Here is a 54,992-nt window from a genome sequence, read left to right as displayed (position 1 = left end):
GTCCTCTAATGTTTCCAAAAGAAGTCTCGTTTGGTCACTTCGTTTCATTGAAACCTAATTTGAAACCCCTCTTTATTAAGAGAAATTTCTAATTGGATTATCATCAACGAGTGCCCACACAGATTGATAGGTCTATATTTTTAAAGAGCTTTTTCTAGCCAGTTTAGCGCTTATCGCCTCACTGCTAGGGGTGCGTATCTTACGCTTCCCATTTTTAGAGTCAAGAGTTTTTTTAACTTCTTTTTCTCTTTCCAACTCGGTGCGTGACTTTCGTCTCATTCCGTGTCGATGGAGCGGCATTATAGGGAGCTCTGAGAGGATGACAAGTGTTTTTTTGAAATTAATTTTCGTTTGGTCAAAAAGAAATCAAACCGCTGAAAATAGAATAAAATTTCAACATTTGAGTCAGGTCACATCAATAGGTTGGAAAAACTATAACCATATACGTAAGATCCCTGTGTCTATTTTGTTAACGGTAGACCTAATTTTTCTCAAACCTAAAAGTTGTATTCCAATATGAGTTCAAACAAATCGACCTTAATGATTGTCGCCTTAGCTGTTTTGGGTGGGATCATCTTTTCGCAGGTAGCTATTCCCCCTGCTTTGAGCTTTGTTCTAGGTGTTTTTGCTTCCGCTTTTATTCTTAAACTTTCGAACACCAACATCGAACAAGATCAATTGAATGACCCTTCAACTAAAACACTCTATGTCGGGAACTTGCCATATAAGGCAAATGAATCCCATGTAAAGGACCTGTTCGCCAAGCATGGTGAAGTTTTTGCGGTTCGTCTAATGAAGGATAAACGCACTGGTAAAAGAAGAGGGTTTGGCTTTGTCGTAATGGCTGCGACAGATGCACAGCCCGCTATAGATGCACTTAATGAGAAGGACTATATGCAACGAACTCTAAAAGTACGTGTTGCTAATGACCCTAAATCTCAATCGGATAGTACTGAACTGGACTAAAGCCCATTAAGTATAATGCCTGATTCAAGGCTCCTTCTTCCCAAGGGGGAGCGCTTGAATAGATTTCTCTCTTTCCTTTCTTTTCGCTATTCGCTTCAAAGACCAATAAGTCTTTCACCCTTCTCGCAATCGCTTCTCCTGAATCAACCAGTAATACATGGTCTGTTAACACCGCCTGTATTTCTTCTCTGATCAGTGGGAAATGTGTGCAGCCCAGTACCGCAACGTCGATCTTACTCGCCATCGGTGAGAGTATTTCTTTTAACTCACCGAGATCAACGCTTTTGCCTCGTAGTTTTTCTTCTGCGATATCCACCAGCCGAGTTGAACCTAGTAATTCCACTGGTTTGCTTTGCGAAAAGTCTCGAATGAGGTCATGGGTGTATTCGCGTGTAATAGTTGCGGGAGTTGCAATAAGACCCACCGCTTTATTGGCAAGGTTGGATGCGGGTTTGATTGCTGGAACGACGCCGACAACAGGAATCGATAATTTGGCTCTTAGCGTTGGTAAAACGATCGTGCTGGCCGTGTTGCACGCGATGACCACTAAATCGATTTGATGCTCTGCAACCAAGGAAGAGACGATGATATCAACGCGGGCAATCAGTGTATTGTGGTCAAGTTCGCCATATGGGTATGCTTCGTTATCAAATATATAGAGGTAATCAAGTTGAGGAAGTTGAGCCTGTATTTCTTTATATACAGATAAGCCGCCTACGCCAGAATCAAAGATCAGTATTTTCGCTGTTTGATGGTTCACTTGATTAACTCACTACATTTGGACTTGGCAATAATACTCTCTGCTAGGTATTTGGCAATCTCTTCGCGGTGTAACGCTGATAACAGAAACGCTCCCCCTCTTCTATATATGTAGTTTCAATATCAATTCTGCCCGAGTAGCTTCGGGTATCAGTAACCAAGGTGTGAAATTCACCATTTTCACCACAAGGATCTACACCGTCGGGCAAACTGCGTATAAACGCTTCGCTGTACCATTTGCCACAATACTGGCTTGCGAGCCGGGAACTATCTGTCGTAACGACCAATGTTTGAATCTCTCTTGCAATGATTTCATCAGCAAGATCTCTACTACTCTGACCCAATAAAGGAAATACACACTCCCAACCGGCTGGTTCTATATAACTACGACGATAAGCTTCGATACCATTACAGAACATATCGCCAAAGGCGACTGCATCTATTGAGAGGTTACTCTGTTTTAAGCCTCTGATAATGGTGTCTTGGTAGATCTCGTTTGGTGGAAATGATTCGGGTAGTTCGATTTTAATTAGAGGTAGGTCCAACAGTTCGGCTTGCATATCTAGGACATAAAGGGGCGTTGCCTGAAAGGGGACTTCGTCTTTGACATAGGTGGTATAAAGTCCAACGACATTGTACTGTTCGTTGTCCATCAATCTTTCAAGGGTCAGTGTCGAGTCTTTGCCACTTGACCAGCTAATAATGACGTTCTTTTGCATAGTGATTATCTATCTATAAGAAAAAACCGCCCGAAGGCGGTTTGAGATATTAAAACTGGTAAGAGCCAGTTAGCATAACTTTACGACCATCACCTGGGTAATACGCTCCCCAGTTGTTCGCATTTGCTGCATATTTTTCATCGAAGGCATTATCAACACGAAGTGTCGCTGACCATTCATTTTGAATGTAACTTACCGCCAGGTTACCTAACCAATATGCAGGCAGCTTATCTAAGCTATTTGATGTGTCACCATCTTTATAACGAGTGCCTGTGTAAACACCTTCGACAAAAACTTGCCACTCGTAACTGATATCGTATGTCGCAAATACTCGGCCAGTATTACGTGCGACCCAAGGTAGTTTTTTACCCTTGTTATCACCGCTTGAGAATTCAGCATCAATCAGGCTGTATTCCAAGCCTAGCTGAAGGTTTTCATGTACGTACAAGTCACCGCTGACACTGATGCCGTTTCGTTCAGATTCGTCAGCGTTAACATTCGCTCCAGAAAAGAATCCGCCAACCGGAGTCGGTGCACTGCTATCAAAAACAATTTCATCTTCTAGCTGGAGATTGAATACATCGACTTTAACGCTGTAATCAGCTTCATAAAGACCCCAACCTGCTTCCAAGGATTTACCTGTTTGCGGCTTCAGGCCTAAAACACCTGGTGAGGTATAAGCTTGCTCGTCTATCTTAGCAAACCTGAAGTTAGTCTCCCCGCGAACGTACACTCGCTGAGACGGAGTAATCTTGTAGTTCAGACCAAGCTCATAAGCATCCTGGGATTCAGATAGCTTCTCAGTGTTAGGGTAAATTGCTCCATCGTAGATCTTATCTTCTACAGAGCTGTATCGAGCACCCGTTGTCAACGTTAGATCCGTGATTAAAGGATAGTTTAGCTGGCCGAACACGCTGTAGCTGTTTTGCTCATTCGCTCTGTCAGTTGATGATGACTTGTATGAGTGATCACGATCTGCACCTTCAAGACCAAGTAGTACATTACCTTGACCAGATTGTGTAGAGAATTGGTTTTCTACGTTTACCGAGCCAAATAACTGCTTACTTTTACTTGCTGTAGAGCTTCCCCAAGCCAAGCCAGATCCTGAAGTGTTATCGTAAATGACATCTGTACCAAGGATCCATGCGTCACTTAGATTACGTTTATAACCCGCACGAAGTGCTTTAGTGATTTCATGAGAGTAATCAGTCGGGTTTGACGAACCAGCCTGAGTTGGATCTTGCTCGTATTGTTCTTCAGTTAACGAACCAGCATATTGACGGTTGTTGTCGTAATAGCTTGCTTCTGCGAAAAACTCAGTCTGGTCTTGGTCATAGTTCAGTCGACCAAGTAATACACCCGTCTCTCGCTTGTTATGCTCACGATAGTTATCACTGTTATCCTGACTTGCGCTGAGGAATAAGTTCCAACGCTCATTTAACTGCTTAGATACGTCAACACTACCAGCGACCGAGTCAAAGCTGCCAACGCTTACTGATACGTTGCCACCGTCTTGGTTACCACCCTTAGTAATGATGTTGATAACACCACCTACAGCTTGGTCACCATATAAAACACCAGCACTACCCGATAGAACTTCAACGCGTTCAATCTGCGAAACCAGAATTGAACTGACTTGGGGAGCAGAAAGGTCTTGTTTGTTTAGACGACGTCCATCGACCAAGATCAGAGTGTTGTTAGCCGCTTGTCCACCAGTAAAACCTCGGATAGCAAATGCTGGTCCACTGTTTGTGTCAGAAATCTGAATACCTGCTCGTGCTCGTAGTAATGTGTCTAGACTCTTAGCACCGCTAGCGGCAATATCATCTGAAGTAATTACGGTTACGTTAGCCGGAATGTCTTCAATAGAGTTGTTGAAGTCACTTTTGGCAAGAACCACCATAGTCTCATCGGTTGAAACTTCTTGAGCGTAAGAATAAGAGGTGTGTGAAAGTAGCGATGCCACTGCTATCGCTAATATAGATCGGTTCATTTTTATAATCCTAAATCGCGTCAGTCCTACTGAGCATGGAGCCTATTGCTTCCAGTGTTTTGCTCAGCTGCTGGCAGGTCTTCGGACTTAAGAGCTTGGCATAGGCCACCTACTCACCCGACTTCCCCCATGCTCCTGCATAAAGTGTCTAATGGGCTTTCGTTCTCTTTTACCGCTGCGCGTCAGTTCTGGATTTACACCAGATTCCCTTTTCAGCCATCTATACATCTAGACAGCACCAGCTTGGCGTCGATGTTATTCAGCAATTGATTATTTGTCCAGTCTATATTCTTCATTCAGATGAAATTGGCCGCTTTCATCTACTCACTCATTAGCACTTTACACGCTATCTTTAAGGCATTGAGGGCACAGTACTGGACATACTGCTGAGATTGAATAAAATCTGCGCTCTTGAATTAAATGCACCATTCACAGGTACAAAACCAAAGGTAATCACCATGGCGACTCTTGATGTAAACCCACAACGCTACCAAGAACAACTGGCTGAAAAGGTCGACCGTCTCAACGAGATGTTCGCTTCTTATAATGTACCTGAGTTGGAAGTGTTCGAATCACCAGAACAACACTACCGTATGCGTGCAGAATTTCGTGTTTGGCATGAAGGTGAAGACCTCTACTACATCATGTTCAACCAAGAGACTCGAGAGAAGTACCGCGTCGATCAGTTCCCAGCAGCTAGCCGCCTGATCAACGACTTGATGCCTCTTCTCGTCGAAGCGATGAAAGATAATGAATCTCTGCGCCGTAAGTTGTTCCAAGTTGACTTCTTATCGACACTGAGTGGTGAAGTTTTGGTGTCACTACTTTACCATCGTCAATTAGATGAAGAGTGGACGAAACATGCAAAAGCCCTCAAGCAACGTCTCAATGATGAAGGGTTTAATCTCAACATCATTGGTCGCGCACGCAAGATGAAGATTGTTCTTGATCGTGATTACGTCATTGAGAAGCTCGATGTCAATGGCAAACCATACGTTTACCAACAAGTTGAAAACAGCTTTACCCAACCTAACGGTAAGGTCGCGGAGAAGATGTTAGAGTGGGCGGTTGACTGCACCCAAGAGAGTAGTGGCGATCTACTTGAGCTTTACTGTGGTAACGGTAACTTTTCACTAGCACTCGCGCAAAACTTCGATCGCGTTTTGGCAACTGAGCTTGCAAAGCCTTCCGTAGAATCTGCTCAGTACAACATTAAGGCCAATAATATCGGTAACGTGCAGATCTTACGCCTGTCTGCTGAAGAGTTTACTCAAGCAATCGAAGGAAAACGTGAGTTCCGCCGTTTAAAAGATGCGGGCGTCGACCTAAACAGCTACAACTGCAATACCATTTTTGTTGATCCACCACGTGCAGGTATGGACATCGACACATGTAAGATGGTGCAAGGTTACGAGCGCATCATGTATATCTCATGTAACCCAGAAACACTGAAAGAAAATCTGGATGTCCTTTGTGAAACACACAAAGTGACTCGTTTCGCCCTGTTCGACCAGTTCCCATTCACCCACCATATGGAAGCGGGTGTACTGCTAGAGCGCAAGTAATCTCAAATAAGGACAAAATAAAAAACGAGCCTACGTGGCTCGTTTTTTGTCTCTAGAGTATGGCAGATTAAGATTCTGCTTTAGTGACTGCGTTTAGAAAACCCAGTTTCTTTGCAACCCATAGTAGCAAACCTAAGGTGATGAAGATTGCCAACATATTTGAGCCAGCGTCTGGGTATTGCGCTTTGACAAACGCGGAATGGCCAAATGCTCCGACAAAGAAACACGCTAGACCCACCAGCGGGATATCTTCAGAGACAGGGTTACGTAGGTACTCTTGGTAGAGCGCTTGTACTGATAGTACAAGTGCAATCAGTGGAAAAATTGAGAAAGATACTTCACTCATAGTTAGCCATGACAACATGGCATCACCACACATACCCGCGACGAGCGCCAATACGAGTGTTTTCTTCTCAGAACCACGATTAACTTGGTTTGTTTCATTCGACATTAATCTATCCCACCTTTTAATCGGTTACGTTCACGTTCTTTGCGATACCAGAAAGCCCCTTTGGCTATCATTCGCAATTGCATTATAAGACGCTCCGCGAGTTCATCTCGCTCATGCCTTTCTAAATCTAAAGCTTCTGCACCTGAGCTGAAGACCAAGGTAACGGATGCTTCTGCTTGGGTAAAAGCTTCGTCCCGAGTCATCCCGGTACTAATCAAATACTCTGTCATCTCTGCGACAAAATGTTGCATCTCACGAGCGACAGCGGTACGAAATTCAAAAGAAGTACCCGATCGCTCACGTAACAATAGACGAAAAACGTTTGGACTACTTTCGATAAACTCCATGAAGGTTTCAACAGAAGTTCGAATCACACTGCCCTCTTTGACAATGCGTTGGCGAGCTTGGCGCATAAGTTGACGCAGCAACAAGCCTCCCTCATCGACCATGGTTAAACCTAACTCATCCATATCCTTAAAGTGGCGGTAGAATGATGTTGGAGCGATTCCCGCTTCGCGTGCGACTTCTCTTAAACTTAAGTTGGAGAAGCTACGATCAGCACTCAATTGACTAAACGCTGCATCAATTAATGAACGACGCGTTTTTTCTTTTTGCTGTGCACGGATTCCCATGGATTTCATATTTGTTTTTCTATTTTTCTTTCAACGGTAGCCTTTAATATACAACGATTGGCTTAAGGAGATAACCCATAATCTCTCGCTTTGACAACCGAGTGGCAATTAAACCGAGTTAGGCCAAATTTTCAATCTTTTCGCCCTGAATTAGAGACATACGACATACCCTTTAATCTATTTACTTGATTCTACGTGATCTCACCGACTCTCTAGTGCGCTTTTCTTTTACGCCTTTGAGGAATCAGTTAAAATCTCGCTACAGCAATGTTAAGACTATATAACAAGGAAAAAGCTATGGCGGAGAGTAACCACTTTGATGTAATCGTTATTGGTAGTGGTCCCGGTGGTGAAGGGGCAGCGATGGGATTAACCAAAGCGGGATTAAATGTAGCCATTGTAGAAAAGGAAAGCAGTGTAGGTGGTGGTTGTACTCACTGGGGAACCATCCCTTCTAAGGCGCTGCGTCATGCAGTTAGCCGTATCATTGAATTCAACAACAACCCTCTGTTCTGCCACAATAACACCAGCTTACACTCAACGTTTTCCAATATCCTTGGTCATGCCAAATCCGTTATCGATAAACAGACGCGTTTACGTCAAGGCTTTTACGACCGCAATCAGTGTACGTTGATTTTCGGCAGCGCTCGTTTCATCGATAAATACACGATAGCGGTAATGCAAAGTGACGGTACTGAAGAAACCTACAGTGCAGATCGATTTGTTATTGCGACGGGCTCTCGTCCATATCAACCAGACAATGTCGATTTCATGCATGAACGCATTTACGACAGTGACTCAATCCTTAACCTAAAGCATGACCCTCGCCATATCATTATCTATGGTGCTGGTGTGATCGGTTGTGAGTACGCATCGATTTTCCGTGGATTAGGGGTTAAAACTGACCTAATTAACACCCGAGATCGCCTACTTTCTTTCCTTGATAATGAAGTGTCTGATGCGCTCTCTTATCACTTCTGGAACAGTGGTGTCGTGATACGTAACGATGAGACCTTTGAAAAAATCGAAGGAACCGAAGATGGTGTCATCGTTCACTTGGAATCAGGTAAGAAGATGCGAGCTGACTGTATCCTTTACGCGAATGGTCGTACAGGTAACACGGATAAACTCAATCTTTCAGCAGTTGGTCTAGAGGCAGACTCTCGTGGTCAACTTAAGGTTGATGGCAACTATCAGACTGAAGTGGAACACATCTATGCTGTTGGTGACGTGATTGGTTACCCTAGCCTAGCCAGTGCCGCCTACGACCAAGGCCGTTTTGTTGCTCAAGCAATAACGAAAGGCCAAGCAGAAGGCCATTTGATTGATGATATCCCAACCGGCATCTACACCATTCCAGAGATCAGTTCGGTAGGTAAAACTGAACAAGAGCTGACGGCGGCCAAAGTTCCGTATGAGGTTGGACGTTCATCATTCAAACATTTGGCTCGTGCGCAAATTGCAGGGAAAGATATTGGTAGCTTAAAGATTCTATTCCATCGTGAAACCAAAGAGATCTTGGGCATTCACTGTTTTGGTGAGCGTGCCGCTGAAATCATTCACATCGGTCAAGCCATCATGGAACAGAAAGGCGAAGCGAATACGATTGAGTACTTCGTTAACACCACCTTTAACTATCCAACCATGGCGGAAGCGTACCGAGTTGCCGCTCTCAATGGTTTAAACCGATTGTTCTAAGCACCGAAACGAATTAAGCCTGCATTGTATGCAGGCTTAATTATTTAGCTATGCTTCTGAATTAGGTAAGAGGCATGGAAATCAATGTGCTCATCAATAAAGCTGGATATGAAGTAGTAACTATGATCATAACCCGGTTGAAGGCGAACCTCGACATCTGAACCATGCTCTTGTGCCGCAGCAACCAGCACTTCTGGTTTAAGCTGTTCGACTAAAAAACTATCTGCATCACCCTGATCAACCAGAATCGGCAGCTGAGCCTTCGCCTGTTTGAGCAATTCACTCGCATCGTACTGTCTCCATATTTCGAAATCATTACCAAGATAAGCAGTAAACGCTTTCTGCCCCCACGGTGATTGCATCGGATTACTGATCGGGCTAAACGCTGAAATCGAGCGATATTTCTCACTGTTCTTCAAACCAATAGTCAACGCACCGTGTCCCCCCATGCTATGACCAAAAATAGAACGCTCTTTAGATACGGGAAAATTTGCTTCAATCAATGCAGGCAGCTCATCAACCACATAATCGTACATCTGATAGTGGCGAGACCAAGGCTCTTGCGTAGCATTGAGATAGAAGCCCGCGCCTTTCCCAAGATCATACCCATCATCATCAGCAACATCGTCACCGCGTGGACTGGTATCTGGCGCAACAATCGCTATGCCTAACTCTGCTGCACGACGAAATGCTCCCGCTTTTTGCATGAAGTTTTCATCTGTACACGTCAATCCAGAAAGCCAATAGAGCACGGGGACGGGGCTACTCTTCGACGCTTTCGGCGGTAAAAAAATCGCAAAACGCATTGCGCAATTCAGTCGGACAGACTGATGTGTGTATTGTTTGTGCCAACCACCGAATACTTTGGCTTGGCTAATATTCTCAATGGTCATAACAACCTCATGGGGAAAAGCGATTTTGATAAATTAGAAAGTTAACGCCCCTGTTTCAGGGCGTTAAAACTTAAGCGTGAAACGTTATCTATCCATGTGAAGTACAGTACGAATAGACTCACCTCTGTGCATCAGTTCAAATGCTTCATTCACGTCTTGCAAACCCATCGTATGAGTAATGAATTCTTGCAGACCGAACTCACCAGCCATGTAGCGTTCAACAATTTCAGGTAGCTCTGAACGACCTTTCACACCACCAAATGCTGAACCACGCCATACTCGACCAGTAACCAACTGGAATGGTCGAGTAGAGATTTCTTGTCCAGCACCAGCGACACCAATAATCACCGATTCACCCCAGCCTTTGTGGCAGCACTCTAGTGCTTGGCGCATAACGTTGACGTTACCAATACACTCAAATGAGTAGTCGACACCGCCATCCGTCATTTCAACGATAACTTCTTGAATTGGCGTATCAAACTTTTGCGGGTTAATACAATCGGTCGCACCCAATTGTTTTGCTAGTTCGAACTTACTTTCATTGATATCAACGCCAATGATGCGGCTTGCGCCAGCCATACGAGCACCAATGACCGCCGATAAACCAATACCACCAAGCCCAAAGATAGCCACCGTATCGCCCTGCTTAACCTTAGCGGTGTTTAAGACAGCACCCATACCCGTTGTTACGCCACAGCCCAGTAGACACACTTCTTCAAGTGGTGCTTCTTTGTTTACTTTAGCCAGTGAAATTTCTGGCAGTACGGTGTACTCAGAAAAAGTAGAGCAACCCATGTAGTGGAAAATTGTTTCACCATTAATGGAGAAACGACTTGTACCGTCTGGCATTAAACCCTTTCCTTGAGTTTCACGAACAGCCTGACATAGGTTAGTTTTACCTGATTTACAGAACTTACATTCACCACATTCAGCTGTGTATAGTGGAATAACATGATCACCCACTTCAACGCTGGTTACACCTTCGCCCACCATCTCAACAATACCACCACCTTCATGGCCGAGGATTGCAGGGAAGATGCCTTCTGGATCGTCACCAGACAAAGTAAAAGCGTCTGTGTGACATACACCAGTCGCCACAATACGAACAAGTACTTCACCCGCTTTGGGAAGCTGAACATCAACTTCTTCCATTTTTAGTGGTGCGCCAGCTGCCCATGCAACCATCGCTTTCGATTTGATATGAGTTTGACCCGGTTTCAGTTCAAGTGCCATTGGGGTTTCCTTCAAAGTAGGGATTTGTTATGACGCAATAAGCGTAGTTGAGCTTGCGTCTCAATGCTGCGTCGTTTTGTTGGAAGTTATTTTAGGCATTTCAACGACCATGATAATCCAGTCATTTTGAAAATGATTTTTACATGTAAGTAATAATAGTGAGTAATTACAAAAAGCCGAGCACTAAGCTCGGCGATAGATTCAAAGAATAATTAAGCGAGAAATCTGTTTTGTCGCCACTGATTAATTAATATCAGTGCAAGCGACATTCCCCTTACGGCCATGAAACTCAACATAGCCAACCATAGTGCATGATTCTCTAGATAGGCCAGCAGATAGAACACCACAAAGAAAGTACAGGTCGAAACAAACATGCTATTGCGCATCTCCGCCCCTTTGGTTGCACCGATAAAAACGCCATCAAGCAAGAAGCACCACATAGAAACCATTGGCATCGCGATTAACCAAGGTAAGTATTCAAGAGCAATAGTCTGTACCTGAGGGATATCTGTGATCATTCCGATCAAGCTCGATCCGGCGATAGCAAACACCACTGTCAGCAAAAAGCAGATCACAAAACTCCAAAAGAAGGTTCCGAATAAAGAATGGTTCAACTGCTGTTTGTCTTTTGCCCCAATCGCTTTGCCGACCATCGCCTCCATCGCATAAGCGAAGCCATCCATACCATACGAAATTATCATTAGGAAACTCATCAAAACCGCATTAGCTGCGACAATTTCATCACCAAAGCTTGCCCCTTGAAAGGTCATAAAAGTAAATGCAGCTTGCAGGCATAATGAGCGAAGGAAGATATCGCGATTGAGTTTTACAAAACGCGCTAAACCTTGAGTGGTGTCTTTGAGCAGAACCCACACAGGCGGTAAACGTTCAATTCGCCACTTACGCCACACACAATAGAGACCAAAACTCATCCCTGTGTAATCGGCAATGACGGAGGCCAGCGCCGCACCCTCAACTTTCCAGCCCAAACCGATCACAAACAGTACGTCGAGCACGATATTCACCACATTAGCAATGATCACCATCCACATAGGTGCCTTGGCATTTTGGGTTCCTAGCAGCCAGCCTAATATCACAAAGTTGACCAGCGCAGCTGGGGCACTCCAGGCGCGCACAGCAAAGTACTGAGCACCATATTGCTTAACCTGCTCGCTGGCATCACTAAAACTAAATATCCACTCAGCAACAAATTGATGAAATAACAGAAATAGCGAAGCAAACATCAAGGCCATACTCATGCCTTGACTGAAAACCAAGCCCAATTGGTGAGCGCTTTTCGCTCCATAGGCTTGAGCAGTGAGCCCCGTCGTCGACATTCTCAGAAAACCGAGTAGCCAGAAAGTCACACTGATCATCGTGCTGCCTAACGCAACACCTCCCAAATACCAAGCATGTTCTAAGTGGCCGATAACAGCAGCATCAACCAATCCCAATAAAGGGACGGTGATATTGGAAAGTACCATAGGAATAGCAAGCAGCAATACTTGTTTATGGATGGCGCGATTAGATAGGATCTGGAGTATTTGCACGTTGTCACTCAATAAACATCAGAGTGACAAGTGTAACGAGATCACCAACGAAGCTGAACCACTACCGGTGTTAATCTCTGCTTTATAAAACTGAGTTTGGTGATCCAGCGGTGCCACAGTTTCCAGCGTCCGCAATCTCTTTCGAGTGGTGAATAGGTTTTTGCCCAGCGAGCCCATGGCAAGTAACCAAGTAATGCCTCGCCAGGATCACTATACCCATGAGCATAATGAACAGCCCCTAGCTTTTGGCCTAGTTTGGACTGAGTGAGATCTCCCGCTAGCACCATACAGGCACGGGCAGAGTCGAAGTGACAACCTAGAGCTTGAACAAACTTCGCGATTTGCTGCGCATTACAATCAAGCAAAGCATGTTCACAAACAATCAGGACTGGTGTTTTTTCTGGAATAGGTAACTGTTCCAGCCAACTCAGGTCATCAACGCTGCCGCAAATGTGGTGGTAACGTTCACTGGCATGAAACAGTTTCTGACGCCAAAGTAGATTTTCAGTCACATCTAATTCTAGCCAGTGACACCGACCATTGTCGACGCGGTAAAAACGAGTATCGAGACCGGCACCCACATTCACAATCCAACCATCTGGATTGCGTCTTATAAAATCAGAGACTTGCTGATCGCACAATTGAGTTAGCGTAACATGAAGCAACTGTTTTTGGTCAATATCACCAGAAAAACAATCGGGGGCAAGATGACAACGCTGGCACGCACGCGCAGCGATAGGGTCATAGACCAATCCATTGTCAACCAAGCTTTCTCGGCTACGAAGCCATAATGGTTGCAGTAAATTTGTCGGGATCTGATAGCGATGTTTCGTTGATGCGTGATTGACGGCCATTATCATCTTCCTTCCGTAGCCAGAATTCAGATGATAATGAATATCAATTACAAAATCAACAAGTGAGAATAACTCTCAAGAAGAGTCATTACATCCAATCCGTATTGCGGATGATGCCGACAGCCAAACCTTCGATGGTCAATTGCTGACAAGTTAAGTCCACTTTGATCGGTTCAAACTCTTCGTTCTCTGCGTGAAGCAGAACCGTAGAGCCTTTGCGTTCTAAGCGCTTTACTGTCACGTCATCATCCACTCGAGCCACAACAACTTGCCCATCACGCACATCTTGAGTCTTATGAACAGCAAGTAAATCACCATCCATGATACCGATATCTTTCATACTCTCGCCATTAACACGAAGCAAGAAATCGGCTTGCGGCTTAAACATACTAGGATCAACTTGGTAGTGCGTCTCTACATGCTCTTGAGCAAGGATAGGTTCCCCAGCAGCAACCTGACCAATCAGTGGTAGACCCTGATCATCATTAGCCGCGTCTTCTAACAAGATACGGATACCACGAGAAGCCCCTGGAATAATCTCAATCGCTTGCTTACGCGCAAGGGCTTTTAAATGTTCTTCAGCAGCATTTGCTGAACGGAAACCAAGTTCGCGTGCAATTTCAGCGCGCGTCGGTGGCATACCAGTGTCATCAATTTTACTCTTGATGAGGTCAAAAACTTGTTGTTGGCGGGGCGTTAACGGCTTCATAAGTCACCTGTCTTTTTATACAGTTAACTGTGAGTATATCCAGTATTTGGCGAAATGAAAAGCCAATTGATTGTTTTTTAGTAAGTTAGCATGGTCACCCCGTTCTGCTTAAAAGAACAGAATGTCTAACCATACATAACCCGTTAACAACATGGTCACCAATACTGATGCTGAGCCTAAATCTTTTGCTAAACCCGCCATTTCATGTTGCTCAGTTCCGATTCTATCTACTACGGCCTCAATGGCACTGTTAAACAGTTCAGCGATCAAAACCAGCACAACAGTTGCAATCAGCAGAATCCTTTGCCACTGGTTCTCTGCTAACAAAATAGCGACTGGAATCATCAAGGCAGCCAGTAATATTTCTTCACGAAATGCAGGCTCATTTTTAAACGCTGCCTTGAGCCCCTGACAGGAATAGCGTGTCGCGTTTTTGAGTCGTTTTAATCCATGAGTGGTTTTAGGTTGCAAGCTTCTCTCTCTTTGCTATTTATTTAATCGAGCTATGGGCGAAAAAATTGATGTTTTCATAATCAATAATAAGTAAAAGGTTCGACCAGTTTCTGTTATCCTTGCCACCTATAAAAATACACGCTTGGGCACATCCCCACTTCTATAGTTACAGAACTGGAAATGTGCTTATGCAAATCATCTATTTTTGAGGCTAAGAACCTTATGTCTTCTGGACGAATGTTATCGCGTTCCTTGCTAAAGCTGCCTATGTCAGTACTGGTTAAAGGGACAACAATTCCTTCAAACCCTATTGAAGATCATAGCATCGATATTAACAAGCCGATTATTTACGCTTTGCCGTATCGCTCAGGTGTCGACTTGCTTGCACTGCAAAAACAAGTCATTGCGCTGGGCCTACCTGATCCCCTTGAGCCTGTAGAAATTAATGGTAAACAGTTTAACCGCTATGTGTTTACCTCAGCCCGACAAACCGTAATGGGCAACGATCAAGATGTACCAAACGAATCGATCACTCTATTCTCCGATCTGCTGGAACTGCATAAGTTTGATTCAGAGCTCGATGTTCAAGTCATTCCGACCACCGTTCTTTGGGGCCGTAAACCGGGTAAAGAGTCACGACAAAAACCTTATCTCCAGTCACTCAATGGGCCACAAAAAGCGAAAGCGGTTTTGTTCGCGGGTCGTGATTGCTTGGTACGTATTAGCCCGGTAGTTTCACTCCGCTACATGGCGGACTCGCACGGTACGGATGCTTCAATCGCACACAAACTTGCCCGCGTAGCACGTATTCACTTTTCGCGTCAAAAGCTTGCTGCATCAGGCCCTAATCTGCCAAGTCGTCAGGCATTATTTGATCGTCTGATGAAATCTAAAGCCATTGAAAAGGCCATCGAAGACGAAGCCAAATCAAAGAACATCTCAATTGAGAAAGCGCGTAAAGAAGCGCACGCCATTATGGATGAGATCGCTGCAGACTTCTCATACTCACTAATTAAGAATGGCGAACGTCTGCTTGGCTGGCTTTGGAACCGTATCTACCAAGGTTTAAACATTACCAACGCCGCTACGGTGCGAAAATTGGCTCAAGACGGACATGAAATTGTTTATGTTCCTTGTCACCGAAGCCATATGGACTACTTACTGCTGTCCTACGTACTGTACCGTGAAGGCATGGTGCCGCCGCATATCGCAGCAGGCATTAACCTAAACTTCTTCCCAGCGGGGCCTATCTTCCGTCGCGGTGGTGCTTTCTTTATTCGCCGTAGCTTTAAGGGTAATAAGCTATATTCCACCATCTTCCGCGAGTACTTGGCAGAACTTTTCGCCAAAGGTTACTCCGTAGAATATTTCAGTGAAGGCGGTCGTTCACGCACAGGTCGTTTGCTCCAAGCAAAAACTGGTATGCTGGCGATGACTATCCAAGCGATGCTACGTGGCCTCAACCGCCCAGTAACGCTGGTGCCAGTCTATATTGGTTATGAGCATGTAATGGAAGTGAGCACTTACGCAAAAGAGTTACGCGGAAAGCGCAAAGAAAAAGAAAACGCAGGCCAAGTGTTACGCACAATCCGTAAACTACGCAACTTTGGCCAAGGCTATGTCAACTTTGGTGAGCCCATTCCGCTTAACCAGTACTTGAATGAAAAAGCCCCTGAGTGGACCAAAGACATCGATGCCATGGGCAGCAGTAAACCTCAGTGGCTAAACCCTGTGGTGAATGATCTCGCGACTAAGATGATGACACATATCAACGACGCGGCAGCAACCAATGCCCTAACTCTGTGTGCGACAGCATTATTGGCTTCTCGTCAGCGAGCACTCTCTCGTGACAATTTAGTTAGCCAAATTGACTGCTACTTGTCGATGTTAAAAAACGTTCCATACTCGACAACCTATACGGTACCGGAAGATAGTGCAGAAGCATTGGTCAAGCATGCCGAGTCACTCGATAAGTTTATTATCGAATCAGACAGCATGGGCGAGATTGTGTCACTGGATCGTAATCAATCGATCTTGATGACTTACTATCGAAATAACATCATTCATTTGCTGGCTCTGCCATCACTTATCGCTCAGATGTTGGTTCGCCATCAAAAACTTTCGCTGAAGCAGATCAAACAGAATGTCGCCTTGGTTTACCCATTCCTCAAGCAGGAGCTTTTCCTGAGCATTGAACAGGAAAACTTGGATGAGCTAACGGAATCCTACATTGAAGAGCTTGCACATCAGGGACTCGTTACGATCGATAGCGAACAAAACGTCGCGATCAATCAAGCTAATACTCAAGTGCTTGTGCTACTTGGACGCACGATTACTGAAACACTGCAACGCTACGCAATCGCTCTAAATTTATTAGTTGCTAGCCCTGATTTAGGTAAATCAGATCTTGAGCAGAAGAGTCAGGACATTGCTCAACGCCTAGGTCGCCTGCACGGAATCAACGCACCAGAATTTTTCGATAAAGGTGTCTTTTCGGCGCTGTTCACAACCCTAAAACAACAAGCGTATCTTGATGTGGATGGCAACTGTGACATAGAGAAAAGCCAAGCTCTTGCGAGCCTTCTCTACTCTATGCTTTATCCTGAAGTACGTTTGACCATCAGAGAAAGTATCTGCCAAACCGCAGAAAACAAATAAAGTGACAATAAAAAGGCATCCTATGGATGCCTTTCTTTTACCAAAATGCGATAAATAACCCTATGGTGATGACCATTCCGACATAGTTGTTATTTAAGAAGGCTCTGAAGCAAAGGTCACGATCACGGTGGCGAATAAGATGCTGCTGGAACACAAACAGTGCCCCTACCACCAGCAGACTCCAGTAGTAGCTAGATCCAAGTTGATACCAAGTGCCAACAAACATCAGCATCACCAAGGTGACAAGCTGAAGGGAACCGATCACCATCTTATCAAATCGTCCAAATAGGATTGCCGTCGACTTGATACCAATCTTAAGGTCATCATCTCTATCAACCATCGCATACTGAGTATCGTAAGCAATCGTCCACAGTGCATTAATGGCGAATATAAACCAAACCATCACTGGCATTTCATTCGCTTGTGCAGCCCATGCCATCGGAATCGACCAACTAAACGCTAGCCCAAGAAAGAGCTGCGGCAGGTGAGTAAAACGCTTCATGAACGGATAGATGAAGGCAAGAACAATACCGACGAAAGAGAGCTGAATTGTCAGCGTATTCATACTCAACACTAAAGCAAATGAACTGACGGCCAAGAGAGCAAAGAGAGCCAAAGCTTCCTTTGAAGTCACTCGACCAGAAGGCAAAGGTCTCTGTTTGGTGCGCTTAACATGGCCATCAACCTTACGATCAGCAAAGTCATTAATCACACAACCCGCCGCACGCATAAAAATAACACCCAAAACAAAAACCAGTAGAACCTTTAAACTTGGCATCCCTTGAGCAGAAATAATCAATGCCCAAAGTGTTGGCCACAATAGCAACAAGGTTCCAATCGGCTTATCCATGCGCATAAGTTGCCAATAAGCCAGCGCTTTATCCGCCGTCATTCAAACACTCTCCCCTGAGTAGATGGGCGCTGTAGGCAAAAATAGTTCTGCAACTAACAATGGTTTGTGATTCATCCACAACCGTGAGCGGCGAGCGAGTAAGGGTTGTTCATCAACTTCAACGACCCCAACCTGCAAGGCGTCCCGTTTGACATTACTGGCACTAAATACCGTTAGTCCAAGGGGGATTTCTCCTTGCTGAGCCAAGTCATACTCTTGCTCCAACATTGACGAATGAGGGATTAACGTTCTCCCAATAACCCAAGCGCAGCCATCGCCTTTGAGAACAACCTTGCGCAACAAGCACTCTTCTTGAGCGAGAAGCGCAATTTCTTGTGAGTTCAGTTTTTCCGCTTTGACAATCTTGTTGTGCAGTAAGTCGACAGTTAAAGATTGGCAATAAGACTCTAATAAACGTGACAGTGAGCCCTGTTCTAGCAACCACTTTTTTGCACTTTGTGTAGGGAAGCTAAAATACTCTGGATCCTGCCATTCAACTTGGCGTAACGCAGATAAATAAAGCGCAGTCGATTGATTCATACTAGTATTCAATAAGTAGCCTTATCAGCGTACAATAAAGCTTCGATCTCTGATGTTAACCACCACAACGAGTGCTTAACGCATTTTCATTACAAATAGATGCTCTATTGTAACAAGACTCTGGCGATTCGAGTATCGTGATTGGAAGAAAGAAAAGTTATAAATATGATTAAACGTTACCTAGCCCAAATTTTTGTCGCTTGGAGTCTGTTGATCAGTCTCCCTGCGATAGCGGAAGAAGAAGGCGTCCCCAAACTGGCTTATTTCACCCTTGAACCTGATTTAACCACCAATTTTTTCACTAAAGGTAAAAAGTTGGGTTATATACAGGTTCGAATCGACATCATGGTTGCCAGTCAAACGGATCTTGCCGTGATTGAATTACATCAACCCTTAATTCGCGATGCTGTAATTGAGCTATTAGGGAAGCAGTCTGAAGAGACCATTACGTCATTAGCAGGACGTGAAGATTTACGTAAAACCTTGGTCGAACAACTCAACGCGACGCTACTGCCAGAAACAGGCAAAACAATCATCGCCGATCTGCTCTTCACAAAATACCTCTACCAGTAAATCGTCTAAGGATGGACGGCGTGCATACGCCGTTTTCTTTATCTGCGTGAATTAGCCCGCCCAGCATCCACCGCTCCCATCAGCACACCAGATAGTAGGCCTACAAGATGAGCCGTATTGGCTATCGCCATAAAAGGCTGAACAAACCCGAGAACTAACCAAACAAGCATAAATCCGATGACGGGCTTTGGCATCCCCAGACCCAATTGTGGGGCTTTATAACCCACTACCCATAGATATCCCACCAACGCATACACTACACCAGATAAACCACCGAAATTCGCACCTTCAACCCAGAATTGGCCAATGCCTGATAGTGCTGCGGATAGCAAAAACAGTTGCAGCACCTTGCCAGAGCCCAGCTTTTGTTCAATATCGCCACCTAGCTGCCACCACCACAGCAAATTAAACGCAATATGCATGACGGAGAAATGGAGCAGCGCATGACTAAACCACCGCCAGATTTGCCACTCTTGACCTGAAAATGCAGGGAAATGAAGCGCAGCAAAAACGGCATTACCGGCGCCAAACTGCTGTAGAACAAAAATCGCAATACATGACGCCATAACCAAGAGCGTTAGCGGACCTGCTTTGGCCTTAACCATCGCCAACATACTTGGTGATTGGTACTTAAAATGGTTTTGACGAGTCTCAGCCATATCCCAAGAAGCCGCTTGGTACTTACTCGCGTTAGGATTATCAAGAAATTGCTGGAGTTCAGCTTCCGCTTCGACTTGATGCTGACTATCGGTTAGCCATAATGCAAACTGCCCCTCTCCCTCGGGCATCATTTTGATATCAATTTGGCGAGACGCCATGTAATCAATAAATGCCTGTGCCATTCTCGGATGGTTGAGAGAGATCAGTTTATGCATAACGCTATCCTAAATTTGATTCAGTGGGCAGTTGAGCTCGCTGCCAGGCTTCGAAGCCACCATCTACACTATACACCTGCTCAAAGCCTTGGTTAACTAAATACTGTGCCGCACCTTGGCTACTGATGCCGTGGTAACACATCACCAAAACTGGCTGCTCAAATTCAACGCTATCCATAAACGCTACCATAGTTTCGTTGGTTAAATGGAAGGCATCTTGAGCATGTGCGACGGCAAAAGATTGCGGGTCACGAATATCGACCATACGAGCTTCACCTTGTTCCATAAGGCTTTGTGCGCTATTGACATCGATATGTTTGTACTGGTCCATAAACTTTCTCTTTTCATCATTATTATCAAGCATCATTGTAACCTATCCAGTGCTCAACAAGTACACGGGAGAAGTAAGGTTATCCACCCGTGATCATAAATTCACCAATTGTGGATAAATCTGTGGATTGCGTTGATAAAGTGTTTTATTGAAAATGGATCCACAATATGTAGTGATGATCCTTATTTGATTGTGAGTAAAGAAAAAATTATCCCCACCGTCAATCATGCTCAAATGACTTGATTCACCCTGCTTTCTGACAGATAGCAAAGAAATTTACCACAGACTTACCCACAGGCTACTGAAGCCACAACGATCATCTTGGCAGTGGATTATTTTAGAAAGCGATCACAAATAAAAAAGCCGAGATCATAAGACCTCGGCTTTACCAATCTATCAGCTGTCGTGCTAGTAATTAAAATTCGCCAACTGCAGCTTTCAGTTTTTTCATCGCATTCTTCTCTAGCTGACGAATACGCTCTGCAGATACGCTGTAAGTTTCCGCGAGTTCTTGCAGAGTAGACTTATTATCATCAAGCCAACGTGAACGAACAATGTGCTGACTACGTTCATCCAGAGATTTAAGTGCTAAGCTCAAGCGATTGTTGGTATGCGCTTCCCAGTTAGCCGCTTCAATGTTGTCTGCAACATCAGACGCTTTATCTTCAAGATACACCATTGGAGCTGTGTATGAGTTACTTGAGTCATCTTCATCCATTGGCATCTCAAATGCCGCATCTTGCGCAGCTAGACGAGATTCCATTTCACGGACTTCTGAAGGTTCGACACCGAGTTCTCTTGCTACAGTCTCTACTTCACCGTTATTAAACCAACCTAAACGCTTTTTAGACTTACGTAGGTTGAAGAACAGTTTACGCTGAGCTTTGGTTGTAGCGATTTTAACAATTCGCCAGTTACGCAGAACGTATTCATGGATTTCAGCTTTGATCCAATGAACGGCAAAGGATACAAGGCGAACGCCGACTTCAGGGTTAAAACGTTTAACCGCTTTCATCAAACCGATATTGCCTTCTTGAACAAGGTCAGCCATTGGTAGGCCATAACCAGAATAACCACGAGCGACGTGCACGACAAAGCGAAGGTGCGAAAGGATCAAACCTTTTGCCGCCTCAATTTCACCGTCATAATGCAGTCTCTCGGCCAGTTCACGTTCCTCATCAGCCGTCAGCATTGGGTAGCTGTTTACTGAACGGATGTAGCTATCTAAGCTATCTTGCGTAACTACTGCCATTGGATATGCTTGGTTAGTCATTCATTTCCTCATCAATCTCTGATCTGGAGTATTTTTTAACCCATCAATCTTGAACCTAAAATGAACAGGTTTCAAGCTGCGAAAGTAATTATGCATAAACAAAATGTCTATACAAGGGAAAAAGTACACGGTAGCGTCTACTTTTTCAATAGTATGACCTCCACAAAGTCAATCAGTTCAAATTAAACTGGCTCGATCTCTTTTAAGTGGCGCTGCGCAGATACCTTCGCGGCTAGGCAACCTAAGAAGGTTCCAAGCATTACTAGCAGTAGCGACTCATCCCAGCTAAGGCCAACTAATCTGAAGTGACTATCATACAGAAGGGCCAATTTCTCCACACTGCTATTGAGCAAAACTGTGATTATCGCAGTCAAAATCCACGCGCTAACCGCACCGAGTAAACCAAACCACATGCCAGAGTAGAGATAAGGGCGTAAAATGTAGCTGTTCGTTGCACCAATCAGCTTCATTGTCTGGATCTCTTCTTTATTCGCTAACACATTAAAACGTAGAGTGTTGCCGACAATTAAGAATACAGAGGCAAGCATCAGCAAAGATAGGGTAATGACAATTCCGCTGACAAGGTTCTTAATCGCATCTAAGCGAGCGAGCCAATCCTCATCCAAACGAACATCAGTAATGCCCTCTTCATCGCTAATACGCTGAACAAGCTGCTTAATCATTTGATTGTCATCTTTACTTGGCGTGATGACCAACACACCAGGTAGTGCATAATCATCAAGCAAGCTCAAGGCATGTTCAAAGCCTGAATACTGACTTAAATCATCCAATCCCTGCTGAGGTGAGATGTAGTTCACTTCAGCCACATCCTCCATGCTTTCGATCTGGTCTTTTAGCACCATGATCCTAGCTTCAGGGGTGCTCTCTTTTATGTAAGCACTTACTTGCGATGGGCTGGTAACATTACTTGATGCCGCAGAGATATTCTTACCCAGTAAGTAAAGAGCCGATGGCATGGCCAATGCCATAGAGATAACTGCCAAGGTTAAGATGTTGCCCATTGGTCTTAACCAAAACTCACCTAACGAAGCTTTAGCTTGCTTGAAATGGACAGCAAAAAAGTTGTCTTTCTTAACGCGATTGTTCGTTCGTGATGCTTTAGCGCTTTTATTGCGAGCATTAATGGCCATAGTCTTCTACCTCACTGAGAAAACCTTGGTTTAATTCAAGATGACGGTATTGTGGGCGAGTATTTACTAACCCAATATCGTGTGTAGCCAGTAGGATCGTCACTCCGGCACGGTTAAACTCTTCAAACAGTTTCAACACTCGATTAGACAACTCAGGGTCGAGATTACCCGTTGGTTCATCTGCAAGTAACAGAGTAGGACGATTGACCACCGCACGTGCTATGCCGACTCGCTGTTGTTCACCACCGGACAGTTGGCTCGGTAAGCACTTGGCTTTATCTAGCAGGCCCGTCTTATCCAAGGCTGCGGAGACACGACGTTTGATCTCATTTTCAGAGATGGATTCAATTCGCATCGGCAGCGCGACATTGTCGTAGACGGTTCGGTCCATCAACAAGCGATGATCCTGAAACACAATACCAATGTTGCGACGCAAAAATGGGATGTCTTTATTAGGGATTCGAGTAATGTCATGGTCATTGAAACTGATTTTTCCATCCGTTGGTCGCTCAATGGCACAAATCAATTTAAGCAGAGTACTTTTACCGGCTCCTGAATGGCCACCAAGAAAGGCCATCTCACCTCTACGAAGATGAAAATCGACCTTCTGTAACGCCTGTCGACCACCACGGTAAGCCTTACTCACTTGCTGAAATTTTATCACCCGAAATCCCTCTTAACTGAGTTTCTTCAATTGGTCTTTGTGTTTACTCTAGTCTTCACGACTGAATAGAGCGTCAATGAACTCTTGAGTTTCAAATGGACGTAGATCGTCGATACCTTCACCGACCCCAATGTAACGAATTGGAATCTGGAACTGGTCAGCCAGTGCGAAGATCACACCACCTTTTGCGGTACCATCCAACTTAGTCAAGGTGATACCTGTAAGCGGTGCAACATCACTAAACAACTTAGCTTGGCTAATCGCGTTTTGACCAGTACCAGCATCTAAGGTCAACATGATTTCATGAGGAGCTGAGCCATCAATCTTTTGCATTACACGGACGATCTTACGCAGCTCTTCCATCAAGTTAGATTTATTCTGTAAGCGACCTGCTGTGTCAGCAATCACCACATCTACACCTTTCGCTTTAGCGGACTCTATCGCGTCGTAGATCACTGAAGCACTATCTGCGCCAGTGTGCTGTGCGACTACGGGTACATTGTTTCGCTCACCCCAAACTTGAAGTTGTTCTACTGCCGCAGCACGGAACGTATCCCCTGCCGCAAGCATCACTTTTTTACCTTCAGCTTGGAACTGTTTAGCCAGTTTACCGATCGTGGTTGTTTTACCTACACCATTCACGCCAACCATTAAGATCACGTAAGGCGCTTTAGAACTGTCTACTTCTAGCGGTTTCTCGACGTTCGACAAGATCTCTGCCATTTCTTCTTTTAGAAGTCCATAGAGTGCTTCACCGTCTTTTAGTTCCTGACGTGATGCTTTTTCTGTTAGGTTTTCAATGATTTTTAATGTGGTATCCATGCCCACATCTGCAATAAGAAGCTGTTCTTCCAGCTCTTCAAACAGCTCATCATCAATCTGCTTACCTTTGAACAAACCAAAGAAGCCAGCACCAATGTTGGCTTTGGTGCGTGCAAGACTGCGTTTCAAACGAGCAAAGAAACTTTCCGTCGGTTTTTCCTGTTCCACGACACGCGGTTCAACCGCTTGTGGCGTTTCAAGCTCTTCAACAGGTTCAACTATTGCTTCTGCTTCTGCTTCTGCTTCTGCTTCTGCTTCTGCTAGTTCAGCCTTTTTGTCTTCAATTGGTTCGTCAACAACGGCTTGCTGCTCATCTTGTTGTTCGTCAGTCGTTGTTTGTTCTTCTACGGGTTGTTTTGCTTGTTCTTCATCACCAAAGCCAAGCCAAGAGAGTAATCCGCGCTTCTTTTTTTCCGTCATCTGGGGCTATCCTAGATCGTCTTAATTAACTCAGACTTTTTTCTGCGGGCATTATCCACACTGAAAAAAGCAAAATGACAACAAAGTGAAAAGTTTTCACTGCCAGAGTGTTGGTATACACTTTGTCATCAACAAATTTGGGCTGTATGTTAGCGCTCAACAGCAGAGCGACTGGCTATAGTATCACTTTATTAGCGGTCAAAAAATCTATGGTAAGACGTCGCCAGCAAAACACATCACAAAAAAAGCCTTCAACCGGCTTTGTTCGTATTATTAGCGGCTTATGGAGAGGAAGAAAACTGCCTGTTCATGATGCCGAAGGACTAAGACCAACAACAGATCGCGTCAAAGAAACACTGTTTAACTGGATCGCTCAAGATGTTCCCCGCGCTAAATGCCTCGATCTGTTCGCTGGCTCTGGTGGACTCGGTTTTGAAGCCGCTTCACGCCAAGCAGAGATGGTGACACTTATCGAGTTAAACCCTAACGCGTTTAAACAAATTGAGAAAAACATTGCTTCATTAAATGCCAGCAATCTGACAGCTCATAATACTGATGCAATTAGCTTTCTTAAACAGCCGGGCACACCTCATCATGTCGTATTTATTGATCCGCCATTTCGCAAAGGCTTACTGGATGAAACCGTTGCCCTACTTGAAAGTCATGGCTGGTTAACGGATGACGCTATGATTTATGTCGAGACTGAAAAAGAATTGAGCCTTGACTCCATCCCTGCTCACTGGCACTTACACCGTGAGAAAACAGCTGGTCAGGTCAGCTATCGACTATTCGAAAGACAAGCAGATCAATAAGGAAATTTTGATGAAAGCACTGATTCTTCTGGCCAAAGCCGCAATAGGCTTTGTCTGGTTTATTCTAATCTTGAACTTCTTTATGCCGTTTCCTGGCAAAGCAGCTATCGCGCTCTACATCATGACAGCATTCCTGTTCATTATGCATGGTTTGCAAATGGCGATTTTCATTGGCGCATTTGGCGACAAAATTAAAATGAGCAGTTGGGAAAAATGGTCAATACTGATCTTTGGTATCTTCGCCCTACTTGATATTCGCCGTAAGCACATGACCTAACCATTCCTGAAACAAAAAAATGCCGCTCCAAATAGAGCGGCATTTTTATTTTTACGTTTCAACGCTAAGCAAGATAACTCTTCACACCATCTAAGAACATCTGGGTAGAGATCATGATCAGTAGCAAGCCCATTAAACGCTCTATCGCTTTTAGGCCACGTTCTCCCAATATACGGTGGAAGAAACTGTAGAACATTAGAATAAAGAAGGTCACGCTCCACGCGAGCAACACAGCAGCAGAAAGCTCAAGTAAATTGTTCGGGTACTGGCTTGAAAGCAGCAACAGAGCGGCAATAACTGATGGCCCTGCAATCATCGGGATAGCCATCGGCACGATAAAGGGCTCCTCACCCGCGGCTAGGCCAGTAATACTACCTGCACTAGGAAATATCATCTTAATTGCAATAATAAATAGGATGATGCCACCTGAAATGCTTAACGTTTCAGGTTGAACGTGCAAGAAGTTAAGAATCGTCTTACCTGCAAACAAGAACAGCATCAGAATCGCAAGCGCAAAAATCAACTCGCGAATAAGTACTTTACGTCTGCGCTTGGGATCGAGATGTTTTAGGATCGATAGGACAATAGGAAGATTGCCAAGCGGGTCCATGATTAGAAACAGCATGGTCGCGGCGGAAAGAATGTCCATAAGAGGTCTCCAAAACGTTATATATCAAGCACTAAAAATTCGGCGAAGTATAACAAGCTCACCAGACGATTTGGAGACATTGACAGAAATTATCTTAACGGTGGTATCGAGTCATAATTAATGACTGCACACTCTCTCTGCATTCACCATCCAGATACCATCTTGTACGATCACTTTCTCGCGATCGATAAAAAACTCGAGTAGTGTTTCCAGCGTAAATCCATTGCACTTACATGTACGAAAACGTGCTCGCTCACCAAATGCTTCGCTTATCGCCTGCTCTAAGTCTGATTTAGACATAGGCTGCTCTCGCAATAAGTTTAGAACGTTATGGGCATGAATTTCGGTTGTCATGGAACTTCCTCACTAAAGGTAATAGACCGATCAAGAATACATGCTTCATCGATATTTTCTTTGATTTTAAATAATCAGAGAAGCCGTGATAAGTGAGTGAGCAAGGAGATAGCTACCAGAGACAAGGTAACGTCCCCGATACATTGAGGGACGGTAATCACTGATTGCGAGTAGCACTGCCGATAATGTTAACGTCACTGTTCCAACGAAACCTAAACCATTGGCAATGCCGCCATTAAGCAACCACACTTCACCGGCAGCCCAATTGAGCTGTAACAGTGCGATTCCCATCATAACGACAGGGAAAATAAGTCGATCTATTTTGGGCAGTAGAAGAAAGAAGCTCACGATTGCAACGCCTAATAGCATTGCAGGCAACCACCACACGATATCACCTGACAACTTCACCCAAAAAGAGGCACCATAGCAGAGCTGGGCGGTGACAAAGCCGACAAAACACAACTTTAGGTGACGCTTTACAAGATAGAGCCAATCCGCCGCCATAGAAACGAGCAAACCAAGTGATACCCACCACGCATCGATGCCAACCAGAGCATTTTGACTCCAGAGCATGACCAACAACATAAGCAACGACATTGTTTTAAACATCGCTGCTTGTCTTACGTGATTACTTTCACTCGCAGAAATACTGATATATCCCGAAAGAGCAACAGATAGCCAGCTCCACATTCGAACACCTCAAGAAAATTTGAGGTGCTAGTGTAGGCAGAGTCGTCAAGATGTCTACCGTAGAAGGGCAAAATTTGGATCTCGATAATACTTCTCGCCGTCAACCAAGCCGACTTCTGTGAATCACCATCAGTATTGCTTTTTGCTCACAATGTTCTCAATGGATGAGAATTTCAGTATATCTTTATCTAGCACGCTTCAGATCGACCAATCGCAGTAAAAAATAAGAACCAAACGTAGCACATTTTTCACCCTAAAATTAAATCATTAAAAATTAATAACTTAACAGAAAGCACAGAAAACCCCCTCATTCAAAACATGAAGTTTTCTCATATAAACCAACCAAATCACCCAGTATAATTTTTAGACTGAGCGCCAAAACAGAGTCATATAGAAACTTAAAATGAACTTTTGACCATCCCTAACAATGACATGACGAACCAACCAAAAGTATAGAAAAAGTCATCTCACCCAATGAGAAAAAACAACACCAATCATTATAAATCAACAACTTAAAAAACAAAAACAAAGCAATTAGCTGGCATATTGAGCGGTTACAAAACTATCAAAAAACAAATTAACCTTCGAAATTCATCGAAAACAACGATAGAAAAGTATCTTTTTTAAGGACTAGCGATCAAATCACTTGATCTAACCACCAAAACACTGCTATTGTTAGTCACACATTGTTAAACATCAATTTAAAGGAGCAGTGCCATGATTTCTTCTTCACAAAAACAAGGACTTGTAATGATCGCAGTAGTCGTAGGCCTAATGACACTGCCGATGATGTACTAAGAAATTATTAAAAACAAAAAGGGACGCATTAGCGTCCCTTTTTGTTTTTATTGGGTTTTAAACCATCACTTTGATTCAAAAATACTCTGTATGTCTAAGTTTAACACTTAAAAAATAAAGGTCGTTTTTAGCAATTACTCTACAAATGTTTCGACAACACGTCCCAATGAGCATAATAGAACAATAATGCCGCAAGAGTGATTAAAGTCATCAAGGTTATAGCTGCTCTCCAGATGAAACGGCTACTCCTAGGTGTCAGCTCTTTTTCACATTCATCACAAGCGGCTAGAAACTCTTTGCGACTATCTAGTTTGTAATCTTCTTCATGCACGATTTTATTGCGAATCGTTGCGATATATCTCAGCTTACCTATTACATCGTGAGGAAGTCTTTCTTCACAACTGGTAATAAGCTGATGCAGTCCCTTACCGTCTGCATGATATTGCGTCCGAAGAAGCTTCTCGATCTTGCGTGTTCGAGTGACCACTTTTTCAATATCAGACATAGTTTCCCTCCATCGCTACTAAGTTTAGGGGGTAATTGTTACTTGTTCTATCTACTGTCCCATTTTTTCTACAAGTTGCAAGTTAATTTATGTAAATGAATCAATAGCTAATCAACTAAATTACTTCCCTTCCCCCTGTGGCAGCATGTGATATGACTCGAAAAAAGCATTCCATCTTGCTGTTTTGTTTTTACAGCAAGAGCCGTGCCCAGACTATCTAGTGAAATCACGTTAAAATGGCTGCGTTTAGTAAAAGGGACGAAAACTATGCCTCTCACTCTTTCTATTGCTATCGCCCTTTTTGCGCTTATAAGTGGATGGACATTTGTCCATTTCTACCGTAAGCACATTCAGGGTGAAAATGCCCCACAACAAACAGTCGAAGTGACCATCCTCGATAAACAGGCAATTACAGTTGATGATCCGAAGCCTGGCCAAGATGACCAAGAATATTGGATCTATGTTCAAAAAGGAAAAATTGGTCCTAAACGTGAATTTCAGGTTGGTATCCACTATTTCCATGCCTTAAATCCGGGCGATCAAGGTACGCTCACTTATCAAGGTGCCAAGTTTCTCCACTTTGCTTTAAAGCGTTAAGGCAACAGCCAACGTGTATAAGCCGATCTCGCCAGTAGCGAACTCATTGCAAGAGAGCCACAACCACTAATTATTATCCATACAGGGATAACCCAGGCGGGATGTCCCTGATGCCAAGCGAACTCTTTCATCGGCCATAACACGATTGGATGCAAAATATAGATGCCCAAGCTATGACTGCTAATGAACCCAATCACTCGATTGGCTTGGGATGATAAGCCTTCGCCAAAATAACGGCACAACATAAACACCATGCTCGCCGCGATGACAACGTTAAGTGTTTTATAGGATAGCCAACGTCCTACCGTATATTCTTCGGCCACTACACTATTGGTTATGACCATAAAGCCTGTGACAAATAGGGCAATGGCTCCGAGCACAGCGAAAATCATCACGTATTCTTTGCTTAGCGGCACACGTTGGTAGAGCAAGTATCCAAGAGGAAGATAGCCGCTATAGAGCCACATTTGATTGCTCCACACACCATCGATACCTGTAAGGTAGAGTAACGTAGTACCCAGCCAGATAGCGACGTAGGCATAGAGTGAGCTCTCGCCATATTGTCTAATGACAAACTGAAAAAACGGAATCACAAAATAGAGCGGGATAAAGTAGTAAAAAAATCCCAGATGGTAATAAGTAGCGTGTGTCAGGCTGTTTTCAAGTAGAGACTGAGTTTGCTGGCTGTCAAATCCGTTCAGGCTCCAACCTGCTAGAAATGCATAAAACAATGACCAGACAATAAAAGGCAATAGCACTTTGCCTAATCGACGTTTCACATAGTACTTAAAGTCAAATGGCCGCTTATCACTCAGCATCAAAGCGCCTGTGATAAGAATAAAAACGGGCACCGCCCAGCGCGTTACGCTATTGACTCCAACCGCCGTCGCCCATTGGTTAAATGGGATGAGACCCAGTTCGTATCGATAAGGGGCAAGGACATGAATAGCGATCACCGCTACCGCTGCTACGCATCGTAGCAAGTCAAAAAAATGGACTCTTTCTCTCATACCTAACCCTTTGCAAACTAACTTACTGAATATAGCAATAAAAAAGCTGACCAAAGTACAACCTTGGTCAGCTTTCAGTCATGAATAGTTGATAATGTTAAGCTGATGCAACGTGTTCGATTTTCGGCAATTTCAAAGAAATCATCGTTGTTAACGCTAGAAATGCAAATGACACCCACAAACACGCCGAAAGACCCGCCATCTGAAACACCCAACCAGAAAGGATCGTTCCAATAAGACGCCCCATGGCGTTGGCCATATAGTAAAAACCAACATCCAAGGAAACCCCATCCTCTTTGGCGTAGCTAACAATCAAATAAGAGTGCAATGATGAGTTCACCGCAAAGATTGCACCAAATAGCAGCAAGCCACCGACAATCACCAGCTCAGGTTGCCAACCAATCTGAACAGCGTAGGCAATACAACCGGTCACTACCGCCAAACCACCAGCCCACAGCATAGCAGCATGCCCGTCAGGAACTTTGCCCTCTGCCTTACCCGTAATCTTTGGCGCTATCCCCTGTACAATCCCATAAGCAATGGTCCACGCAGCCAAGAACCCGCCAACCCATAAATGATCCCAGCCAAACACACTACCAAGATAAATCGGTAACGCGATAACAAACCATACATCTCGAGCACCAAACAGGAACATACGCGCCGCTGAAAGAATATTGATAGGCTCTGACTTGGAAAAAATCTGCTTAAACTTTGGTTTAGTTTTCGCTTTACCCAAATCACTTTCTAACCCAACAAGACTACCGATAAACACTAAGCTCAGTACACCAGCCATAAGCAGTACTGCATATTTAAAACCCACTAACGACAGCAACAATCCACCAATAAAGAATCCAGCACCTTTCAAAGCGTTTTTTGAACCGGTGAGAATCGCTATCCATTTATAGAGAGAACCTTGCTGTTCATCAGGCACCAATGTTTTTATGGAACTTTTGGCGCTCATTTTGTTGAGATCTTTTGCGATACCCGATAGTGCTTGAGCCATCATCACCCAGGGAATCGTCAGCCAACTGGTCGGTACCGCAAGCATGGCTAAGGCGAAAATCTGTATGCCCAAACCAATGTTCATCGTCTTATTTAAGCCAAGACGCGCTCCCAACCATCCGCCGATAAGGTTAGTGACAACACCAAAAAACTCATAAAACAGAAATAGCGACGCAATTTCTAGAGTGCTGTAGCCAAGACTGTGGAAATAGAGCACGACCAGCATTCTGAGTGCACCATCAGTAATGGTGAAGTTCCAGTAGTTAAACGTCACCAGCATATATTGGCGCACGTTTTTACTCAGATTTGCGAACATAGACAACCTAACCTTGTTTACTTGCTATCTAATCACACAAAAGAGTGCTAGCGAAAATAGAGCAATAAGAGCTTTTAGACACCAATAGACCAAAAGCTCTTTTCGTCGCTATTTTTCAGCTACCGCTTTGATGTAATCGACCTGAACAGACTTAGTAAAAGCACCAGGGCGTAGTGCCTGTACCGCTTCTACAATCTCTTCCAGTTGCCATCCTTTTTCTAACAAGAGATGGGCGGCAAATAGTCCAGTGCGTCCAGAGCCTCCCATACAGTGCATGGCAACTTTGCCTCCGTTGTCGACAATCTGGTGTAACTTAGGACTCGCTTGCTGCCATTTGTTAATAAAATCACCGGCCGGAGCGCAGTCATCCTCAATCTCTATCTGGAACCACTGCATCCCCATTTGCTGTGTTATTTCACCGAGTGCGGAGACATCTTTGCTTGCAAGTTCTGCGTTATCCAGTGCAGTCACAATCGCCTGCACACCTTGCTCTTTCAGTTGAGCCAGTGAATCGGCTAGATCTACGCCTTTTGTTCCAGGACATGGGGTAAGAATCAAAGCACCAGCTTCTAAATCAAGCTGCCAAGATGGGTGTGTCATTGTCTCTCTCCTTACGCCAGACCGACTTTACGAACCAGTTCCGCAGTGCGCGTCGCGTAGCCCATCTCATTGTCGTACCAAGCGTAAATTTTCACCATGCGGGTACCCACAACCATGGTTGACTGAGCATCAACGATGGTTGAGCGTTGATCACCTTTATAGTCAATCGACACCAGAGGTCGCTCTTCAAAGCCCAGAATACCCTTCAGCTCCCCTTGAGAAGCTGCTTTTAGCAAGGCATTCACCTCTTGCGCTGTGGTATCGCGTTTGACATCAAAAATGATGTCCGTTAGTGACGCGTTGGCTAACGGAACACGGACTGCATGACCATTAATTTTGCCTTTCAACTCAGGGAAAATCTCAACGATCGCCGTCGCACTGCCCGTCGTGGTTGGGATTAAGCTCATGCCACATGCGCGGGCACGACGTAGATCCTTGTGGGGTGCATCGAGAATGGTTTGAGTATTCGTCAAATCATGGATAGTCGTAAATGAAGATTGCTCAATGCCCAACTTCTCATGGATCACTTTAACGACTGGCGCGATACAGTTGGTAGTACACGAAGCGGCGGTAACAATACGGTGGATCTCAGGGTCGAAGATTTCATCATTGACTCCCACAACGATATTCGCAATTCCAGGCTCTTTAACCGGTGCAGAAACAACAACGCGTTTCACACCTTGCTCTAGGTATTTGTTTAAGAAAGCGGTTTTGCGATGAACACCCGTCGCTTCAATAACCACATCACAGCCAGACCAATCAACGGCATCAATATCTCGCTCCTGAGTCGTTACTACAGTGCGACCATCAATCACCATCGCATTGCCGTCTACTGCAACCTCGTGATGCCAACGTCCTTGCACTGAATCAAACTCTAGAAGGTGAGCCAGTGTGGCGGTGTCACCGGCAACATCGTTGATTAGAACAAACTCCAGTTCGGGCCGATCAAACGCAGCACGCAGGGCTAAACGTCCAATACGACCGAAACCATTGATACCTACTTTAATCGTCATAACTTTGTCTCTTTATCTTCAAAAACTATGGGCAGCAGACTGGACGAGACTGGATTGCATGAAGTCTCTCTATATCTTGCTGGTATTCTTTTTTCAGGCAGTTGGAAGCCACCAAATCATCGATCAATTTGTTCATCCACCCTGGCAAGTCTTTCGCCAAACGGTAAAACACCCACTGACCTTGCCGAACATCGACCAAAATTCCGTTCGAGCGCAGTTGAGCAAGATGACGTGATACTTTCGGTTGGCTCTCTTTCAGTGCTTCTGTCAACTCTCCAACACACAGACACTCTTCTCGCATGATTAACATCAAGCAACGAACACGGGTCTCATCAGAAAGCAATTTGAAAAATTGGTGAGGCAGCATAAAACATACTCATATATGGATATGCGAATATGTTTATTTAATTAGATGAATTGATCAACACCTGAACGGCATTTGTCATAAAAAATTCATGATTGGGCAGTGGGGTTAAACGACTTTAATGGCTTTACATAAGGGCAGTTGATTAACCAACTCTTCGAGTGGCATATCCAGCAACGCATCAAGCATTGAAAATAAACCAATAATGAAAGCCTGCTCGCGCAGTTGCTCAAACGGGTTGTCATCCGACATTAGTTGAAAGAACTGAGCGCGCTGAAGGCACAAGGTGTAAATCTCTTTTGGCTTATAAGCCGAAACAAATGAAGCGACCACCAGTGACACAAATATCTTCAGCTTGTCTTGACCCAGATAAACCAGCGCCTGACGAAATGATGAGATAGGTACTTCAATCCGATTCGACATGGTATTAACGAAGCGCAACAGTTTAAATGACAGAGCCACATCTCGAGCGACAATCCTTTCTATCTGCTCAAAGTCCACTTGTGGCTGACATACAGCGCGGAACAAGTCCATCGCAATCACCTGCTCAGGGCTAAGATACCGCTGTCGAATAACAACAGGCTTACTAAAAAAGTAGCCTTGAAAAAACGAAAAACCAGCAGAGCGAGTCGCAAGAAACTCTTCTTCTGTCTCGACTCGCTCTGCTAAGAACTTCCGTTTGACGCCCATGGCTAATCGCTCTTTGATCAACGCACAAGACTCTTCCAGTCCCGTTGCCATGATGTCGATCTTAACAATGTGCACCAATGGAAGAAAACGCTCCCATTCAGGCTTGTAAACAAAGTCATCTAACGCAATCAGATAACCATTGGCATGGATCTCTTTGACGGCTAAGAACAGTTCATCGTTGGGAATACAGGTTTCAAGAATCTCAACCACAATCTGCTCTTTTGGCAACGAAAGCGGAAGTAATCGCACCAGACTTTCGTGTGGGAAATTAATGAAGCAGCGAGAAGCCGCAATACAAGGGTTGGTCCCAATCGATAGGAAGTTTTCGACAATCAGCCGATAGGTGGCGCGGTTGGACTCGATATGACTTGGGTATGCATTGCTTTCGCCATCACGAAACAACAACTCATACCCTAAGGTTTGTCGCTTAGCATTTAAGATAGGTTGACGTGCTACATACGTATCACGTATTCGCTTTTGCATATCAGTCAGTAGCTCAGTGTTATGCTTTTGCAGCTGCCAATAGCGCACCACACCCCATAAACATAGAGCCAAACACTTTGTTTATCTTTGACATAATACGATCAGAACGAATGAAACGGCCCATCTGCGAAGCCAAGCTGGTGTAGCCCAACATAACGACTGAATCTATAGTTACGGTTGTAATACCTAGCACCAACAATTGAGTCAATTGGTCTCTTGCTGGGTCAATAAACTGTGGAAACAGGGCCACAAGAAAGACAATAGACTTAGGATTAGTAAGGTTAATCAACACCGCTTTGCGCATTAGGTTGGTACGTGACATATATTGAGTCGCCTGATTCGCCGCTAAGCTTGAGCGATCACGCCATTTTTGGATACCAAGCCAAATCAGATACGCCGCTCCTACCCACTTAATTACGCTAAATGCCAAAGCAGACTGTGCAACCAAAGCGCCAATACCAGCACCCACAAGAGCAATATGAATAGCAAGACCAATTTGCAGACCGGCGATAGCAGAAAGAGAATGGCGTGTGCCGTAGCTCAGTCCATTACTTATGGAATTTACGGTACCAGAACCTGGCGCAAGGCTAAAAACAATTGCCGTAACCACATAAGCAAGCCAAACATGCATATCCATAGTATTTCCTCTCGACTAAACGTAGCTAGCCACACATAATCTAACTCTGCCGCAAAAATCAATCATATTCAGGTCATTAGCGTCAATGAATGATTCAAGCTCCAACATAACTCCTTCTTATACTCAAGAGTCAGATTTTGAGCAAGCAATCAGTAGCGATATTGCCAACTTTTGGCAATCTAGGCAGCAGGGCTACCTAAAATCGTTCGATCGGACCTCATTATACTGGATAAAGTTCTGTTCACCTCAGCACACTAAAGCGATTGTCGTGGTCAATGGACGAATCGAGTGCACCACGAAATATCAAGAACTGTTCTACGACCTATTTCAGCAGGGTTACGATATCTATTCCTATGATCACAGAGGACAAGGGCTATCTGAACGTCTGATTGAAGATACACAGATGGGATATGTCGGAGAGTTTGAAGATTACGTTCAAGACCTAGACGTCTTACTCGAGCACTTCAGCTTAGAGCACTATGACAAGCGCTATTTACTTGGTCACTCTATGGGGGGAAACATCGTTACTCGTTATCTCCAAACACGCGATTCTCAATTTGATGCGGCATCACTTAGTGCGCCAATGTATGGCGTGAATCTGCCGTGGCACCTTAAACCCATTGCAACTCTGCTTGGCCAACTGCTGACGGCAGTTTACTCCAAACCAACTTTTGCTCCCGGTCAAGTGGCTTACTATCCCAAACCTTTTGCGGGTAACCTACTTAGCCAAAGTTCGATTCGCTACCACTGGTTCCGCAACCTCTATGAGCAACACGCTGAACTAAAAGTAGGCGGAGCAAGCACGCGTTGGGTATGGCAAGGCTTAGTCGCCTGTAAACAGTGCTATTTAATGACACGTCACATTAAGACGCCACTGCTCGTGATGCAGGCAGGAGACGATCAGATCGTCTCCAATCAGGCACAAGATCAATTTATGCGTAAGCTGGCTAAAACACATCAAGATTGTGTATTGGAAGTCATCGACGGCGCCAAACACGAGCTATTGTTTGAGAAAGACGAATACCGTAATCAAGCCCTCGATCTCACCCTGAACTTCTTTGAAATGCACTAAAATAGGAAATGATTGAGGGTGAAGTTTACCCTCTTTTTCCCCTTTCTCTTGGAGTACACTATTCGCTCTAACCAATGGCGAATCAACGCTGCACAACGAGGGTGATATGACCAACTCACGCCAAGATACTCCTTTTCACATTGTCGCCTCCGATCTCGATGGTACTTTGCTTGCTCCAAACCACCAGCTAAGCGAGTTTTCCAAACAGACACTGAAAGCCCTGCACGAAAAAGGTTTCACCTTTATCTTTGCTACAGGTCGTCACCACGTCGACGTAGCTGGTATTCGAGAAATCGCCGGGATTCCAGCCTACATGATCACTTCTAACGGTGCCCGAGTGCATGACCAGAATGACCAACTCATGTACAGCAAGAATGTTCCTGCTGATTTGGTTCAAGCGGTGATCGATGTGATCAGAGAAGATCGCAATATCTTTATCCACATGTACCAAAATGAAGACTGGCTGCTGGATAGAGATGATGAGATGCTCGCAAAATTTCATAGTGAATCCGGCTTTAGCTACAAGCGATTCGAAGCACAAGCTGCGCCATGCGAAGGCATAGCAAAAATATTTTTCACTCATCCAGAGCACGATCATGACCATCTCGTTATCTTCGAGAAAAAGCTGCGAGAAACGTTTGGCGACCAGCTAAATATCGCGTTTTCCACACCTTGGTGCCTAGAGGTTATGGCAGCTGAAGTGTCCAAAGGTCATGCGCTAGAAGCGGTTGCTAAGTCCTTAAACCTCACACTAGAAAACTGCATTGCCTTTGGCGATGGTATGAACGATGCTGAAATGCTTGAAATGGCTGGAAAAGGCTTGGTGATGGAAACAGCGCACCACAAGGTGAAAGAAGCGCTGCCTAATAACGAAGTCATTGGTAGCAATGCCGATGATGCGGTCGCTCATTACCTCCAAGACCATCTGTTTTAATCACTTAATTCACGACCATCAGGCTGCTTATTGCAGCCTGATTTGCTTCACGAGAATTGTCTTTGGCTGGGGAGTTTCTCTTTGTCGAGAATCGCACTCCACTCCTGCTCAGAAACAGGCATTATTGATAAACGATTGCCCTTTTTCACTAACGGCATATTTTCCAACTCGGGCATGGCTTTCATTACTGAAAGTGGGATTAAGCGCTCTGTCTTACGAACAAACTCGATATCCACCATCACCCAGCGTGGGCTATCTGGCGTTGATTTTGGATCGTAGTAGTCGCTTTCAGGATCAAACGAGAAATGATCTGGATAAGCTTCCTTCACGACTTTAGCTATGCCTGCCACACCTACTTTTTTGCATGATGAGTGATAAATCAGAACCAAGTCGCCCATTTTAATCTGATCACGCATCATATTCCGAGCTTGATAATTCCTTACGCCTTCCCAGCAAGAAACCTTTTGTGTTCGAAGAGTGTCAATAGAAAAGGTGTCTGGTTCTGTTTTGAACAGCCAATATGCCATAATAGACTCCGCCAATTTCTGAATAGGGAAGATATAGCATGAAGGCGCTCCGAAACCCAGCGGCTGTAATGACTTTACTTACGTTGTCAGCATGTTCGACATTTGATTCTCAACAAGTAACTTCAACGCCAACAACGCCTAAAGCGAGTTTAGATAACCCAGCGAGTATTCAAGCACAAACGTTTGTAATGCGCGGTGAAGTGATACTTGGTCATGAGGTTCGCTCCATCACACCTTGCGGTAGTCAACAGCAGTATTGGCTCGACCTACCCAATGACAGATTTCAACAGGCTCTTAAACTCGTCCCAAGCCCATATTCACCTCTGTACGCAGAAGTGGTCGGTCACCTTGCAACTGGTCAAGCGGATGGTTTTGTTGCCGACTACACGGCGCGCTTCATTGTTGATTCAATCAATATCCTTAGTGCGGAAAACCCAAAACGCTGTGATCAGCCAGTTAAACCTACTTCTGCATTTGGTAACGAACCATACTGGTCTGTTGCCTTTTCAGACAAGTTCCTCACATTTCAAAAACTGGGCGAAGAGAAACAACAACTCGCACTGAAATCGAGTCGAATTGAAACCGATCGCCGACGATATCAGTTCGATGCCGGATCGCTAGAACTCAATAAACGCAGTTGTGTCGATGGTATGAGTGACTCTCTCTACGGATGGAGTGCGACATTGCAACTGGGTGACTCTACCTACAATGGCTGTGCAATGCTATCGAACAAAGATGCTACCCACAATTGGACGGGGGTTTATCAGGCCACATCCACACAAGCTAGCAACTTTAGTGTCAGCTTAAATATCGCTTCTGACCATACGGCCACAACCACTTACAGCTATAATGACGGCGAATCAGACTCTGTAGAACGAGGCTACTGGCAACAACTAAACCCAAATCAGGTTCAAGTTGTCATGACTCACCATCAGCAACAACCTCTGCTTTCTGAACGTATCTTTAGCCGAGAAGAGAACCAGATAACGGCTGACAAAGAAAAAGTGGGCAATATGGTCTACCCTATTGCTGACGGTGGACTGACTTTATTCAAGTCCGAGCAGAGCGCCTCGACAACGTATGGAACGACTAGTCCACTCGCTATCCCTGCAACCGCTGAATTTAATCCCAAAGTTGACAAAGCACTGCGAGATTATTTCAGCGCTAACGGTATAGATCCTACCGGGACTCGCTACCGCTGGCTTAGCTACGACCTCAATGGCGATGGCCATAATGAACTATTGGCACAACTCGACTGGTGTGGCTCTGGTGGCTGTACGCTCCTGATTTTCGACAATCAGCAACAGGATTGGCGCTTTAATAGCAAAATCACCTTAGTCAGAACGCCAATTAACGTTGGAGTCAATAAACAAAGCGGCTGGCAAGATCTGGTTCTATTTGTTAGCGGTGGTGGCGCGATACCTAACCAGCACGTTCTAAAATATAATGGTGTTAAGTATCCGCTAAACCCAAGTACCGCCCCAGTGGCAGGTTACGATGAAATCAGTCCAATCCAACTGTTCTCTGATGGACTAACCCCTCATCAACAAGGCATTACTCTTTGAATACTGTAATAACCTCTGAGGGCACTCGTTGCCCTCACTGTCTGCTGCAACATCAGTGTGTGTGTGACTTGTTGCCAAAGACACAAGCCCCTATTCATATTGCACTATTAATGCACGAGAACGAGTTGGATCGCGAGACTAATACCGGTAAATGGTTACTCCAAAGTTTGGCAACCAGTAGCTCTCATGTATGGCAGCGCACGGAGCCTTGCACAAACTTAATGGCATTGGTGGCTAGCCAACAGTATGACCCGTATTTGCTCTTCCCAAGCGATAAGAGCATCGATATATCAGAGATTAAACGTCAGCAAAGACAGGCAACAACAAATAGCACGCCCCTGTTCATTATTCTCGATGGCACATGGCAAGAGGCGAAAAAGATGCTGCGTAAAAGCCCTTGGTTGCAAGCGTTGCCACAAGTACACCTTGAACCAACCCGAGTCTCCACCTATCAGTTGCGACGTAATCAACAACAAGGCCATCTATGCACATTAGAAGTGTGTTGCGAGCTACTTGATGCCTTTGGTGAACCAAACTCATCAGAACAGCTATTAGGTTTTTTTGAACACTACATGCAGGTGTTTAAAGCCGACAAAAGTGGTCACGTTTTCAACGCTAAAACAGACGTTTAGGCTCTGCTAGATAGAAGCCTTGCAGGTAATCAACGCCGATGCTTTCCGCAATGCTACAAATCTCACTATTGTGGACAAACTCCGCGACCGTTTTGGCATTGAGAACCTGACACAGTTTAACTAACTGGGCCGTAATACGGCGCTGTTTTTCGTCTTGGTCGATATTTCTTATCAAGCTGCCATCTAACTTAATAATGTCTGGCTCAAGACGAATGATCTCATCTAAATTGGAATAACCGGAACCAAAATCGTCAACCATCAAGCGCACACCCAGTTTTTTGAAGTGACTGCAAACTTCCGCCATGCGACCAAAATCTTTAATCTGTTCCGATTCTAAAACTTCAATACCTAACCGATAAGGCTCATTCATCTCAGCGACCGACTGCTCAAGTAGGTACAACGTTTTATCACTCAGCATATCCTGTGGTGATAAGTTTATGGAGAAAGACTCTTGTCTGTTGGCCATATATGCCACCGTAGAGGTCAGCATGTGGCGACTCAAACGCGTATATAAATGAGTTCCTTCGATAATAGGTAAAAAACGCCCTGGAGAGATGATGCTGCCCTCATCTTCGATTCGAACCAGACACTCTTGTGACACTTGTTCTCTTGTATGAGCGGCAAATATGGGCTGACTGTAGGTAATGATGCGTTTATTAAGAATGGCTCGGCTAACGACTCCCATCAACTCAAGCCTATCTTGATGTTCAGCAACAGAAACCGCGCAATCTTTCGCATTACACATATGGGTGTTACGTGCTTTTCCCATTCGTCTAGCATCGATCGATTTTAGCAGTAGCTCTTCTCCCTCAACTTCAGGGAAATCAAATCGACTCGCGATGCCTGCGGTAATCGATACTGACAAGTAGTCGAGTTCTGGCAACTCAAATGGGTCAAAATTAATGTGTTCTAACTCTTCAGCGAAAGAGGAGAATTCAACCCGAATTTGTTCACTCGTGCGATTGGACATAAAAACAATCGCCCACTCAGCAGGTCCGATATAGTAGAGGTGTTTAACAAAATCACTACCATGGCGATGAGCAATGCTTGAGGTTATGTGCTCCGTCAGATCTCGGATTAGCTCATCAGCGACTTGATAACCGTACTTTTCATTAACCTGATGAAAGTTCGACAATTTAAAAGTGATAATATGCTCATTGCTTTTCACGCGAGTTAACCTTTCCTGTAAGGCTACTCGATTCTGCAATCCAGTATGTTTATCGAGGCGGTAACTCTCAATCAACCTCTCGGTCTGTTTTGCCAGTTTTTGTTCAACACCTTGACGGATCTGGTTGAGCTCATCAATTGAATGACGAATGAGGTGAAAAAGTGGTGAGACCGGAAATTCGTCGTTATCAGCAACGGTCAGAGCCGGACGCGAGTCATCTTCACTCATCGCAACATAAGTCATGCTGTGATGCAGCGTCTCTTGACGCTCGCTACGATAAAATTCCCCTAAGCAGTATGAACCACAACAAATTTCGAACTGATCGAAAAGCCTGATTTCACTGACACCCTCCACAAACTCCAGTCGAGACTCACAGTTATAGATAAACACAGACTCTGGGTTATATTTTGCTAGTTGAATGACATCATGGCGAACCTGTTCAAGCGTTAAAGAGGGATGGTTGTAGCAGATGCGTACTTCATCACCAATCGAGATCGATTGATCAAGTTCAATACTACCGTCAGGGTAAAGGGCTCTAGGACAACTGATTTGCCCAGAACTGCTTTCTAAAGGGAAGCTTAACATCTGCTCTAAAGCTAACGAGCGCCCTTGTGCGAGCCTCATTTGATATAAACTATAAGCAGGCTGGTAGTCGAGAGATTTTAGCTTAGCGCCTTCCGCATCGGTGACTCTTAATGGACCACCAACAGGCGTCCATTCAGAAAATGCGTTGCGCCATACTTGCAAACGATCACTGTGGAGAGCAACCGATACCGATCTCTTTTGATAAGTTTGAGTGCCATACAACACCCACTCTTCACGTACATCAACATTGGCGGCCACACCACCACTGATCGGCACTGATGTTAACTCCCCTAGCGCTCGGTAGAGGTTAAAATCCAAACTCTTGATGTGTTGTGAAAAACTGATGATGAGTTTCGACTGCTCATTCAGTTCAAGAGCACCAAAAACATTGCGTGCTTCTTGGATAGGATTCTCAGTCAGTTCAACACATGCAGAGGTGATTCGAGTATGCTCAAAGCAAGAGATAACAACTAAGCTTCCATGATGAGTGATCTGCCCATCGACAATCGTATGGCGGGTGCTATGCCCTATGATGTGGCTATGTGGAAGGAATTCATAAATCTGCCGAGCATAAGCACATACTCTATCTTCTGGCTCTGTTGAAAAAAGCTGGACAAGACATGATGCAGAATTCCTAGCAGGAATATCCTGGAGAAACGCCATTAATTGCTGATTATCAGTCACCAGCGTGGAATAAGTGCGCATTCAAATAGCCTAAGACGTGTTTCATTTATTTACTAGTGGCTATACCGTAATGCATATGCATCCATATGAAAAGAGTTGATTTCGAGAGTTGTTAGTTACTTCCCTATCAATAACAATAAGTCAGACAATCGGTTTACTTCAACATCCGGGATAACTTTCACCTTATCATGTTGATACAAATCGATATTTTGATCGTTGAACCAGCAAGCCTTCATTCCACTGCACTTGGCGCCAAGGACATCTGAGACCAAGTGATCACCAACGTGCAAAATATCCTCAGCGGGTATCGCCAAAAATTGTTGCGCCTTGTCGAAGAGATCTCGATGGGGTTTTGCATAACCATCTGGGCCAGCTTTCAGCACCAAAGAGAAGTAGTCAGCTAAACCAATTTTTTCCACATCAACATTACCATTAGTGATCGCTACCAAGGGTATCTGATTAGCCAGCTCGGCCAATACCTTGTGAGATTCTAACGGTACTGTGAAATCGCTCCGAAGCTCTAAGACACGCGCAATCGCCTCTTCAGCCGCCGACTGTGCTTGCTGCGGCTGATAACCAAGCAAAATCAGTCCCTGCTCAATTTGTTTATAACGCCATAGCGTCACATCGTTAGGTAACCAGCTATCTTGTTTTGCCAAGGTTCGTTTTAAATCATACCACCAGCTTAGCGGCTGAGTCGCAGAGATAGGGTGTTGGTGGTGCAACCATTCAACCATCTGGCGTTCAACCTGACGAATGATTGGACGATTATCATAAAGCGTGTCATCAAGGTCGAAAGTCATTGCTTTGACTGCTTGCCATTGGCGGAAAAATTGCACAATTAACTCCCTTTCTTTTTCGCTCTTGGGTGTGCCTGATCGTAAACGTCAGCCAAATGTTGAAAATCTAAATGGGTATAGATCTGAGTGGTTGAAATATTTTCATGCCCTAACAGCTCCTGAACCGCTCGTAGATTATTACTCGACTCCAACATATGTGTGGCAAATGAATGTCGCAGCTTATGGGGGCTAATGTGGCTCGCGACAGACTGTTTATGGCCCCACTCCGCCATACGTTTTTGAACATTCCGGTGCGATATCCTAACGCCAAGCTTTGAGACGAACAAAGCTGGCTCATCACTCTTCGCTAAGCTAGAGCGAACTTTCAGCCATTTGGTTACCCATTCCGCCGCCATTCCAGAGAAAGGGACTTTGCGTTCTTTATCGCCTTTACCGATAACACGCAGTTCACCGGAAGAAAGGCTCACATCCTTAAGGTTTACATTGACCATTTCAGCCAAACGAAGCCCTGCACCATACATCAGCTCCATCATTGCGCGATCTCTAATCGCTAATGGATCATCTTCATTCACCTCAAGCAATTGACCTACTTCATCAACATCGAGATTTTTAGGCAAAGGACGTTTTTTACGTGGCGCAGAAACCCCTTTGGCTGGATTTGCAGTCAATTCGCCGCGCAAAATCAGAAAGTCAAAAAAGCTACGTAACGAAGAGAGACGAGTAGCAATACTGCTGGCCTTCATCCCATCACGCATTCCCTTGCTGGCAATTTGGCGCACCCATCCAGCGTCCACTTGTTGCCAACTTTTCAGACCAAGATGAACAAGGTGACTTGCGATGGTTTCAAGCTGTTGTTTGTAATTGCGCTGGGTATGCAAGCTCAGCCCCTTTTCGCTTCTTAAATATTCATAGAAGCGTTCCAGAGGCTGTCTTAGTCCGCTAGGAAGAGGAGTTACTGATTCGCTCATGCTCTTCACATTGCCAAGGCAGGCTTTCAATCAAATGAGATAACACCAGCGCCAAGTGACGCAGGAACAAGGTGTCCATATGGGGCTGGAAATGGCCACCATCACCGCTTGAGAACATCAGTACTCCTTGAAGTGCTTTCTTATACAAGGGTAGCACGACATACGAACCCATTTCTGGCGCTCGAGAGTTTTCACCTAGCAATAATTCGCGATCTACTTTGCGCATACGCCCCAAGTAAGCACTCTTACCGTTTAAATGATTGGTCGCAAAACGCTGATAGTTTTCTTTATTCAATGAGTAGTAGCCCGATTCGCTATCAAGTAAGCGCACATAAGCCACTAATCCTAGTGATTTGGCCATATTTTCAATGGCTTTTACTACCGAAAACAGGGTGTCACATTTGAGGATCTGCTCTTGCAGCTCCATAAACTCATGAAATGTTCTGTCATTACTTTTAGCCAGAGACATTAATGAGGTGATCTCTTCTTCTAACTCTTCGATTCGCTGACGCTGCCGGTTCATTTGCACATGAACCAGAGAAACAGCACCTTGTTCCTGACTTGGCAGTGCCAGTCGGTCCACTAAATCACGTCGATGAGTAAAAAAGTCTGGATTGTCACTTAGGTACTCGGCTACCACTTCAGCCGTCAGTGCATCCGCTTCAATTTGAGACACGTTGAATCCTTGTTATTATTTTATTCTTAGCAGCTTAGCTGACCATCAAACACATGGGTAGCAGGGCCTGTCATGTATAACGGTTTCCCAGGTCCTTGCCAGCTAATGTGCAGCGAACCACCAGGCAGGTTCACTTTAACGCTTTCGTCTAATAGCCCTTGGATGATACCAACAGCTACCGCACCACAAGCACCACTGCCACAGGCTTGAGTCTCACCAGCCCCTCGCTCATAGACTCGTAGGTTGATTTCATCTCGTCGCAATACTTGCATGAATCCAGCATTAACGCGCTCAGGGAATCGCTCATGGGACTCTAGAAGAGGTCCTAATGTGTCGACATCAGCCGTAGCGACATCATCAACCACAGTCACCACGTGAGGGTTACCCATGCTGACTGCACCACAGAATAAGGTTTTTTCCCCTGTACGCATGATGTACGTTTTTTCAGTCTGCTTCGCTTTGAAAGGAATCTTACTTGGTTCAAATTCCGGCACTCCCATGTTCACCGTAACCTGATCATCTTCCTCTATGTTCAGTACCATTTTACCCTTTTTAGTACTGACGCTAATGCTGTACTTGTTAGTTAATCCTTTCATTCGGACAAAGCGAGCAAAGCATCGAGCACCATTACCACACTGTTCAACTTCACTACCATCAGCGTTAAAAATTCGGTAGTGGAAGTCGGTTTCAGGATCGTATGGAGCTTCCACGACAAGCAGTTGGTCAAAACCAACGCCTGTGTGACGATCCGCCATGCGACGGATCAAATCAGGGGAAAAGAAAATATTTTGAGTAATACAATCAACGACCATGAAGTCGTTACCCAAACCGTGCATTTTTGAAAAATGGAAATGCATAAGACTTCAATTACTCCGGAAGTACGTTTTCAAGTGCCCACAAACTGGATAGTTCTTCTCTTTGGCGCACTAAGTAAGCTTGATCGCCATCAACCATGACCTCTGCTGCACGAGAACGAGTGTTGTAGTTGGACGACATGACAAAGCCATAAGCACCAGCAGAACGTACCGCTAGCAAATCATTTTCCTCAATCACTAGCGAACGGTCTTTACCGAGAAAATCACCCGTTTCGCAGATAGGTCCCACCAAGTCGTAAGTCATTGGTTCGCCTTTGCGAGGGCAAACAGGCACGATATCTTGCCATGCTTGATAAAGCGCTGGACGCATTAAATCATTCATTGCGGCATCAATAATGGCGAAATTCTTGTGTTCGGTATGTTTAAGGAATTCTACCTTAGTCAGTAAGACACCTGCGTTAGCTGCAATCGCACGGCCGGGTTCAAAGATAAGCTCCAAGTCTTGATGATTTTCAAGACGACCTAGCAGTGCCTTCGCATAATCAGAAGGCTCTGGTGGCAGCTCATCACGGTATACCACCCCTAAACCACCACCAACATCAAGATGATCGATCTTAATACCTTGGGCTTTTAGATCATCAATAAGTGCGAGCAGGCGATCTGTTGCATCGATAAACGGTTCAATATCGGTTAGCTGAGATCCAATATGGCAGTCAATACCGCGAATCTGTAAGTTCTCTAGACTTTGAGCAAATTTATAAACCGCAGGTGCACGATCAAACGCAATACCAAACTTGTTATCACGTAGGCCAGTTGAAATATAAGGGTGAGTATTTGCATCGACATCTGGGTTAATGCGCAGCGAGATCGGTGCTTTAAGACCAAGCTCTCCAGCAACCTTGTTGAGACGCTCAAGCTCTGGCTCAGACTCTACGTTGAAACACTTGATCCCCAGCTCTAGCGCTCGTTTCATCTCGGCTTCGGTTTTACCAACGCCAGAGAATACAACTTTGCTTGCTTCACCACCGGCAGCAATGACTCGTTCCAGTTCACCACCAGACACAATATCAAAACCAGAACCCAGGCGAGCTAACACATTCAATACACCAAGGTTTGAGTTTGCTTTGACGGCATAGCACACCAAATGTGGGTGCTCACCTACCGATTTATCAAACGCGTGCCAGTGACGCTCAAATGTTGCGCGTGAGTATACATAAAGTGGCGTGCCGTACTGTTGTGCAAGTTCTGTTAGTGCGACATCTTCGGCCCATAGCTGGCCATCATCCTGATAGTTGAAGTAATCCAAAGTACTTTCCCTTATATTCTGTTTCTAATTATTGTGAAGACTGCTCGTTCTGCTGAGCATCTTCAGGCATGTAAAGCGGTCCAGTTTGACCACAGCCAGCTAAGCCAAGCACCGAAAAGATAAAAAGAGCTAAGATCGATTTTTTCATTGGTTGTATCGTGATTATTCTATCAATGCCCCCTATAATCGCACCACACTCAAGAAAAGCAATAGGATAGATTAGATGAACGATACGGAATTTCATCAGTTAGTAGATGTTCAAATGCAAATCATCGAGGAAATGATTGATGATTCAGGTGCGGACATCGATTACGAGACCTCTGGCAACGTAATGACTTTGGAGTTTGAAGACCGCAGTCAAATCATTATCAACCGTCAGGAACCAATGAAAGAGATCTGGCTAGCATCTAAATCTGGGGGGTTTCACTTTGCTCTAGTTGATGGTAATTGGACGTGTTCAAAGACTGGACTAGAACTTATTGCTATGGTTAAGCAAGAGTGTGAAAAACACTGCGACGAAGAGATCGAGTGGGCCTAAGGCATCATCCCTGCCCAACATAAAAAAAGAGCATCCTTAGATGCTCTTTTTTGTATTCGTTTATGCATTGACTATCTTGTTTGGCCTAGTGTAACTGGCGCCATCATTTCGATAAGGAACAATATAAGGTTCGTCATCTTCTGGACGAACAATCTGGTAGTACTGAGGCAAATTGAAATTGATCAGTTTCGAAGAGAGCGGATTTTCATCTTTCACCGAGGTATAAAAACTGTTCACGCTCGCAATCATCTCATCTTTCTCACCTTTAAACTGGTGATAGACTTCCACTCGATTCGATTCGTCCAACACGTAGATATTGAAGCCTTTATCAGTATCTTCAAAAAAGAACTGAATCAAACCTTCGCTAGCAAAACCATCAACCACTTCAGGCAACTGATAGTCCTGTTCCTTATCTAGCATCAGAAGTGGTGAACCTTTCAACTTGTTGGTCGAAATACTGCGATAAAAATCTACCGAGTTTTCCAACATTTGAACCGAAACACCACGACGTTCATAAAAAAGACCGTAAGTTTGCTGACCTATGCGTAAAGCCTTAAATCGACGACGTTTTTCTTGTTCAACTGGCTTGAGACGTAAATCAATACACTCTGCCAATAACTGATAAACCTTGTTGCGCATGACGCCACGTAGATTTTTGCTGTAACAGAACACATCCACTGACTCTGGCGGGATCGCATCCTGATGCATTTTCCCTAGCACGGTTTTCAACCCGTCCAGCATGGCCGTCTCACCTTTAAAATGCAAAGTACGTACTTCATGCCACGAATTGCGGTAAACCAAATCAACACTGCCGACTAGGCATTTCTGCTCAGGACCAAAGCTAAAAATATCTGTGGTTTTAGGATCAAGCTTCAAAGACTTACCACTCAGGTCTGCTGTTGGATCGTTTTCAAAGTTGATAAACATCGCCAGTTGACTAATTTCACATGGGCTAGCTAACGCTTGCATTGTCGGTCGGCGTTTACGCAGTGAGAATGTATTACGTAGGTCACTCACCATCTGATAGAACTTGTCGATGTCGAGGTGAGCATCACGAATCACAGAATGCAAACGAGTCGATTCTGTAATCAAACCATTGAAGAATGACCATGCGACTAGCTTACTCAAATACTCGTTATGTTCTAACGGCGCCTGACCGATAATACGGTGTGGAGTCAAAGGTTGTTTATACAGATACCAACCCGCTTTATTTGTCCGTCCTGGACGAACTTCAATAAAGGTGAGGTCAGACTCATGCAAATCAGGAGAAATCTGAGGATTAAGCAGTGTAACTTTACCTGGTAACACTTCAAACGCAGCATACAGCTTACGCGCCAAGATACTAATATCCTGAGGGCTAATGGCAGAAGTAATATCGTTGCGACGAGCAAACTGAATAAGATTCCGGTAGCTCTGCATCAAAGCGTCCAGCAGCGCATGGTGCACAACTTTGACTTGCTCTACTTTCCAGTTACGACGGTCATCAAGCTCTTCAATAACAGAGTCTGACCAATTCCACTGCTGTACTAGCTCACTCAGCGCTTCACGACGCCATTCCACCGAACCCACACTTGGTTCTCTAGAAAGCTTTTCGTGCGTTTTAAGATAAAAACAGCGGCGCACTAAATCTAAACGCGTGGTATCTCCAATACGTTCAAGATAACGAGTCACCTTTTCTAGCATTAGGTAATACGCATCCATCCCGTAAAGATCCGGCTCATGCGCAAAGAAACGTCGCTTAGTATCTAGGCTCAACAGCTGGGTATTTGGGTACTCCCACGAATAGGCTTCTAATAAAATGGCTTTCAGAACCGACTTGTATGGCGAGTCAATACTCTTGTAAAGCTGCCATAGATTCGAGCCAAAATACTCCTCTGCAGGAATTCGATTCAATTTGCCGAAGTCAATCCACTTAGAGCAATCGATATATCCTTTACTGCACAGGTCTTTTACATATTCGTCGTAGCACTCTTCCATCTCAGTTGGAACAATCTGCCACAGCAAGCGCTGGCCAGCGAGGCGGACAGCACTGCGATAAAACTCATCAAGTAACAGTAGATGCTGAGATGAACCACAGTTGTCACCGGTCATTTCTTCAGAATGATTTGAACGGAAACGTTGCTCATCCATTAAGAAGAAATTCGCTTCAACACCCTGAGTTTGTGCCCAATCAGTGATCAGTAAACATTTGTTGGTTAGGCTTTCTCTTTCCTCGCATTCCATCTCAGGTGATACACATACCCAAATATCCAGATCACTGGAGGTGCTTTGCCCAATAGAAGATGTACTTCCCATGGTATAAAGACCGAGAATTGCTGGATTTTCACTGGTAGGTAGAGGCTGTCCAATGGTTAATTGGCTATCTTCAACGAATTGCTGCTGAATGTCGTTAAGCTCAAAATCACAAATACCAAAAGGAACGTTGGCATCAAAGTAACCAGGAAACAGAGGATGGTTGAAATGGAGTAGAGTTGGGATCAGATGGAAGACTCGTTGACTTGGTAAATCCATAAGCGCCAGCGCACGTTCAATACGTTGCTGGTTAAGGTTATCAAGTCTCTTTATTAACGTCTTGGTGTAAGCCTGCAAGGGAGCTTCCTTGGTTCATATCCTAGATAGTGCCTGACTAAAAACTGTCCTAAAGCACCAACAAAACGTGATCAATCTAACATTTTTATTTGGATTGGTAAAGAAATGTACGATCTGATCTACACAATTTTGTCCATCTGAAGTTGCCGCTCTTAGTGTGGTACGTAACTGCTCTTAATAATAATAGCCTATTTTACAAACGAGACATTTATCACACTCTTTCGATGATTTTGTGCTAGCAAACATCAATCCCTCACCCGAATGAATATGCAGTAATGCATTTTTAGCCGACAGTGGTAGGATTAGCGATTATTTTGGTATCAGCAGAACACTATGACTCAAACAACTCCAATTCGTATCGCTACACGTAAAAGTCCACTTGCGCTTTGGCAGGCTCACTATGTTAAAGACGCATTACAAGCTGCTCACCCAGGTTTGGAAGTTGAGCTAGTAACCATGGTAACCAAAGGCGACATTATCTTAGATACACCGCTAGCAAAAGTGGGTGGTAAAGGTTTATTCGTTAAAGAGCTTGAAGTCGCCATGCTGGAAGGTCGAGCAGATTTGGCCGTCCACTCGATGAAGGACGTTCCTGTCGATTTCCCTGAAGGCCTAGGCCTAGTCACCATCTGTGAGCGTGAAGATCCACGCGATGCTTTTGTATCCAACACATACAGCAGTATTGATGAACTCCCCCAAGGAGCAATTGTGGGCACTTGTAGCCTGCGTCGTCAATGTCAACTTAAAGAGGCTCGTCCAGACTTAGTCATTAAAGAACTGCGTGGCAATGTTGGCACTCGTCTCAGCAAACTGGACGCTGGCGAATACGATGCCATCATTCTTGCTGCCGCTGGCCTAAAACGCCTTGAACTGGAAGAGCGTATCAAGAGCTTTATTGAACCAGAACAGTCCTTACCAGCAGTTGGACAAGGGGCAGTCGGTATTGAATGTCGCTTAGACGATGAACGCCTTATTGAACTCCTAGAGCCACTAAACCACAAAGAAACCGCAGACCGTGTTCGCTGTGAACGCGCAATGAACCTAACCCTAGAAGGTGGATGTCAGGTGCCAATCGGTAGTTACTCGCTCATTGATGGCGACAACATCTGGCTACGTGCTTTAGTGGGTGAACCAGACGGCTCTATGATCGTTCGTGGTGAGATCCGTGGCGCTCGTGCAGACGCAGAAGCTCTAGGTGTCGAACTTGCTAATCAACTATTGGCAGACGGCGCGAAAGAGATTCTGACTAAACTGTACGCAGAACACGAGTAAATCACTATGGCAGTACTGGTCACTAGGCCGGGACAACAAGGCCTTACCCTATGTGAGCAACTTTCGAAGGTTGGAGTTTCCAACCTTCACCACCCTCTTATACATATCCAGCCCGGTGAGCACTTAACCGGACTGGAGAATCGAATAGCTGAAGTTGACATCATCATCGCAGTTAGCCAGCACGCAGTGGAAGCGAGCCATCGTTTCCTCTCACAATTGAGCCTAACTTGGCCTTCACAGCCGATCTACCTTGCCGTTGGTCAAAAAACTGCACATGTTTTGAGCAAAGTGAGTCAACAAAAAGTACACTACCCAGAAATTAGTGACAGCGAACATCTACTTAATCTGGATGTACTGCAAAACGTCACCAACAAATCAATCCTCATCTTGCGTGGAAATGGCGGGCGAGAACTCATCTTCGATACGCTCTCTGCACGAGGTGCGTGTGTTGAATATAGAGAAGTATACAAACGAGAAAACCTAGCTTTCCGCTCAGATTTACTCGTACCGTTCTGGCAAGATAAAAACATTAATCAATTAGTCATCACCAGTTCAGGTCAGCTCGACTACTTTATTTCGCAGTTTAATCAACAACAACGGGACTGGTTATTTACGCTACACCTCTACGTACCTAGCGAGCGTATAGCGCAACAAGCACGAGAAGTCGGTTTTAAAGTGGTCACCAATACTTTCAGTGCCTCGAACCCAGTGTTATTGGCTGCTCTCCGGCCAGACAAAACAGGACAATAAGTCATGACAAGCAAAAATAAAAACGAAAACATTGCCCCTGACCAAGAAAAAGATAAGGCAGCGGACGCAAACAAATCAGAAACAACAGCGTCTGCAGAAACAGCGGTAGAGACAGCAGAGCAAGTCTCACCAGCCACGGAACCAAAGCCTAGCGAAGCCGCGAAAACTCAAGCTGAAGATAAACAAGCCAAACGTGGCGTTAAGCTCGCGACTGTTGCCATCGTTATTTCGGTCCTTTTCGGTGGCGGTCTTACCTTCCAAATGCAACAAAAGAACGCTGAATACCAAGCGCAAATTAGCGCATTACAGACTCAGTTGCAGCAAACTCAAAACTCGGTTCAATCTGAACTTGAAGCGACCCAGCAGCAAGCCATCGCCAAAGCGACAGAAATCACTCACCGTGCAGAAACCGTATTAGCTCAGCAACAAAAAAGCATTGAAAGCCTTCAGTTAGCCGTTGCTGATGTGAAAGGGCGTCGTCCAAATGACTGGCTTCTCGCGGAAGCAGATTACTTGGTAAAACTGGCAGGACGTAAACTCTTTCTTGAGCATGACGCGGTAAGCGCAACCAAACTGATGGAAAGTGCGGACCAGCGCATCGCTGCACTGAACGACCCAAGTTTAGTTCCACTGCGAAAAGCGATGGCCAACGACATTACTAAGCTAAAGACCATTCCATTAGTTGATCGTGAAGGTTTAGTGCTACGCATTACAGCACTACAGCAACAGGTAGATAAACTCCCACTTGCCAATGCCCTACTTCCTGAAGCAGATAAGCAGCAAAAACCTGTAGTTTCAGAAGACATCTACGACTGGCAAGATAACCTAATTACTTCACTAAAAGATTTCTCTGACAACTTCATCACTTTCAGAACTCGTGATGGCAACGTTATTCCACTCCTATCACCTCAGCAGCACTTCTACTTAAAAGAAAACATTAAGGCGAAGTTAGAGACAGCGATTAAGGCCGTCTACGTAGAACAACAAGAAATCTACTCGACTGCGTTAACAACCGCAGACAAATGGTCATCAACCTTCTTTAACCAAGACTCAAATGAAGTGAAAGAGTTTAATAAAGCTCTAGAGCTATTGAGCTCACAAAAGGTTCAAGTTGAGTATCCAGTTAAGCTTGAAACCCAACAGAACCTATCTGATGTCATTCGTGAACGCCTTCGTCGTGAAGTAACGACTCTAGTATCGGAGGATAAGTAATGTTTCGCCTTATTTTTCTCTTTGTCGTACTCGGATTAGGACTGTTTGTTGGTACTCAGTATGCAGGTCAACAAGGCTATGTGCTGATCTCAATTGCCAACAAAACCATCGAGATGAGTGTCACGACTTTAGTCATCTTCGTTATTGGCGCGCTAGCAGCACTGTTCGGTTTAGAGTATCTGATTAAGAAAGTATTCTATGCGAGTTCAGCGACATGGAATTACTTCAGCGTACGTAAAATGAGACGCTCACGCCGCTACACAAATGAAGGAATCATCAAGTTGCTCGAAGGTGATTTCAAGCTCGCAGAGAAAAAAGTGACTCGTTGGGCCAATCATCATGATATGCCACTACTCTGTTACTTAGTTGCATCAGAAGCAGCACAAGGCATGGGTAATGAAGCACAGCGTGATCGTTATTTAGAACTGGCAGCACAGCAAGAAAACGCTGAGCTAGCGGTTGAGCTCACTAGAGCCAAACAACAAATTCGCGATGCTAAGTACAACCAAGCTCTTGAAACGCTGTCAGGCTTGAAACATAACTATGCCAACAACCTAATAGTGCTGAACTTACTCAAACAGGTTTACATTGAACTGAAGCTTTGGCAGCCGCTTTTGGACTTACTGCCAAAACTCGTGAAGAATAAGATCGTGACCGAAGAGGAACAAGAGCCATTAGCACAACGAGCACAATGCGGCCTGCTTACTGAAGTTGCAGAGCAAAAAGGGAGTGAAGGACTGATCGCTCACTGGAATGCGCTACCACGCAAGGTGAAATCAGACGCTCACCTAGTGGAGTGCTTTGCGAAGCAACTCATCAACCGTCAGGCAGATAACGAAGCGTTTACTTTAATTAAAGAAACACTTAAGAAGCATCCGAATTCTGAATTATATCGCTTACTTCCTGAGCTTAAACTCTCAGACAGCCATCCAGTTATCACCTTCTTAGAAGAAGTTCTAAGAAAAGATGCCAATAACGCACAAGCAAATAGTGCTTTAGCGCAGTTCCACCTACGTAATGAAAACTGGAGTGGCGCTCAACAGTACTTAGAGAAAGCGCTCTCTATACGCTCAAACGTCTCAGATTACGGTCTACTGGCGGATGCCCTAGAGAAACAAAACCTAACTAAAGCCGCACATGAAGTCTCTAAAAAAGCACTGACTCTGATCAGCGGCCCTGCTGCTTAACACTAGCAAGTACTTTAGAAAGCCACCTAATCAGGTGGCTTTTTTATAGCGAGAATATTTTCTCTTTTCAGAGACAAGTCCTATCAACATCTTCTAGGCCCAGCATCTCATCAGTTTACAGCCAAACCTTACCTTCAGCGTAAGCAGCGCTCGTATTGTCCCCTATCTCAAAGCGCGTAATCCACAGCCCGTACCCGATTTCCACACCTGAAGCACTCCTGCTCCCTAATACACAAAAAGC

56 protein-coding genes and 1 riboswitch are annotated in these 54,992 nt (G+C 44.7%); of the genes, 17 read left to right on the top strand and 39 right to left on the bottom strand.

Going from position 1 to position 54,992, the window contains the following annotated elements:
* The first annotated feature begins 516 nt into the window (after positions 1-516).
* Complete coding sequence (locus tag ACQEXR_RS12300) at positions 517-966, top strand: RNA recognition motif domain-containing protein (RefSeq protein ID WP_138971323.1); 450 nt, start codon at positions 517-519, stop codon at positions 964-966.
* On the opposite strand, the gene murI is transcribed toward ACQEXR_RS12300, so the two are convergent.
* Genes murI through ACQEXR_RS12285 form a run of 3 tightly spaced genes read right to left on the bottom strand, consistent with a single transcriptional unit; the run spans position 932 to position 4,437 of the window.
* Entirely contained in the window at positions 932-1,726 is a 795-nt protein-coding gene (murI, locus tag ACQEXR_RS12295; RefSeq protein WP_331418243.1) for a glutamate racemase, read from the bottom strand. The two genes, ACQEXR_RS12300 and murI, sit on opposite strands and share 35 nt — an antisense overlap.
* Before the next feature lie 43 nt (positions 1,727-1,769).
* The gene (locus ACQEXR_RS12290; protein ID WP_138971321.1) at positions 1,770-2,444 is read right to left on the bottom strand and encodes an adenine nucleotide alpha hydrolase; all 675 of its coding nucleotides are present in this window, start codon (positions 2,442-2,444) and stop codon (positions 1,770-1,772) included.
* 49 nt (positions 2,445-2,493) lie between these two features.
* Positions 2,494-4,437: a TonB-dependent receptor gene (locus ACQEXR_RS12285; protein WP_427020432.1), complete on the bottom strand. Its 1,944-nt coding sequence runs from the start codon at positions 4,435-4,437 to the stop codon at positions 2,494-2,496.
* A gap of 55 nt (positions 4,438-4,492) precedes the next feature.
* Positions 4,493-4,695, bottom strand: a riboswitch (cobalamin riboswitch).
* Positions 4,696-4,895: 200 nt separating this feature from the next.
* On the opposite strand from ACQEXR_RS12285, the gene trmA reads away from it, so the two are divergent.
* Entirely contained in the window at positions 4,896-6,002 is a 1,107-nt protein-coding gene (trmA, locus tag ACQEXR_RS12280; RefSeq protein ID WP_427020431.1) for a tRNA (uridine(54)-C5)-methyltransferase TrmA, read from the top strand.
* Between the two features lie 67 nt (positions 6,003-6,069).
* Here the strand turns inward: trmA and ACQEXR_RS12275 are convergent, their stop codons facing one another.
* Both ACQEXR_RS12275 and fabR read right to left on the bottom strand, forming a co-directional pair.
* Positions 6,070-6,453 carry a YijD family membrane protein gene (locus ACQEXR_RS12275; RefSeq protein ID WP_138971318.1) on the bottom strand — a complete coding sequence of 128 codons (384 nt, stop codon included), beginning with the start codon at positions 6,451-6,453 and terminating at the stop codon, positions 6,070-6,072.
* Complete coding sequence (gene fabR / locus ACQEXR_RS12270) at positions 6,453-7,094, bottom strand: HTH-type transcriptional repressor FabR (RefSeq protein ID WP_138971317.1); 642 nt, start codon at positions 7,092-7,094, stop codon at positions 6,453-6,455. The genes ACQEXR_RS12275 and fabR overlap by 1 nt, the downstream gene beginning before the upstream one ends.
* Before the next feature lie 258 nt (positions 7,095-7,352).
* Between fabR and sthA the strand changes: the two genes are divergently transcribed.
* Positions 7,353-8,783: a Si-specific NAD(P)(+) transhydrogenase gene (gene sthA, locus ACQEXR_RS12265; RefSeq protein ID WP_138971316.1), complete on the top strand. Its 1,431-nt coding sequence runs from the start codon at positions 7,353-7,355 to the stop codon at positions 8,781-8,783.
* 44 nt (positions 8,784-8,827) lie between these two features.
* On the opposite strand, the gene fghA is transcribed toward sthA, so the two are convergent.
* The 6 genes from fghA to ACQEXR_RS12235 form a co-directional block, all read right to left on the bottom strand.
* Positions 8,828-9,676, bottom strand: a complete 849-nt coding sequence (gene fghA / locus ACQEXR_RS12260; RefSeq protein WP_427020430.1) for an S-formylglutathione hydrolase — start codon at positions 9,674-9,676, stop codon at positions 8,828-8,830.
* Between the two features lie 84 nt (positions 9,677-9,760).
* A complete protein-coding gene (locus tag ACQEXR_RS12255) occupies positions 9,761-10,909 on the bottom strand; it encodes an S-(hydroxymethyl)glutathione dehydrogenase/class III alcohol dehydrogenase (RefSeq protein ID WP_426953116.1) in 1,149 nt (382 codons plus the stop codon).
* 212 nt (positions 10,910-11,121) lie between these two features.
* Entirely contained in the window at positions 11,122-12,459 is a 1,338-nt protein-coding gene (gene dinF / locus ACQEXR_RS12250) for an MATE family efflux transporter DinF (protein ID WP_427020429.1), read from the bottom strand.
* Between the two features lie 41 nt (positions 12,460-12,500).
* On the bottom strand, positions 12,501-13,313 hold the full coding sequence (locus ACQEXR_RS12245; protein WP_427020428.1) for a class I SAM-dependent methyltransferase: 813 nt from the start codon (positions 13,311-13,313) through the stop codon (positions 12,501-12,503).
* An 88-nt stretch (positions 13,314-13,401) separates the two neighbouring features.
* Positions 13,402-14,022, bottom strand: a complete 621-nt coding sequence (lexA, locus tag ACQEXR_RS12240; RefSeq protein ID WP_138971311.1) for a transcriptional repressor LexA — start codon at positions 14,020-14,022, stop codon at positions 13,402-13,404.
* 108 nt (positions 14,023-14,130) lie between these two features.
* Positions 14,131-14,493 carry a diacylglycerol kinase gene (locus tag ACQEXR_RS12235; RefSeq protein ID WP_427020427.1) on the bottom strand — a complete coding sequence of 121 codons (363 nt, stop codon included), beginning with the start codon at positions 14,491-14,493 and terminating at the stop codon, positions 14,131-14,133.
* Positions 14,494-14,697: 204 nt separating this feature from the next.
* Here ACQEXR_RS12235 and plsB point away from each other — a divergent pair, with 204 nt between their 5' ends.
* Entirely contained in the window at positions 14,698-17,133 is a 2,436-nt protein-coding gene (gene plsB, locus ACQEXR_RS12230) for a glycerol-3-phosphate 1-O-acyltransferase PlsB (RefSeq protein ID WP_426953113.1), read from the top strand.
* A 37-nt stretch (positions 17,134-17,170) separates the two neighbouring features.
* Here plsB and ubiA read toward each other — a convergent pair whose 3' ends face one another.
* Together ubiA and ACQEXR_RS12220 are read right to left on the bottom strand one after the other, a co-directional pair.
* Complete coding sequence (gene ubiA, locus ACQEXR_RS12225) at positions 17,171-18,025, bottom strand: 4-hydroxybenzoate octaprenyltransferase (protein ID WP_331418000.1); 855 nt, start codon at positions 18,023-18,025, stop codon at positions 17,171-17,173.
* Positions 18,026-18,565, bottom strand: coding sequence for a chorismate lyase (locus ACQEXR_RS12220; RefSeq protein WP_138971307.1), 540 nt, complete (start codon positions 18,563-18,565; stop codon positions 18,026-18,028).
* Positions 18,566-18,730: 165 nt separating this feature from the next.
* Here ACQEXR_RS12220 and ACQEXR_RS12215 point away from each other — a divergent pair, with 165 nt between their 5' ends.
* The gene (locus tag ACQEXR_RS12215) at positions 18,731-19,138 is read left to right on the top strand and encodes a flagellar basal body-associated protein FliL (RefSeq protein ID WP_138971306.1); all 408 of its coding nucleotides are present in this window, start codon (positions 18,731-18,733) and stop codon (positions 19,136-19,138) included.
* A gap of 38 nt (positions 19,139-19,176) precedes the next feature.
* Here the strand turns inward: ACQEXR_RS12215 and glpG are convergent, their stop codons facing one another.
* The 6 genes from glpG to ftsY all read right to left on the bottom strand — a co-directional run bounded on the left by glpG (position 19,177) and on the right by ftsY (position 24,674).
* Entirely contained in the window at positions 19,177-20,013 is an 837-nt protein-coding gene (glpG, locus tag ACQEXR_RS12210; protein WP_138971305.1) for a rhomboid family intramembrane serine protease GlpG, read from the bottom strand.
* Between the two features lie 4 nt (positions 20,014-20,017).
* Positions 20,018-20,344: a thiosulfate sulfurtransferase GlpE gene (gene glpE / locus ACQEXR_RS12205; RefSeq protein WP_427020426.1), complete on the bottom strand. Its 327-nt coding sequence runs from the start codon at positions 20,342-20,344 to the stop codon at positions 20,018-20,020.
* Between the two features lie 415 nt (positions 20,345-20,759).
* On the bottom strand, positions 20,760-21,617 hold the full coding sequence (gene rpoH, locus ACQEXR_RS12200; protein ID WP_138971303.1) for an RNA polymerase sigma factor RpoH: 858 nt from the start codon (positions 21,615-21,617) through the stop codon (positions 20,760-20,762).
* A 182-nt stretch (positions 21,618-21,799) separates the two neighbouring features.
* On the bottom strand, positions 21,800-22,768 hold the full coding sequence (gene ftsX, locus ACQEXR_RS12195; protein WP_426953112.1) for a permease-like cell division protein FtsX: 969 nt from the start codon (positions 22,766-22,768) through the stop codon (positions 21,800-21,802).
* Positions 22,758-23,432 (bottom strand): cell division ATP-binding protein FtsE, encoded by a 675-nt coding sequence (gene ftsE, locus ACQEXR_RS12190; protein ID WP_138971301.1) that lies wholly within the window; start codon positions 23,430-23,432, stop codon positions 22,758-22,760. The genes ftsX and ftsE overlap by 11 nt, the downstream gene beginning before the upstream one ends.
* 48 nt (positions 23,433-23,480) lie before the next feature.
* Complete coding sequence (gene ftsY / locus ACQEXR_RS12185) at positions 23,481-24,674, bottom strand: signal recognition particle-docking protein FtsY (RefSeq protein WP_427020425.1); 1,194 nt, start codon at positions 24,672-24,674, stop codon at positions 23,481-23,483.
* A gap of 209 nt (positions 24,675-24,883) precedes the next feature.
* On the opposite strand from ftsY, the gene rsmD reads away from it, so the two are divergent.
* Together rsmD and ACQEXR_RS12175 are read left to right on the top strand one after the other, a co-directional pair.
* Positions 24,884-25,486: a 16S rRNA (guanine(966)-N(2))-methyltransferase RsmD gene (gene rsmD, locus ACQEXR_RS12180; RefSeq protein WP_138971324.1), complete on the top strand. Its 603-nt coding sequence runs from the start codon at positions 24,884-24,886 to the stop codon at positions 25,484-25,486.
* A 10-nt stretch (positions 25,487-25,496) separates the two neighbouring features.
* Positions 25,497-25,763, top strand: a complete 267-nt coding sequence (locus ACQEXR_RS12175; RefSeq protein WP_426953110.1) for a DUF1145 domain-containing protein — start codon at positions 25,497-25,499, stop codon at positions 25,761-25,763.
* A 64-nt stretch (positions 25,764-25,827) separates the two neighbouring features.
* Here the strand turns inward: ACQEXR_RS12175 and ACQEXR_RS12170 are convergent, their stop codons facing one another.
* From ACQEXR_RS12170 to ACQEXR_RS12155, 4 genes are all read right to left on the bottom strand, one after another.
* Positions 25,828-26,412 (bottom strand): YhgN family NAAT transporter, encoded by a 585-nt coding sequence (locus ACQEXR_RS12170; protein ID WP_138971298.1) that lies wholly within the window; start codon positions 26,410-26,412, stop codon positions 25,828-25,830.
* 117 nt (positions 26,413-26,529) lie between these two features.
* Positions 26,530-26,766: a YecH family metal-binding protein gene (locus tag ACQEXR_RS12165; protein ID WP_426953109.1), complete on the bottom strand. Its 237-nt coding sequence runs from the start codon at positions 26,764-26,766 to the stop codon at positions 26,530-26,532.
* 66 nt (positions 26,767-26,832) lie between these two features.
* The gene (locus tag ACQEXR_RS12160) at positions 26,833-27,456 is read right to left on the bottom strand and encodes a lysoplasmalogenase (protein WP_331418003.1); all 624 of its coding nucleotides are present in this window, start codon (positions 27,454-27,456) and stop codon (positions 26,833-26,835) included.
* Between the two features lie 937 nt (positions 27,457-28,393).
* Entirely contained in the window at positions 28,394-28,759 is a 366-nt protein-coding gene (locus tag ACQEXR_RS12155) for a DUF4145 domain-containing protein (RefSeq protein WP_138972189.1), read from the bottom strand.
* 267 nt (positions 28,760-29,026) lie between these two features.
* Here ACQEXR_RS12155 and ACQEXR_RS12150 point away from each other — a divergent pair, with 267 nt between their 5' ends.
* Entirely contained in the window at positions 29,027-29,356 is a 330-nt protein-coding gene (locus tag ACQEXR_RS12150) for a DUF2500 domain-containing protein (RefSeq protein ID WP_426953108.1), read from the top strand.
* On the opposite strand, the gene ACQEXR_RS12145 is transcribed toward ACQEXR_RS12150, so the two are convergent.
* The 7 genes from ACQEXR_RS12145 to rhtB form a co-directional block, all read right to left on the bottom strand.
* Positions 29,353-30,366, bottom strand: coding sequence for an acyltransferase (locus ACQEXR_RS12145; protein WP_426953107.1), 1,014 nt, complete (start codon positions 30,364-30,366; stop codon positions 29,353-29,355). The two genes, ACQEXR_RS12150 and ACQEXR_RS12145, sit on opposite strands and share 4 nt — an antisense overlap.
* Positions 30,367-30,463: 97 nt before the next feature.
* Positions 30,464-31,684, bottom strand: a complete 1,221-nt coding sequence (gene arsJ, locus ACQEXR_RS12140; protein ID WP_427020424.1) for an organoarsenical effux MFS transporter ArsJ — start codon at positions 31,682-31,684, stop codon at positions 30,464-30,466.
* A 108-nt stretch (positions 31,685-31,792) separates the two neighbouring features.
* On the bottom strand, positions 31,793-32,284 hold the full coding sequence (locus ACQEXR_RS12135) for a cyclin-dependent kinase inhibitor 3 family protein (protein ID WP_426953105.1): 492 nt from the start codon (positions 32,282-32,284) through the stop codon (positions 31,793-31,795).
* Positions 32,285-32,295: 11 nt separating this feature from the next.
* Positions 32,296-33,297, bottom strand: a complete 1,002-nt coding sequence (locus ACQEXR_RS12130) for an ArsJ-associated glyceraldehyde-3-phosphate dehydrogenase (RefSeq protein WP_427020423.1) — start codon at positions 33,295-33,297, stop codon at positions 32,296-32,298.
* Positions 33,298-33,322: 25 nt separating this feature from the next.
* The gene (locus ACQEXR_RS12125) at positions 33,323-33,664 is read right to left on the bottom strand and encodes a metalloregulator ArsR/SmtB family transcription factor (protein WP_138972195.1); all 342 of its coding nucleotides are present in this window, start codon (positions 33,662-33,664) and stop codon (positions 33,323-33,325) included.
* Between the two features lie 105 nt (positions 33,665-33,769).
* Positions 33,770-34,822: an EAL and HDOD domain-containing protein gene (locus tag ACQEXR_RS12120; RefSeq protein WP_427020433.1), complete on the bottom strand. Its 1,053-nt coding sequence runs from the start codon at positions 34,820-34,822 to the stop codon at positions 33,770-33,772.
* Between the two features lie 31 nt (positions 34,823-34,853).
* Positions 34,854-35,471, bottom strand: a complete 618-nt coding sequence (rhtB, locus tag ACQEXR_RS12115; RefSeq protein ID WP_427020422.1) for a homoserine/homoserine lactone efflux protein — start codon at positions 35,469-35,471, stop codon at positions 34,854-34,856.
* Between the two features lie 85 nt (positions 35,472-35,556).
* Between rhtB and ACQEXR_RS12110 the strand changes: the two genes are divergently transcribed.
* Both ACQEXR_RS12110 and ACQEXR_RS12105 read left to right on the top strand, forming a co-directional pair.
* Positions 35,557-36,543: an alpha/beta fold hydrolase gene (locus tag ACQEXR_RS12110; RefSeq protein ID WP_331427751.1), complete on the top strand. Its 987-nt coding sequence runs from the start codon at positions 35,557-35,559 to the stop codon at positions 36,541-36,543.
* Between the two features lie 106 nt (positions 36,544-36,649).
* Positions 36,650-37,477: a Cof-type HAD-IIB family hydrolase gene (locus ACQEXR_RS12105; RefSeq protein WP_269378400.1), complete on the top strand. Its 828-nt coding sequence runs from the start codon at positions 36,650-36,652 to the stop codon at positions 37,475-37,477.
* 47 nt (positions 37,478-37,524) lie between these two features.
* Here ACQEXR_RS12105 and ACQEXR_RS12100 read toward each other — a convergent pair whose 3' ends face one another.
* Entirely contained in the window at positions 37,525-38,004 is a 480-nt protein-coding gene (locus tag ACQEXR_RS12100; RefSeq protein WP_427020421.1) for an EVE domain-containing protein, read from the bottom strand.
* 38 nt (positions 38,005-38,042) lie between these two features.
* On the opposite strand from ACQEXR_RS12100, the gene ACQEXR_RS12095 reads away from it, so the two are divergent.
* The gene (locus ACQEXR_RS12095; protein WP_426953103.1) at positions 38,043-39,569 is read left to right on the top strand and encodes a COG3650 family protein; all 1,527 of its coding nucleotides are present in this window, start codon (positions 38,043-38,045) and stop codon (positions 39,567-39,569) included.
* Positions 39,566-40,201: a tRNA-uridine aminocarboxypropyltransferase gene (locus tag ACQEXR_RS12090; protein WP_427020420.1), complete on the top strand. Its 636-nt coding sequence runs from the start codon at positions 39,566-39,568 to the stop codon at positions 40,199-40,201. Before ACQEXR_RS12095 ends, ACQEXR_RS12090 begins: the two co-directional genes overlap by 4 nt.
* Here the strand turns inward: ACQEXR_RS12090 and ACQEXR_RS12085 are convergent.
* The 7 genes from ACQEXR_RS12085 to lptM form a co-directional block, all read right to left on the bottom strand.
* The gene (locus tag ACQEXR_RS12085; protein WP_427020419.1) at positions 40,185-42,659 is read right to left on the bottom strand and encodes an EAL domain-containing protein; all 2,475 of its coding nucleotides are present in this window, start codon (positions 42,657-42,659) and stop codon (positions 40,185-40,187) included. The genes ACQEXR_RS12090 and ACQEXR_RS12085 overlap by 17 nt on opposite strands.
* Positions 42,660-42,754: 95 nt before the next feature.
* Positions 42,755-43,477 (bottom strand): 5-amino-6-(5-phospho-D-ribitylamino)uracil phosphatase YigB, encoded by a 723-nt coding sequence (yigB, locus tag ACQEXR_RS12080; protein WP_427020418.1) that lies wholly within the window; start codon positions 43,475-43,477, stop codon positions 42,755-42,757.
* Between the two features lie 2 nt (positions 43,478-43,479).
* Positions 43,480-44,406 carry a tyrosine recombinase XerC gene (gene xerC, locus ACQEXR_RS12075; RefSeq protein WP_138972203.1) on the bottom strand — a complete coding sequence of 309 codons (927 nt, stop codon included), beginning with the start codon at positions 44,404-44,406 and terminating at the stop codon, positions 43,480-43,482.
* On the bottom strand, positions 44,378-45,082 hold the full coding sequence (locus ACQEXR_RS12070) for a DUF484 family protein (RefSeq protein WP_269378393.1): 705 nt from the start codon (positions 45,080-45,082) through the stop codon (positions 44,378-44,380). Before ACQEXR_RS12070 ends, xerC begins: the two co-directional genes overlap by 29 nt.
* A gap of 26 nt (positions 45,083-45,108) precedes the next feature.
* Positions 45,109-45,939, bottom strand: coding sequence for a diaminopimelate epimerase (gene dapF / locus ACQEXR_RS12065; RefSeq protein ID WP_331427745.1), 831 nt, complete (start codon positions 45,937-45,939; stop codon positions 45,109-45,111).
* Positions 45,940-45,949: 10 nt separating this feature from the next.
* Positions 45,950-47,203 carry a diaminopimelate decarboxylase gene (lysA, locus tag ACQEXR_RS12060; protein ID WP_426953100.1) on the bottom strand — a complete coding sequence of 418 codons (1,254 nt, stop codon included), beginning with the start codon at positions 47,201-47,203 and terminating at the stop codon, positions 45,950-45,952.
* Positions 47,204-47,231: 28 nt separating this feature from the next.
* A complete protein-coding gene (lptM, locus tag ACQEXR_RS12055; protein ID WP_419723661.1) occupies positions 47,232-47,351 on the bottom strand; it encodes an LPS translocon maturation chaperone LptM in 120 nt (39 codons plus the stop codon).
* Between the two features lie 75 nt (positions 47,352-47,426).
* Here lptM and cyaY point away from each other — a divergent pair, with 75 nt between their 5' ends.
* Positions 47,427-47,741: an iron donor protein CyaY gene (cyaY, locus tag ACQEXR_RS12050; protein ID WP_331418019.1), complete on the top strand. Its 315-nt coding sequence runs from the start codon at positions 47,427-47,429 to the stop codon at positions 47,739-47,741.
* Positions 47,742-47,801: 60 nt separating this feature from the next.
* Here the strand turns inward: cyaY and ACQEXR_RS12045 are convergent, their stop codons facing one another.
* Entirely contained in the window at positions 47,802-50,330 is a 2,529-nt protein-coding gene (locus ACQEXR_RS12045; protein WP_138972208.1) for a class I adenylate cyclase, read from the bottom strand.
* A 333-nt stretch (positions 50,331-50,663) separates the two neighbouring features.
* On the opposite strand from ACQEXR_RS12045, the gene hemC reads away from it, so the two are divergent.
* From hemC to ACQEXR_RS12025, 4 genes are read left to right on the top strand one after another with little or no spacing between them, the layout of a single operon-like run.
* Positions 50,664-51,602: a hydroxymethylbilane synthase gene (gene hemC / locus ACQEXR_RS12040; protein WP_427020417.1), complete on the top strand. Its 939-nt coding sequence runs from the start codon at positions 50,664-50,666 to the stop codon at positions 51,600-51,602.
* Between the two features lie 6 nt (positions 51,603-51,608).
* Positions 51,609-52,352: a uroporphyrinogen-III synthase gene (locus ACQEXR_RS12035; RefSeq protein WP_138972210.1), complete on the top strand. Its 744-nt coding sequence runs from the start codon at positions 51,609-51,611 to the stop codon at positions 52,350-52,352.
* A gap of 3 nt (positions 52,353-52,355) precedes the next feature.
* The gene (locus ACQEXR_RS12030) at positions 52,356-53,564 is read left to right on the top strand and encodes a uroporphyrinogen-III C-methyltransferase (RefSeq protein ID WP_138972211.1); all 1,209 of its coding nucleotides are present in this window, start codon (positions 52,356-52,358) and stop codon (positions 53,562-53,564) included.
* Entirely contained in the window at positions 53,564-54,751 is a 1,188-nt protein-coding gene (locus tag ACQEXR_RS12025) for a heme biosynthesis protein HemY (RefSeq protein WP_427020416.1), read from the top strand. Before ACQEXR_RS12030 ends, ACQEXR_RS12025 begins: the two co-directional genes overlap by 1 nt.
* Positions 54,752-54,992: the final 241 nt, after the last annotated feature.

It is taken from the genome of Vibrio sp. TRT 2004 (genome assembly GCF_050113735.1).
Taxonomy (GTDB): domain Bacteria; phylum Pseudomonadota; class Gammaproteobacteria; order Enterobacterales; family Vibrionaceae; genus Vibrio.
Note: the sequence above shows the minus strand (reverse complement) of the source record. Positions and strands in the feature narration are given on the sequence as shown.

Excerpts from the sequence above, each read along its gene's own strand:
- ACQEXR_RS12215 (WP_138971306.1), top strand. The coding sequence starts at position 18,731 with ATGATTAAACGTTACCTAGCCCAAATTTTTGTCGCTTGGAGTCTGTTG.
- ACQEXR_RS12135 (WP_426953105.1), bottom strand. The coding sequence starts at position 32,284 with ATGACACACCCATCTTGGCAGCTTGATTTAGAAGCTGGTGCTTTGATT.
- ubiA (WP_331418000.1), bottom strand. The coding sequence starts at position 18,025 with ATGACGGCGGATAAAGCGCTGGCTTATTGGCAACTTATGCGCATGGAT.
- ACQEXR_RS12285 (WP_427020432.1), bottom strand. The coding sequence starts at position 4,437 with ATGAACCGATCTATATTAGCGATAGCAGTGGCATCGCTACTTTCACAC.
- ftsY (WP_427020425.1), bottom strand. The coding sequence starts at position 24,674 with ATGACGGAAAAAAAGAAGCGCGGATTACTCTCTTGGCTTGGCTTTGGT.
- ACQEXR_RS12155 (WP_138972189.1), bottom strand. The coding sequence starts at position 28,759 with ATGTCTGATATTGAAAAAGTGGTCACTCGAACACGCAAGATCGAGAAG.
- xerC (WP_138972203.1), bottom strand. The coding sequence starts at position 44,406 with ATGAGCGAATCAGTAACTCCTCTTCCTAGCGGACTAAGACAGCCTCTG.
- ACQEXR_RS12170 (WP_138971298.1), bottom strand. The coding sequence starts at position 26,412 with ATGGACATTCTTTCCGCCGCGACCATGCTGTTTCTAATCATGGACCCG.
- ACQEXR_RS12105 (WP_269378400.1), top strand. The coding sequence starts at position 36,650 with ATGACCAACTCACGCCAAGATACTCCTTTTCACATTGTCGCCTCCGAT.
- fabR (WP_138971317.1), bottom strand. The coding sequence starts at position 7,094 with ATGAAATCCATGGGAATCCGTGCACAGCAAAAAGAAAAAACGCGTCGT.
- ACQEXR_RS12290 (WP_138971321.1), bottom strand. The coding sequence starts at position 2,444 with ATGCAAAAGAACGTCATTATTAGCTGGTCAAGTGGCAAAGACTCGACA.
- glpE (WP_427020426.1), bottom strand. The coding sequence starts at position 20,344 with ATGGACCAGTACAAACATATCGATGTCAATAGCGCACAAAGCCTTATG.
- rhtB (WP_427020422.1), bottom strand. The coding sequence starts at position 35,471 with ATGGATATGCATGTTTGGCTTGCTTATGTGGTTACGGCAATTGTTTTT.
- ACQEXR_RS12125 (WP_138972195.1), bottom strand. The coding sequence starts at position 33,664 with ATGCTGCCTCACCAATTTTTCAAATTGCTTTCTGATGAGACCCGTGTT.
- ACQEXR_RS12025 (WP_427020416.1), top strand. The coding sequence starts at position 53,564 with ATGTTTCGCCTTATTTTTCTCTTTGTCGTACTCGGATTAGGACTGTTT.
- ACQEXR_RS12030 (WP_138972211.1), top strand. The coding sequence starts at position 52,356 with ATGACAAGCAAAAATAAAAACGAAAACATTGCCCCTGACCAAGAAAAA.
- ACQEXR_RS12145 (WP_426953107.1), bottom strand. The coding sequence starts at position 30,366 with ATGAGAGAAAGAGTCCATTTTTTTGACTTGCTACGATGCGTAGCAGCG.
- lexA (WP_138971311.1), bottom strand. The coding sequence starts at position 14,022 with ATGAAGCCGTTAACGCCCCGCCAACAACAAGTTTTTGACCTCATCAAG.
- rsmD (WP_138971324.1), top strand. The coding sequence starts at position 24,884 with ATGGTAAGACGTCGCCAGCAAAACACATCACAAAAAAAGCCTTCAACC.
- dapF (WP_331427745.1), bottom strand. The coding sequence starts at position 45,939 with ATGCATTTCCATTTTTCAAAAATGCACGGTTTGGGTAACGACTTCATG.
- ACQEXR_RS12165 (WP_426953109.1), bottom strand. The coding sequence starts at position 26,766 with ATGACAACCGAAATTCATGCCCATAACGTTCTAAACTTATTGCGAGAG.
- ACQEXR_RS12175 (WP_426953110.1), top strand. The coding sequence starts at position 25,497 with ATGAAAGCACTGATTCTTCTGGCCAAAGCCGCAATAGGCTTTGTCTGG.
- fghA (WP_427020430.1), bottom strand. The coding sequence starts at position 9,676 with ATGACCATTGAGAATATTAGCCAAGCCAAAGTATTCGGTGGTTGGCAC.
- ACQEXR_RS12130 (WP_427020423.1), bottom strand. The coding sequence starts at position 33,297 with ATGACGATTAAAGTAGGTATCAATGGTTTCGGTCGTATTGGACGTTTA.
- ACQEXR_RS12245 (WP_427020428.1), bottom strand. The coding sequence starts at position 13,313 with ATGGCCGTCAATCACGCATCAACGAAACATCGCTATCAGATCCCGACA.
- rpoH (WP_138971303.1), bottom strand. The coding sequence starts at position 21,617 with ATGACTAACCAAGCATATCCAATGGCAGTAGTTACGCAAGATAGCTTA.
- ACQEXR_RS12160 (WP_331418003.1), bottom strand. The coding sequence starts at position 27,456 with ATGTGGAGCTGGCTATCTGTTGCTCTTTCGGGATATATCAGTATTTCT.
- trmA (WP_427020431.1), top strand. The coding sequence starts at position 4,896 with ATGGCGACTCTTGATGTAAACCCACAACGCTACCAAGAACAACTGGCT.
- ACQEXR_RS12220 (WP_138971307.1), bottom strand. The coding sequence starts at position 18,565 with ATGAATCAATCGACTGCGCTTTATTTATCTGCGTTACGCCAAGTTGAA.
- lptM (WP_419723661.1), bottom strand. The coding sequence starts at position 47,351 with ATGAAAAAATCGATCTTAGCTCTTTTTATCTTTTCGGTGCTTGGCTTA.
- glpG (WP_138971305.1), bottom strand. The coding sequence starts at position 20,013 with ATGCATAAACTGATCTCTCTCAACCATCCGAGAATGGCACAGGCATTT.
- ACQEXR_RS12150 (WP_426953108.1), top strand. The coding sequence starts at position 29,027 with ATGCCTCTCACTCTTTCTATTGCTATCGCCCTTTTTGCGCTTATAAGT.
- ACQEXR_RS12095 (WP_426953103.1), top strand. The coding sequence starts at position 38,043 with ATGAAGGCGCTCCGAAACCCAGCGGCTGTAATGACTTTACTTACGTTG.
- ACQEXR_RS12300 (WP_138971323.1), top strand. The coding sequence starts at position 517 with ATGAGTTCAAACAAATCGACCTTAATGATTGTCGCCTTAGCTGTTTTG.
- cyaY (WP_331418019.1), top strand. The coding sequence starts at position 47,427 with ATGAACGATACGGAATTTCATCAGTTAGTAGATGTTCAAATGCAAATC.
- ACQEXR_RS12100 (WP_427020421.1), bottom strand. The coding sequence starts at position 38,004 with ATGGCATATTGGCTGTTCAAAACAGAACCAGACACCTTTTCTATTGAC.
- ftsX (WP_426953112.1), bottom strand. The coding sequence starts at position 22,768 with ATGGCCATTAATGCTCGCAATAAAAGCGCTAAAGCATCACGAACGAAC.
- ACQEXR_RS12110 (WP_331427751.1), top strand. The coding sequence starts at position 35,557 with ATGAATGATTCAAGCTCCAACATAACTCCTTCTTATACTCAAGAGTCA.
- sthA (WP_138971316.1), top strand. The coding sequence starts at position 7,353 with ATGTTAAGACTATATAACAAGGAAAAAGCTATGGCGGAGAGTAACCAC.
- ACQEXR_RS12275 (WP_138971318.1), bottom strand. The coding sequence starts at position 6,453 with ATGTCGAATGAAACAAACCAAGTTAATCGTGGTTCTGAGAAGAAAACA.
- hemC (WP_427020417.1), top strand. The coding sequence starts at position 50,664 with ATGACTCAAACAACTCCAATTCGTATCGCTACACGTAAAAGTCCACTT.
- arsJ (WP_427020424.1), bottom strand. The coding sequence starts at position 31,684 with ATGTTCGCAAATCTGAGTAAAAACGTGCGCCAATATATGCTGGTGACG.
- plsB (WP_426953113.1), top strand. The coding sequence starts at position 14,698 with ATGTCTTCTGGACGAATGTTATCGCGTTCCTTGCTAAAGCTGCCTATG.
- ACQEXR_RS12035 (WP_138972210.1), top strand. The coding sequence starts at position 51,609 with ATGGCAGTACTGGTCACTAGGCCGGGACAACAAGGCCTTACCCTATGT.
- ACQEXR_RS12085 (WP_427020419.1), bottom strand. The coding sequence starts at position 42,659 with ATGCGCACTTATTCCACGCTGGTGACTGATAATCAGCAATTAATGGCG.
- ACQEXR_RS12255 (WP_426953116.1), bottom strand. The coding sequence starts at position 10,909 with ATGGCACTTGAACTGAAACCGGGTCAAACTCATATCAAATCGAAAGCG.